Annotated in this window: 53 protein-coding genes (1 of these 53 cut by a window edge); 11 read left to right on the top strand and 42 right to left on the bottom strand. The window is 66.7% G+C overall.

The features are described from left to right. On the bottom strand, positions 1 to 55 hold the beginning of the coding sequence (panE, locus tag ACUDP5_RS00265; protein ID WP_445657898.1) for a 2-dehydropantoate 2-reductase. 872 nt of this gene lie to the left of the window's left edge; the window shows 55 of its 927 coding nt (coding positions 1-55); the start codon lies at positions 53 to 55; its stop codon lies off the left edge, out of view. Between the two features lie 177 nt (positions 56 to 232). After that, positions 233 to 1,147: a VTT domain-containing protein gene (locus tag ACUDP5_RS00260; RefSeq protein ID WP_263915681.1), complete on the bottom strand. Its 915-nt coding sequence runs from the start codon at positions 1,145 to 1,147 to the stop codon at positions 233 to 235. A 415-nt stretch (positions 1,148 to 1,562) separates the two neighbouring features. Here ACUDP5_RS00260 and ACUDP5_RS00255 point away from each other — a divergent pair, with 415 nt between their 5' ends. From ACUDP5_RS00255 to ACUDP5_RS00235, 5 genes are read left to right on the top strand one after another with little or no spacing between them, the layout of a single operon-like run. Beyond that, complete coding sequence (locus ACUDP5_RS00255; protein ID WP_445657897.1) at positions 1,563 to 2,597, top strand: BMP family protein; 1,035 nt, start codon at positions 1,563 to 1,565, stop codon at positions 2,595 to 2,597. After that, positions 2,594 to 4,123, top strand: coding sequence for an ABC transporter ATP-binding protein (locus tag ACUDP5_RS00250; RefSeq protein WP_263915679.1), 1,530 nt, complete (start codon positions 2,594 to 2,596; stop codon positions 4,121 to 4,123). The genes ACUDP5_RS00255 and ACUDP5_RS00250 overlap by 4 nt, the downstream gene beginning before the upstream one ends. Positions 4,124 to 4,157: 34 nt before the next feature. Then, complete coding sequence (locus ACUDP5_RS00245; RefSeq protein ID WP_263915678.1) at positions 4,158 to 5,231, top strand: ABC transporter permease; 1,074 nt, start codon at positions 4,158 to 4,160, stop codon at positions 5,229 to 5,231. A 10-nt stretch (positions 5,232 to 5,241) separates the two neighbouring features. Then, a complete protein-coding gene (locus tag ACUDP5_RS00240; protein WP_025141125.1) occupies positions 5,242 to 6,192 on the top strand; it encodes an ABC transporter permease in 951 nt (316 codons plus the stop codon). Positions 6,193 to 6,208: 16 nt separating this feature from the next. Further along, a complete protein-coding gene (locus ACUDP5_RS00235; protein ID WP_445657896.1) occupies positions 6,209 to 7,489 on the top strand; it encodes an amidohydrolase family protein in 1,281 nt (426 codons plus the stop codon). 12 nt (positions 7,490 to 7,501) lie between these two features. Here the strand turns inward: ACUDP5_RS00235 and ACUDP5_RS00230 are convergent, their stop codons facing one another. Genes ACUDP5_RS00230 through ACUDP5_RS00190 form a run of 9 tightly spaced genes read right to left on the bottom strand, consistent with a single transcriptional unit; the run spans position 7,502 to position 15,733 of the window. Then, entirely contained in the window at positions 7,502 to 7,888 is a 387-nt protein-coding gene (locus tag ACUDP5_RS00230) for a RidA family protein (protein ID WP_263915676.1), read from the bottom strand. Further along, positions 7,885 to 9,048: an FAD-binding oxidoreductase gene (locus ACUDP5_RS00225; protein ID WP_263915675.1), complete on the bottom strand. Its 1,164-nt coding sequence runs from the start codon at positions 9,046 to 9,048 to the stop codon at positions 7,885 to 7,887. Before ACUDP5_RS00225 ends, ACUDP5_RS00230 begins: the two co-directional genes overlap by 4 nt. A 10-nt stretch (positions 9,049 to 9,058) precedes the next feature. Then, positions 9,059 to 10,501: an FAD/NAD(P)-dependent oxidoreductase gene (locus ACUDP5_RS00220; protein ID WP_445657895.1), complete on the bottom strand. Its 1,443-nt coding sequence runs from the start codon at positions 10,499 to 10,501 to the stop codon at positions 9,059 to 9,061. Continuing rightward, positions 10,498 to 10,806, bottom strand: coding sequence for a (2Fe-2S)-binding protein (locus ACUDP5_RS00215; protein ID WP_025141130.1), 309 nt, complete (start codon positions 10,804 to 10,806; stop codon positions 10,498 to 10,500). Before ACUDP5_RS00215 ends, ACUDP5_RS00220 begins: the two co-directional genes overlap by 4 nt. Beyond that, positions 10,790 to 11,947: an NAD(P)/FAD-dependent oxidoreductase gene (locus tag ACUDP5_RS00210; protein ID WP_445657894.1), complete on the bottom strand. Its 1,158-nt coding sequence runs from the start codon at positions 11,945 to 11,947 to the stop codon at positions 10,790 to 10,792. The genes ACUDP5_RS00215 and ACUDP5_RS00210 overlap by 17 nt, the downstream gene beginning before the upstream one ends. Then, positions 11,947 to 12,747 (bottom strand): ABC transporter permease, encoded by an 801-nt coding sequence (locus ACUDP5_RS00205; RefSeq protein ID WP_263915672.1) that lies wholly within the window; start codon positions 12,745 to 12,747, stop codon positions 11,947 to 11,949. The genes ACUDP5_RS00210 and ACUDP5_RS00205 overlap by 1 nt, the downstream gene beginning before the upstream one ends. A gap of 1 nt (position 12,748) precedes the next feature. Continuing rightward, entirely contained in the window at positions 12,749 to 13,615 is an 867-nt protein-coding gene (locus ACUDP5_RS00200) for an ABC transporter permease (RefSeq protein ID WP_263915671.1), read from the bottom strand. After that, positions 13,612 to 14,664: an ABC transporter ATP-binding protein gene (locus tag ACUDP5_RS00195; RefSeq protein WP_263915670.1), complete on the bottom strand. Its 1,053-nt coding sequence runs from the start codon at positions 14,662 to 14,664 to the stop codon at positions 13,612 to 13,614. The genes ACUDP5_RS00200 and ACUDP5_RS00195 overlap by 4 nt, the downstream gene beginning before the upstream one ends. Before the next feature lie 37 nt (positions 14,665 to 14,701). Then, positions 14,702 to 15,733: an ABC transporter substrate-binding protein gene (locus tag ACUDP5_RS00190; protein WP_445657893.1), complete on the bottom strand. Its 1,032-nt coding sequence runs from the start codon at positions 15,731 to 15,733 to the stop codon at positions 14,702 to 14,704. A 229-nt stretch (positions 15,734 to 15,962) separates the two neighbouring features. On the opposite strand from ACUDP5_RS00190, the gene ACUDP5_RS00185 reads away from it, so the two are divergent. Then, positions 15,963 to 16,760, top strand: coding sequence for a GntR family transcriptional regulator (locus tag ACUDP5_RS00185; RefSeq protein WP_263915668.1), 798 nt, complete (start codon positions 15,963 to 15,965; stop codon positions 16,758 to 16,760). On the opposite strand, the gene ACUDP5_RS00180 is transcribed toward ACUDP5_RS00185, so the two are convergent. From ACUDP5_RS00180 to ACUDP5_RS00170, 3 genes are read right to left on the bottom strand one after another with little or no spacing between them, the layout of a single operon-like run. Next, complete coding sequence (locus ACUDP5_RS00180; protein WP_445657892.1) at positions 16,747 to 18,462, bottom strand: hydantoinase B/oxoprolinase family protein; 1,716 nt, start codon at positions 18,460 to 18,462, stop codon at positions 16,747 to 16,749. The genes ACUDP5_RS00185 and ACUDP5_RS00180 overlap by 14 nt on opposite strands. Continuing rightward, complete coding sequence (locus ACUDP5_RS00175; RefSeq protein ID WP_445657891.1) at positions 18,455 to 20,512, bottom strand: hydantoinase/oxoprolinase family protein; 2,058 nt, start codon at positions 20,510 to 20,512, stop codon at positions 18,455 to 18,457. The genes ACUDP5_RS00180 and ACUDP5_RS00175 overlap by 8 nt, the downstream gene beginning before the upstream one ends. Before the next feature lie 40 nt (positions 20,513 to 20,552). Then, the gene (locus ACUDP5_RS00170) at positions 20,553 to 21,533 is read right to left on the bottom strand and encodes a Bug family tripartite tricarboxylate transporter substrate binding protein (RefSeq protein ID WP_445657890.1); all 981 of its coding nucleotides are present in this window, start codon (positions 21,531 to 21,533) and stop codon (positions 20,553 to 20,555) included. Between the two features lie 174 nt (positions 21,534 to 21,707). Between ACUDP5_RS00170 and ACUDP5_RS00165 the strand changes: the two genes are divergently transcribed. Further along, positions 21,708 to 22,604 carry a LysR family transcriptional regulator gene (locus ACUDP5_RS00165; protein WP_263915664.1) on the top strand — a complete coding sequence of 299 codons (897 nt, stop codon included), beginning with the start codon at positions 21,708 to 21,710 and terminating at the stop codon, positions 22,602 to 22,604. A 58-nt stretch (positions 22,605 to 22,662) separates the two neighbouring features. Here ACUDP5_RS00165 and ACUDP5_RS00160 read toward each other — a convergent pair whose 3' ends face one another. From ACUDP5_RS00160 to ACUDP5_RS00120, 9 genes are all read right to left on the bottom strand, one after another. Then, positions 22,663 to 23,496, bottom strand: a complete 834-nt coding sequence (locus ACUDP5_RS00160) for an AraC family transcriptional regulator (RefSeq protein ID WP_445657889.1) — start codon at positions 23,494 to 23,496, stop codon at positions 22,663 to 22,665. A 133-nt stretch (positions 23,497 to 23,629) separates the two neighbouring features. Continuing rightward, positions 23,630 to 24,568 carry a glyoxylate/hydroxypyruvate reductase A gene (locus ACUDP5_RS00155; protein WP_263915341.1) on the bottom strand — a complete coding sequence of 313 codons (939 nt, stop codon included), beginning with the start codon at positions 24,566 to 24,568 and terminating at the stop codon, positions 23,630 to 23,632. 88 nt (positions 24,569 to 24,656) lie between these two features. Further along, the gene (locus tag ACUDP5_RS00150) at positions 24,657 to 25,727 is read right to left on the bottom strand and encodes an ABC transporter substrate-binding protein (protein ID WP_445657888.1); all 1,071 of its coding nucleotides are present in this window, start codon (positions 25,725 to 25,727) and stop codon (positions 24,657 to 24,659) included. Beyond that, positions 25,724 to 26,893, bottom strand: coding sequence for an FAD-binding oxidoreductase (locus tag ACUDP5_RS00145; protein ID WP_263915340.1), 1,170 nt, complete (start codon positions 26,891 to 26,893; stop codon positions 25,724 to 25,726). Before ACUDP5_RS00145 ends, ACUDP5_RS00150 begins: the two co-directional genes overlap by 4 nt. Next, complete coding sequence (locus tag ACUDP5_RS00140) at positions 26,890 to 28,275, bottom strand: FAD-dependent oxidoreductase (RefSeq protein WP_445657887.1); 1,386 nt, start codon at positions 28,273 to 28,275, stop codon at positions 26,890 to 26,892. Before ACUDP5_RS00140 ends, ACUDP5_RS00145 begins: the two co-directional genes overlap by 4 nt. After that, entirely contained in the window at positions 28,272 to 28,610 is a 339-nt protein-coding gene (locus ACUDP5_RS00135; protein ID WP_445657886.1) for a (2Fe-2S)-binding protein, read from the bottom strand. The genes ACUDP5_RS00140 and ACUDP5_RS00135 overlap by 4 nt, the downstream gene beginning before the upstream one ends. A gap of 37 nt (positions 28,611 to 28,647) precedes the next feature. Further along, complete coding sequence (locus ACUDP5_RS00130) at positions 28,648 to 29,442, bottom strand: ABC transporter permease (RefSeq protein ID WP_025140432.1); 795 nt, start codon at positions 29,440 to 29,442, stop codon at positions 28,648 to 28,650. Between the two features lie 13 nt (positions 29,443 to 29,455). After that, a complete protein-coding gene (locus ACUDP5_RS00125; protein ID WP_263915336.1) occupies positions 29,456 to 30,343 on the bottom strand; it encodes an ABC transporter permease in 888 nt (295 codons plus the stop codon). Position 30,344: 1 nt separating this feature from the next. Continuing rightward, positions 30,345 to 31,415, bottom strand: coding sequence for an ABC transporter ATP-binding protein (locus ACUDP5_RS00120; protein ID WP_445657885.1), 1,071 nt, complete (start codon positions 31,413 to 31,415; stop codon positions 30,345 to 30,347). Positions 31,416 to 31,625: 210 nt separating this feature from the next. On the opposite strand from ACUDP5_RS00120, the gene ACUDP5_RS00115 reads away from it, so the two are divergent. After that, entirely contained in the window at positions 31,626 to 32,468 is an 843-nt protein-coding gene (locus ACUDP5_RS00115) for an IclR family transcriptional regulator (protein WP_263915334.1), read from the top strand. A gap of 245 nt (positions 32,469 to 32,713) precedes the next feature. On the opposite strand, the gene ACUDP5_RS00110 is transcribed toward ACUDP5_RS00115, so the two are convergent. Continuing rightward, the gene (locus tag ACUDP5_RS00110) at positions 32,714 to 33,877 is read right to left on the bottom strand and encodes an alpha-hydroxy acid oxidase (protein WP_445657884.1); all 1,164 of its coding nucleotides are present in this window, start codon (positions 33,875 to 33,877) and stop codon (positions 32,714 to 32,716) included. Between the two features lie 212 nt (positions 33,878 to 34,089). Beyond that, entirely contained in the window at positions 34,090 to 34,986 is an 897-nt protein-coding gene (locus ACUDP5_RS00105) for a phytanoyl-CoA dioxygenase family protein (RefSeq protein WP_445657883.1), read from the bottom strand. A 162-nt stretch (positions 34,987 to 35,148) separates the two neighbouring features. Between ACUDP5_RS00105 and ACUDP5_RS00100 the strand changes: the two genes are divergently transcribed. Then, complete coding sequence (locus ACUDP5_RS00100) at positions 35,149 to 35,445, top strand: acylphosphatase (protein WP_263915331.1); 297 nt, start codon at positions 35,149 to 35,151, stop codon at positions 35,443 to 35,445. A 111-nt stretch (positions 35,446 to 35,556) separates the two neighbouring features. Here the strand turns inward: ACUDP5_RS00100 and ACUDP5_RS00095 are convergent, their stop codons facing one another. From ACUDP5_RS00095 to ACUDP5_RS00070, 6 genes are all read right to left on the bottom strand, one after another. Beyond that, on the bottom strand, positions 35,557 to 36,462 hold the full coding sequence (locus ACUDP5_RS00095) for an EamA family transporter (protein ID WP_445657882.1): 906 nt from the start codon (positions 36,460 to 36,462) through the stop codon (positions 35,557 to 35,559). Between the two features lie 39 nt (positions 36,463 to 36,501). After that, positions 36,502 to 37,560: a GntG family PLP-dependent aldolase gene (locus ACUDP5_RS00090; RefSeq protein WP_263915329.1), complete on the bottom strand. Its 1,059-nt coding sequence runs from the start codon at positions 37,558 to 37,560 to the stop codon at positions 36,502 to 36,504. A gap of 5 nt (positions 37,561 to 37,565) precedes the next feature. Next, on the bottom strand, positions 37,566 to 38,300 hold the full coding sequence (locus tag ACUDP5_RS00085; protein WP_263915345.1) for an amino acid ABC transporter ATP-binding protein: 735 nt from the start codon (positions 38,298 to 38,300) through the stop codon (positions 37,566 to 37,568). A gap of 52 nt (positions 38,301 to 38,352) precedes the next feature. After that, positions 38,353 to 39,042 carry an amino acid ABC transporter permease gene (locus tag ACUDP5_RS00080; RefSeq protein WP_263915328.1) on the bottom strand — a complete coding sequence of 230 codons (690 nt, stop codon included), beginning with the start codon at positions 39,040 to 39,042 and terminating at the stop codon, positions 38,353 to 38,355. Between the two features lie 8 nt (positions 39,043 to 39,050). Continuing rightward, the gene (locus ACUDP5_RS00075) at positions 39,051 to 39,803 is read right to left on the bottom strand and encodes an amino acid ABC transporter permease (protein ID WP_263915327.1); all 753 of its coding nucleotides are present in this window, start codon (positions 39,801 to 39,803) and stop codon (positions 39,051 to 39,053) included. A 97-nt stretch (positions 39,804 to 39,900) separates the two neighbouring features. Next, complete coding sequence (locus ACUDP5_RS00070; RefSeq protein ID WP_445657881.1) at positions 39,901 to 40,809, bottom strand: amino acid ABC transporter substrate-binding protein; 909 nt, start codon at positions 40,807 to 40,809, stop codon at positions 39,901 to 39,903. A 171-nt stretch (positions 40,810 to 40,980) separates the two neighbouring features. Between ACUDP5_RS00070 and ACUDP5_RS00065 the strand changes: the two genes are divergently transcribed. Next, positions 40,981 to 41,913 carry a LysR substrate-binding domain-containing protein gene (locus ACUDP5_RS00065; RefSeq protein WP_025140419.1) on the top strand — a complete coding sequence of 311 codons (933 nt, stop codon included), beginning with the start codon at positions 40,981 to 40,983 and terminating at the stop codon, positions 41,911 to 41,913. Between the two features lie 46 nt (positions 41,914 to 41,959). Here the strand turns inward: ACUDP5_RS00065 and ACUDP5_RS00060 are convergent, their stop codons facing one another. The 6 genes from ACUDP5_RS00060 to ACUDP5_RS00035 all read right to left on the bottom strand — a co-directional run bounded on the left by ACUDP5_RS00060 (position 41,960) and on the right by ACUDP5_RS00035 (position 47,795). Then, entirely contained in the window at positions 41,960 to 42,439 is a 480-nt protein-coding gene (locus ACUDP5_RS00060; RefSeq protein ID WP_445657880.1) for a DoxX family protein, read from the bottom strand. 11 nt (positions 42,440 to 42,450) lie between these two features. Beyond that, a complete protein-coding gene (locus ACUDP5_RS00055) occupies positions 42,451 to 44,346 on the bottom strand; it encodes an amidohydrolase (RefSeq protein ID WP_445657879.1) in 1,896 nt (631 codons plus the stop codon). Positions 44,347 to 44,473: 127 nt separating this feature from the next. Further along, positions 44,474 to 44,746, bottom strand: coding sequence for a XapX domain-containing protein (locus tag ACUDP5_RS00050; protein WP_263915323.1), 273 nt, complete (start codon positions 44,744 to 44,746; stop codon positions 44,474 to 44,476). 25 nt (positions 44,747 to 44,771) lie between these two features. Beyond that, a complete protein-coding gene (locus ACUDP5_RS00045; protein ID WP_263915322.1) occupies positions 44,772 to 45,476 on the bottom strand; it encodes a pirin family protein in 705 nt (234 codons plus the stop codon). Positions 45,477 to 45,494: 18 nt separating this feature from the next. Continuing rightward, positions 45,495 to 47,087 carry an MFS transporter gene (locus tag ACUDP5_RS00040; RefSeq protein WP_445657878.1) on the bottom strand — a complete coding sequence of 531 codons (1,593 nt, stop codon included), beginning with the start codon at positions 47,085 to 47,087 and terminating at the stop codon, positions 45,495 to 45,497. Positions 47,088 to 47,108: 21 nt separating this feature from the next. Then, complete coding sequence (locus ACUDP5_RS00035; RefSeq protein ID WP_175192292.1) at positions 47,109 to 47,795, bottom strand: hydrolase; 687 nt, start codon at positions 47,793 to 47,795, stop codon at positions 47,109 to 47,111. A 314-nt stretch (positions 47,796 to 48,109) separates the two neighbouring features. On the opposite strand from ACUDP5_RS00035, the gene ACUDP5_RS00030 reads away from it, so the two are divergent. After that, positions 48,110 to 49,033: a LysR family transcriptional regulator gene (locus ACUDP5_RS00030; protein WP_263915319.1), complete on the top strand. Its 924-nt coding sequence runs from the start codon at positions 48,110 to 48,112 to the stop codon at positions 49,031 to 49,033. A 70-nt stretch (positions 49,034 to 49,103) separates the two neighbouring features. Here the strand turns inward: ACUDP5_RS00030 and ACUDP5_RS00025 are convergent, their stop codons facing one another. The 5 genes from ACUDP5_RS00025 to dnaA all read right to left on the bottom strand — a co-directional run bounded on the left by ACUDP5_RS00025 (position 49,104) and on the right by dnaA (position 55,687). Continuing rightward, positions 49,104 to 49,529, bottom strand: coding sequence for a hypothetical protein (locus ACUDP5_RS00025; protein ID WP_445657877.1), 426 nt, complete (start codon positions 49,527 to 49,529; stop codon positions 49,104 to 49,106). 29 nt (positions 49,530 to 49,558) lie between these two features. Then, positions 49,559 to 50,185 carry a SatD family protein gene (locus ACUDP5_RS00020; RefSeq protein ID WP_263915317.1) on the bottom strand — a complete coding sequence of 209 codons (627 nt, stop codon included), beginning with the start codon at positions 50,183 to 50,185 and terminating at the stop codon, positions 49,559 to 49,561. Between the two features lie 390 nt (positions 50,186 to 50,575). After that, the gene (gene gyrB, locus ACUDP5_RS00015; protein ID WP_263915316.1) at positions 50,576 to 53,023 is read right to left on the bottom strand and encodes a DNA topoisomerase (ATP-hydrolyzing) subunit B; all 2,448 of its coding nucleotides are present in this window, start codon (positions 53,021 to 53,023) and stop codon (positions 50,576 to 50,578) included. 94 nt (positions 53,024 to 53,117) lie between these two features. Continuing rightward, positions 53,118 to 54,227, bottom strand: a complete 1,110-nt coding sequence (gene dnaN / locus ACUDP5_RS00010) for a DNA polymerase III subunit beta (RefSeq protein WP_263915315.1) — start codon at positions 54,225 to 54,227, stop codon at positions 53,118 to 53,120. A gap of 2 nt (positions 54,228 to 54,229) precedes the next feature. Next, the gene (gene dnaA / locus ACUDP5_RS00005; RefSeq protein ID WP_263915314.1) at positions 54,230 to 55,687 is read right to left on the bottom strand and encodes a chromosomal replication initiator protein DnaA; all 1,458 of its coding nucleotides are present in this window, start codon (positions 55,685 to 55,687) and stop codon (positions 54,230 to 54,232) included.

The raw sequence follows: 55,687 nt of genomic DNA, 5'->3' as shown, positions 1-55,687 counted from the left end.
CGCGTCCGCCGAAATAACCGCCGGTGCCGCCGGCACCCAAGAACAACAACCGCATGCCTGTCTCCTGTGCCCGTCGGAAGCGCGGGCCGATAGCGAAATTATGCGCCCGGGACGGCCTGCGGCGCAGGGCTGGCCGCCCTGGCCGCCCACGGCCCGGACAGCCGGGCGGCGGGTCAGGAAGGTGTCAGGCGGAATGAACGTGGCGCGGCCAGCCCCGACGGCGCAGGACCGGTCAGGCGGGATGGACGTGCCGCGCCCAGGCCTCGTAGCCGCCGCGCAGGGCCCAGGTATTGGGATAGCCGGCAGCCCGCAGGCGCGCGGCCAGCATGGCCGCCGAGACCTCGTTGGGGCAGGCGCAATAGACCACGATGTCCGCCGCCTGCGCATCGGCCGCCAGCGCCGGCAAGGGCGCGCGCAGGTCGACGGCGATGGCGCCGGGGATGCGGTCGGCCTCTTGCTGCGCTTCGGGCCGAACGTCGAACACCAGCGCGTTGCGGCCGTCCTGGCGCCACTGCATCAGTTCGTCGACCGACAGCCGCGGAATCACGCGCAGGTTGCGCTTGAGCACCCAGCGGCGCAGGCCGCGCGCCGTGATGTACAGCGCCAGCACCGCCGCCAGGATGGCCAGGCCCATCGGGCCGTAGGTGCCCAGCACGTCCAGCACATCGTTGACGACGCTGTGGAACAGGCCGCCCAGCAGCAGGGCAGAGCCCGCCCAGATCAGGGCGCCGACCAGGTCGTAGGCCAGGAAGCGCCGGTAGGGGGTATTGGTCAGGCCCGCCATGACGGTGGACAGCGCCCCCGCGCCGGGCAGGAACTTGCAGACCAGCAGGGCGCGCACGCCGATGCGCAGATACAGCCGCTGGGTCTGGCGGATGCAGGAATCCTGCGACAGCGACAGCTTGCAGACCACGCCCAGCAGCCGCGAACCATAACGCCTTCCGGCCACGTACCAGAGCGTGTCGGCCAGCAGGCAGGCGACGGTGGCGGCCAGCCAGGGCGTCAGCCAGCCGCCCGCGCCGGCCAGGGCGCCCGCGGCGATCAGCATGGGGTAGGCGGGCACGGGCAGCCCGGCCTGTTCGACCAGCACGTTGGCGAACACGAGCCACCCGCCGTACTGCTCGAGCAGCAATTGAATGTCTTGCATGATGTTTTCCGGCTTGCCGCGCCCAGCGCGGCTCTTTGCTGGAATTTTAGGCTTCTGCCCAGCCTGCGGACGTTCAAGCGGGCCGCAACAGGCTGTTCCAGCACGAAAGTGTCCACGCCCCGCGACGGTGCGCACCATCTTGGTGCCACCTTTCCCCGCCAGGGTGCCTATAATCCCGCCCGGCCATCAGGATTCCCCCGACTTGCCGCGGGAATGCCCCATGGCATACAACTTGCTTCGCCAGGACTGGCTGCGAACCCGCCCATTCGGATGGGGCGCGCTGCCCCGGCAGCCCCCTTCCGATGACCGATCCCACGCCTTCGTTTCCGCCCGCCCACGCGTGCCGCGCCGCGACGCCCGGACATCGCCGCCTTTCTCCCCATTCCCTTTCCATCCCCGCGAAGGAGCCTTCCGCATGAAATCCTTTTCCCTCCCGGCTGCAGGCGGCATTGCCCGCCGCGGCCTGCTCAAGCTGGCCGCGGCCGCCGCCGCCGGCGCGCTGCTGTTCTCGGGCGCTGCCCAGGCGCAAGCGCCCGCCAAGCTCAAAGTGGCCGCGATCTACACGGTGCCGGTCGAGCAGCAATGGGTGTCGCGCATCCACAAGGCGCTGACCGCCGCGCGCGACCGCGGTGAAATCGACTACACCTTCTCGGAAAACGTCACCAACGCCGACTACGAACGCGTCATGCGCCAGTACGCCGAGCAGGGCAACAAGCTGGTGGTGGGCGAAGCCTTCGCCGTGGAAGCCGCCGCCCGCAAGGTGGCCAAGGACTATCCGCAGACCGCCTTCCTGATGGGGTCTTCGGGCAAGCCGCAGCAGCCCAACTTCTCGGTGTTCGACAACTACATCCAGGAACCGGCCTACCTGACCGGCATGATCGCCGGCGGCATGAGCAAGACCGGCAAGATCGGCCTGGTGGGCGGCTACCCCATCCCTGAAGTGAACCGCCTGATGCAGGCGTTCATCGAGGGCGCCAAGGAAGTGAACCCCAAGGCCGAATTCACCGTGACCTTCATCGGTTCGTGGTTCGATCCCCCCAAGGCCAAGGAAGCCGCCTTCGCCATGATCGACAAGGGTGCGGACGTGCTGTACGCCGAGCGCTTCGGCGTGTCGGACGCCGCCAAGGAACGCGGCAAGCTGGCCATCGGCAACGTCATCGACACGCAGCCGCAGTACCCGGAAACGGTGGTGGCATCGGCGCTGTGGAGCATGGAGCCCACCATCGGCGAGGCGCTCAAGCAGGTCAAGGCCGGCACGTTCAAGGCGGCTGACTTCGGCCAGTATTCGCTGATGAAGTACAAGGGCTCGTCGCTGGCGCCGCTGGGCACCTTCGAAAGCAAGATCCCGGCCGACCTGATCGCCAAGGTGCAAGCCAAGCAAAAGGCCATCCTGGACGGCAGCTTCACGGTGCAGGTCGTCGACAAAGAACCCAAGTCCTCGGCACGATGAACCAAGCGCCTCTCGCCCTGCGCCTTGCGGGGATCACCAAACGCTTCGGCAGCCTGACGGCCAACGATGATGTGTCGCTGACCCTCGCGCAGGGCGAGGTGCTGGCCTTGCTGGGCGAGAACGGCGCCGGCAAATCGACCCTGGTGTCGATTCTGTTCGGCCACTATGTGGCCGACGCCGGCAGTATCGAAGTCTTCGGCCAGCCCTTGCCCCCCGGCCGGCCCGACGCCGCGCTGGCGGCGGGCGTGGGCATGGTGCACCAGCACTTCACGCTGGCCGACAACCTGACCGTGCTGGACAACATCATGGTCGGCACCGAATCGCTGTGGAAGCTGGCGTCCGGCCGCGGCCAGGCGCGTCGCCGCCTGGTCGAACTGGGCCAGCGCTTCGGCCTGGGCGTGGACCCGGACGCGCGCGTCGGTGGCCTGTCGGTCGGCGAGAAGCAGCGGGTCGAGATCCTGAAGGCCCTGTACCGCGGCGCCAAGGTGCTGATCCTGGACGAGCCCACCGCGGTGCTGACGCCGCAGGAAGTGCAGGACCTTTTCGCCACGCTGCGCGGCTTCGTGGACGAGGGCCTGGCCGTCATCTTCATTTCGCACAAGCTGGACGAAGTGATGGCGGTGTCGCGCCGCGTGGCGGTGCTGCGCCAGGGCAAGCTGGTGGCCGAACGCGACACCGCCGCCACCACCCCGGCCGAGTTGGCCGAGTTGATGGTGGGCCGCAAGGTCGCCATGCCGCACGCCGAAGCCATGGCGGCGGCCGGCCAGGCCGCCCCGGTGGTGACGCTGTCGCAGGTCACCGTGCGCGACAGCCGCGACGGCGCGCCGCGCCTGGACAGCCTGGACCTGGTGGTCCACAAGCACGAGATCGTGGCCATTGCCGGCGTGGCCGGCAACGGCCAGCAGGCGCTGGTGTCGGTACTGACCGGCCTGCGCCAGCCGTCGGACGGCACCATCCGCCTGGGCCCCGAGCATGCCGCCGCGCCCACCACGCCGGCCGGCTGGACGGCCGCGCACGTGGGCCGCATTCCCGAAGACCGCCACGGCGAAGGCGTCATCGGCGACAGCCCGCTATGGGAAAACGCCATCGTCGAAGACCTGAAGGACCCGCGCTTTGCCCGCTACGGCGTGGTGCGCGCTGGCGCCGGCCGCGCCTACGCAGCGGCCCTGGCCAAGCAGTTCGACGTGCGCGCCGCCTCGCTGGACGTGCGCACCCGCAGCCTGTCGGGCGGCAACATGCAGAAGCTGATCCTGGGCCGCACGCTGGCGCGAGAACCGCGCTTCATCGTCGCCGACCAGCCCACCTGGGGCCTGGACATCGGCGCGGTCGCCTACGTGCGCGAGCAACTGCTGGCCGCGCGCCGACGCGGCGCGGGCATCCTGCTGGTGTCCGAAGACCTGGAAGAAATCTTCGCCCTGGCCGACCGCATCGCGGTGCTGTGCGGCGGCAAGCTGGTCGCGGTCAAGCCCGTCGGCCAATGGACGCCCGCCACCGTCGGCCTGGCCATGACGGGCACGCGCGCGTGACGCGCCGCGCCCCTACTCATTGAGCATTTCTAGAATGAAACTGACCCTGGAACGCCGCCCCGAGCCCAGCCGCGCCGCGCTGGCCCTGGCGCCTATCGCGGCCATCCTCTTCACCCTGGCCATCTGCGCGTTGCTGGTGGCCTGGGCGGGCGCGCCCGTCGGCCGCACCTACGCGCTGCTGTTCGAAGGCGCGTTCGGCTCGCGCTTTGCGCTGTCCGAAACCCTGACCCGCGCTACGCCGCTGATGCTGACCGGCCTGGCCTGTGCCGTGGCGTTTCGCGCGCGCTTCTACAACATCGGCGCCGAAGGCCAGCTGTACCTGGGCGCGCTGGCCGCGGTGGCCGTGGGCGGCATGCATGACGGCACGGGCTTCGACCTGCCGCTACCTGTGCTGTTCTCCGGCATGATGCTGGCCGCGGCGCTGGCCGGCGCCTTGCTGCTGCTGATCCCCGCCTTGCTCAAGACCCGCCTGGGCGTGGACGAAGTGGTCACCACGCTGCTGGGCAATTTCATCGTGCTGCTGTTCGTGTCGATGATGCTGGATGGCCCCATGAAAGACCCGATGGCCATGGGCTGGCCGCAGTCGGTGGCGCTGAACCCCGACCTGGAACTGGGCAAGCTGATCGAACGCACCCGCGCCCACACCGGCCTGCTGTGGGCCGCCGGCCTGGCGCTGGGGCTGTGGCTGCTGAACCGCTACACGGTGTTCGGCTTCCAGATGCGCGCGGTCGGCGCCAATGCGCACGCCTCGCGCTTCCTGGGGCTGCCGGTCAGCCGCGTCATGCTGGGCACGGCCATGCTGTCGGGCGCGCTGGCCGGACTGGCCGGCGCCATCGAAGTGGCGGGCCGCACCGGCTATGTCACGCTGGACATGTCGCCGGGCTATGGCTACACCGGCGTGGTGGTGGCCATGCTGGCCGGACTGCATCCGCTGGGCGTGATCCTGGCCAGCATCTTCGTGGCAGGCATGCTGGTCGGCGCCGACAGCATGAGCCGCGCCATCGCCGTGCCGAACTACATCGCCGACGTCATCGTCGCCACTTCGTTGCTCGCCATGCTGGTCGCGACGCTGTTCGCGCAGTACCGCCTGCGCCGTCACCAGGCTTGAGGAGCACGCCATGGAATGGATGGACCTGTTGAGTTCCGCGGCCTTCTGGGTCGCCGTGTTGCGGCTGGCGACGCCGCTGATCCTGGGCACGCTGGGCGTGCTGCTGTGCGAACGCGCCGGCGTGCTGAACCTGGGCATCGAAGGCATCATGGCCGCCGGCGCCTTCACGGGCTGGCTGGTGGTGTACCTGGGCGCGCCGCTGTACGTGGGCGTGCTGGCGGCCGCGTTTGCGGGCGCCGTGTTCGGCCTGCTGCACGCCGTGCTGACGGTGCCCCTGGGCCTGTCCCAGCACGTGTCAGGCCTGGGCGTGACGCTGCTGGCCACCAGCCTGAGCTACTTCGCTTACCGCGTCACGTTTCCCAGCGTGAACACGCCGCCCACCATCACGCCGTTCGCGGAAATGAAGTTCCTGGATGGCATTCCGCTGATCGGCCCGGTACTGGCCGGCCAGACGCCGATGACGCTGCTGGCGCTGGCCGCGGTGCCGATCCTGGCCTGGGTGCTGAACCGCACGCCGGTCGGCCTGGCGATCCGCATGGTGGGCGAGAACCCCGCCGCCGCCGAAGGCCAGGGCCTGTCGGTCACGCGGCTGCGCATGGGCGCCATCGTGGCCGGTTCGGCGCTGATGGGCGTGGCCGGCAGCTTCCTGACGCTGGCGGCCTTCAATGCGTTCTTCTTCAATATGGTCAACGGCCGCGGCTGGGTCTGCGTGGCGCTGGTGGTGTTTGCCTCGTGGCGCCCCGGCAAGGCGCTGCTGGGCGCGTTGATCTTTGCGTTCTTCGACGCGCTGCAGCTGCGCCTGCAGCAGGGCGGGGCGGCCTTGCCGGGCCTGCCGGAACTGCCGTACCAGGTGTACCTGATGCTGCCCTATATCCTGTCCATCCTGGCCCTGGTGGTGATGGCGCGCCGCGCCGCCTACCCGCAGGCCCTGATGAAGCCCTACCGCAAGGGCGAACGGTAATCCACAAGGTGTGACTATGCTCGATCTGATCATCAAGAACTGCACGCTGCCCGACGGCCGCCAGCACATCGACATCGGCGTGGCCCGGGGCCGCATCGCCGCGCTCGAACCGGCCCTGAAAGCCGAGGCGGCCCAGACGATAGACGCCGCCGGCCAGCTGGTGGCGCCGCCGTTCGTCGACGCGCACTTCCATATGGACTCCACGCTGTCGTTCGGCCTGCCGCGCGTGAACCAGTCGGGCACGCTGCTCGAAGGCATCGCGCTGTGGGGCGAGCTCAAGCCGCTGCTGACGCAGGAAGCGCTGGTCGAACGCGCGCTGGCCTATTGCGACTGGGCCGTGGCCCGCGGCCTCTTGGCGATTCGCTCGCACGTGGACGTGTGCGATCCGCGCCTGCTGGCCGTGGAAGCGCTGCTGCACGTGCGCGAAAAGGTCAAACCCTACCTGGACCTGCAACTGGTGGCCTTCCCGCAGGACGGCGTGCTGCGCGCGCCCGGCGCGCTGGACAACCTGAAGCGGGCGCTGGACATGGGCGTGGACGTGGTGGGCGGCATTCCCCACTTCGAACGCACCATGCAGGACGGCGCGGAATCCGTGCGCATCCTGTGCGAGCTGGCCGCCGAACGCGGCCTGCGCGTGGACATGCATTGCGACGAAAGCGACGATCCGCTGTCGCGTCACATCGAGACGCTGGCGTATCACACGCAGCGCCTGGGCCTGCAAGGCCGCGTGACGGGTTCGCACCTGACGTCCATGCATTCGATGGACAACTACTACGTGTCCAAGCTGATCCCGCTGATGCGCGAAGCCGGCGTGTCGGCGATTGCCAACCCGCTGATCAACATCACGCTGCAAGGCCGCCACGACACCTATCCCAAGCGCCGCGGCATGACGCGCGTGCCCGAACTGCTGGCCGCCGGCGTGCCGGTGGCCTTCGGCCACGACTGCGTGATGGACCCGTGGTACAGCCTGGGTTCGGGCGACATGCTGGAAGTGGCGCACATGGGCCTGCACGTGGCCCAGATGACCGGCCAGGACGCCATGCGCGCCTGTTTCCAGGCCGTGACGGCCACGCCGGCCGCCATCCTGGGCCTGGACGACACAGGCCTGGCCGTGGGCAAGCGCGCTGACCTGGTGCTGCTGCAAGCGCGAGATCCGGTCGAGGCGCTGCGCCTGCGCGCCACGCGCCTGATGGTGCTGCGCGCCGGCAACGTGGTCGCGACCATGCCGCCAGCCACTGCCACGCTGCACCTGCCCGGCCGTCCGGCCCAGGTCAGCTTCCAGACACCGGCCCGCTGAACTTGGCGGGGATCAGGCTTCCGACACCGGCCCGCCCACATACCCCGGCCGCTTGGCGGCCGTGACGATGATCTCGACCAGCAGGTCGGGCGAGGCCAGCTTGGCCTCGCAGGTGGCGCGGGTGGGCAAGGCATTGGCCGGCGCCCACTCGGCCCACACGGCGTTCATGCCGGCAAAATCACGGTCGATGTCTTTCAACCAGATCTGCACCGACAGCAGCCGCGTCTTGTCGGTATCGGCCTGTGCCAGATAGCCGTCGATCTTGGCCAACACGTCGCGCGTCTGTTCGGCAATGCCGCCGGCCGCCGACGAGGTGACGCCGGCAACGTACACCGTGTCGCCGTGGATCACGATGCGGCTCAGGCGCTGGTTGGAGTCCTTGCGCACGATATCAGTCATGGATGCTGCTCCTTGGGGAATGAGGCCGGCGCCTGCGCGGCGCTGGCGAAACGATCGATGGCGAAGGGCGCGATCGGAAGATCGGTCGCCCCGGTGGTGATCAGGTCGGCCATGATACGGCCCACGACAGGGCCCAGCTCGAAGCCATGCGCCGAAAAGCCGAAGGCATGGAAGGCGGTCTCGTGGCGGCGGCTGCGGCCGATGACGGGGATTTCATCGGGCATGGCGGCTTCGATGCCGGCCCAGCCGCGGTTCACCACCGCGCCGCGCATGTGAGGAAACAGGTCGCAGACGGTACGCGCACCCTCGGCCAACGAACGGAAATCCAGCTCGGTCCATTCGGCATCGCGGTCCACCCAGGCGCGACGGCCGCCACCGATCAGCACCGTGCCGTTGGCGCGTTGCTTGAACGACAGCGGACGGCCGGTGCCCAGCACTACGGCATCCAGGAAATGGTCCATGCGCAGCGTCACCAGCATCATGGGGCTGATGGCGACCAGCGGCACCGGTTCGCCCCAGTCGGCCGCCACGCGATCGGCCCAGGCGCCCGCGCAATTGAGGATCTGAGGCGCGGTGTAGACCCCGGCGTCCGTCTCGACGCGCCATTGGCCGGCTTCGCGTGCGGTGCGCTGCACCCGTACCCCTTCCAGGAAGCGCGCGCCCAGGCTGGCCGCCTTGCGGCGGAATGCCAGCGTGGTCCGATAGGGGTCGGCGGCGGCGTCTTCACGCGCGATCAGGCCACCGTGCACCGACGGCGCCAAGGCCGGAATCATCGCCAGCAGATCTTCGCGCGAGATCCATTGTTCGTGCGTATAGCCATGCGCCTGCATCGTGGCCAGCCGCTCGCGCAGCGTGGCCGCATCCGCCTCGTTCTCGGCCACGCGCACCTGGCCGTGCTGTTCGAAGCCGCAGTCGTCGTCGACCAGCTCGCCGATGCGATACCAGAGCTCGCGTGAGGCCAGCGCCAGCGGCACCTCGGCCAGATGCCGCGCCAGCGTGCGCACGCCGCCCGCGTTGACACCTGACGCATGGCGGCCGACGTAGTTCTTTTCGATCACCAGCGCCGGCACGCCCGCACGCGCCAGATGCAGGGCGGCCGAACTGCCGTGCAGGCCGCCGCCAATGATGATGACCGCGGCCGACCGGGAAGCGTCCGTCATGTCGGCCCTCCTATTTTTTCAGGCGCACCACTGCCTGGCGGGAATCATCGGTCTGCGGCAGCGACGCCAGCTCGCCCAGGGTCAGCGGCTTGGTCGGGAAGCGCAGGCGGTAGTAGCCCACTTCCTGGACCGGCACGCCGCGTTCCTCGGCGATGATCTCCGACACGGTCAGGCCGCAGAACCGCCCTTGGCACGGCCCCATGCCGCAACGCAGGAAGGCCTTCATCTGGTTCGGACCGCTGCAACCCAGCTTGACGGTGTCGCGCACCTGCGCCGCGGTGACTTCCTCGCAGCGGCAGACGATGGTGTCGCCGGTGGGGCGGCGCAGGGCTTCGGGCGCCTTGTACAGCGCGTCGAAGAACTCACGGCCACGCACGGCACGCGCCAAGGCGGCGCGGGGCGCGACAGCCTCGTTGTCGCGGCGGGCAGCGTCGATGCGGCCCAGCAGATGCGCCGCCTGCAACGCGGCCAGGCGGCCACGCTGTTCGGCCGCCAGCGCACCGGCAATGCCGGCGCCGTCGCCCGCCATGCCCACGCCATCCACCGACGTCAGGCCCCAACCGTCCACGTCGGGTTCCCAACAGTCCAGCGCGCCGTTCCAGCGGTGTTCGATGCCGATGGCGCGCGACAGGTTGACGTTGGGCACCACGCCCTGGTGCAGCATCAGCTGCTGCGCCGGCAAGGTCTTGGTCACACCGCCCACGGTGTAACGCACGCTTTCCAGCTTGCCATCGCCCAACGCTTCCAACGCCGTCACGCCCTTGACGATGGGCACGGCGGCTTTCACGGCGCGCAGCAGCGACAGGCCCTTGCCCAGGTAGGGCGAACGCAGAAAGCCCCACACCTTGGGCAGCGCCTGGCGCAAGCGTCCGGGTGGCGTCGTTTCGAGCAGGGCGTCGATCTTCACCCCCGCGTTCAGGTATTGCCAGGCCACCAGGTACAGCAGAGGGCCGCTGCCGGCCAACACCGTGCGGTCGCTGGGCACCATGCCGGCGGACTTCAACAGGATCTGCGCTGCGCCCGCGGTGATGACGCCTGGCAGCGTCCAACCCGGAATCGGAAAGGGCCGTTCCTGCGCGCCGGTGGCCAACAGCAGCCGGCGCGCATGCAGGATGCGCGCCTGGCCCGCCACCGAATAGGCCACCTCGAAGCCCCGTTCAGGTTGCGGCGCGGTGCGTTCGGCCACGGCCCAGACGGTCGCGCCCGGCACATAGCGCGCGCCGGATTGCTGAAACGGCTCGACCAGCGAAGCGCCGTGCCAATAGTCCGGCCCCAGGATCGCGCGGTTGGTCACCGGCGTGGTGGTGATGGCGCGGTAGATCTGCCCGCCGGGCGCGGGCTGCTCGTCCAGCAACACCGTATCCACGCCCAGGCGCGCGGCCGTCGTCGCGGCAGCCAGGCCGGCGGGGCCGGCGCCCACCACCAGCAAATCGCATTGCGTCGTCTCGATCATGCCTGCACCTTGCGCGCGCCCAGCTGGCGCTCGATCTTCATGCCTTCGCGCACGGCCGTCATGCAGCCCTGCTGGTTCGCCTGGCCATCGATGGTGACCAGGCAGTCGTAGCACACGCCCATCATGCAATAGGGTCCGCGCGGCACCTCGCCCACGGCCGTATCGCGACAGGCCTGCATGCCGCCGGCAAACAGCGCCGCGGCGACGCTGTCGCCCTGACGGCATTGCAGGTCGGCGCCGTTGACCGTTACCCGCACCGGCGCGCCCTGCGCCTGGCGCTGAGCCTCATCAAGCCTCTTGAACATGGAACCTCCGGGTCGAGAAGGGCGCCATGTCGTCGGCCAGCTTGCCGGCGGCGATCATGGGCGCAAGTTTGAGCGCGTGCGCGGCGGCCAGCGTCACGCCGCTATGACAGGTGGCCACGAAGGCCCCGGGACACGTTTCGGATTGCTGGTAGATCGGAAAGCCGTCTTGCGACATCACGCGCAGCGCGGCCCAGCTGCGCACCACGCGCACCTCGCGCAGCGCCGGCAGCGTGCGCAGCGCGCGATCGGCTAACGTACCCAGGATGGGCAGGCCCACCAGGTTGTCCACATAGCCGGCTTCTTCCTGAGAATCGCCGATCAGCCAGGTGCCTTCGTCGGTCTGGCGCAAGGTCGACAGCGGCGTTTCCAGCAGGCGGCGGGTGCGTTCCAGCACCACGATCTGGCCGCGCTGCGGGCGCACTGGCACGGCCAGGCCGACTTGTTCGCCCAGCGCCTTGTTGGACAGCCCGCCGGCCAGCACCACCTTGCGCGCGCGCACGGTGCCGGTGGGCGTGGCAATCTCGAACACACCGTCGCGCTGGCGGATCTGCTGCGCCGGACTGCGCGGCAAGTAATCCACAACCCGCTGTGCAAAACTCATATGCAGCGCGCGCAGCAGCTTGAGCGGATTGGCGATGCCGTCGACCGGCGTCCAGGTCGCGCCGCGCACCTCCGGGCCGATGCCGGGCACCAGGTCGGCCACCTCGGCGCGGTCCAGCATCTTCCAGTCGTATTGCGCCATGCCGGGCTGCGCCAGCAGCGTCTTCATGAAGGTGGCGCGTGCGTCCATTTCTTCGTCGCTCAACAGCGCGTGCAGGCCGCCGCGCTGCTCCAGGTGCACGTCGACGCCGGTCTCTTCCTGCAGCAGCGCCGCCAGTTGCGGCCAGGCCGTGGCCGACGTCATGGTCCAGACGCCATAGCGCGGCAGGCCCATGCCCTTGCTCTGCACCCACACCAGGCCGAAGTTGCCGCGCGATGCGCGGTACGCGACATCGCCTTCGTCCAGCACGGCCACGTGATCCAGTTCGCGCCGCAGCCCGTAGGCCACGGCGGAGCCGACCAGTCCGCCGCCGATCACCGCGGCATCGTAGATGCCCCGGTGCACCGGCGCGCGCGGCGCCAACTCTTTTTTGTCCGTCATTAGCGTCCCTTTCCAACAAACAGCTTTTCCAGGCCGACCAGGCGGTCCAGGATGAAGATGGCGATGATCGTCACGTAGATCAGCACGGCCGACACCGCCGTCACCAACGGATCGATGGTGTCTTCGATGTGCAGGAAGATGCGCACCGGCAGCGTAGTGGTCGACGGCGAGGCAATGAAGATCGACATGGTCAGTTCATCGAAGCTGGTGATGAAGGCAATCACCCAGCCGCTCACCACGCCCGGCAGCAACAGCGGCAGCACCACGCGCCGGAACGCCGTCCAGTTCGACGCGCCCAGCGATTGCGCAGCGCGCTCCAGCGCCGGGTCGATGCCGGTGGCCGACGCCAGCACCAGCCGCAGCGCATAAGGCATGACCAGGATGACGTGCGCCACGACCAGGCCCACATACGTGCCGGCCAGGTTCACGGTGGTGAAGAACTTCAGGAAGGCCAGGCCCAGCACCACGTGCGGAATCATCAGCGGCGACAGGAAGAACGCCACCAGCGCCTCGCGGCCGCGGAAACGGTTGCGGGCCAGCGCCAGTGCGCTGGGCACCGCCAGCGCGATCGCCACGGTGGCCGACAGGGTGCCCAGGCCCAGGCTGAACCAGAACGCTTCGACGAAGCGCGGGTTGTCCAGGATGGCGCGAAACCAGCGCAGCGACAGGCCGCCGCTGGGCAGCGAGATGAAACCTTCGGACGTGAAGGCCACCGCGCACACCATCACGATGGGCGCCAGGATGAACAGAATGAACAGGGTGTGAAACACCAGGCCGATCGGACCATTGCGAAAATTCATGTCAGGCCCCCGATTGGTTGAACACCGCGCCGTAGCGACGCTCGATGATGCGGTTGGCCGACAGCAGCACCACCACGGTCGCCACCAGCAGCACCACGGCCAGCGCCGCGCCCAGCGGCCAGTTCAGTGTGTTCAGGAACTCGTCGTAGGCCGCGGTGGCCACGTTTTTCAGGCGGCGGCCGCCGATGATGGCCGGCGTGGCGAACGAGCTGGCGGCCATGGCGAACACCATGATCGCGCCCGACAGAATGCCCGGCATGACCTGCGGCACGATGACGCGGCGGATCACGGTGAACTGGCTGGCGCCCAGCGACAGCGCCGCCGCTTCGGTGGACGGATTGATCCGCTGCAACGAGGCCCACACCGAAATCACCATGAACGGCACCAGCACGTGGGTCAACGCAATGCCCACCCCCAGGTTGCTGTACATCAGGTCAATCGGCGTGGACACCAGGCCGATGCCCATCAGAGCCTTGTTGATGAGACCGGTGGACCCGAACAGCAAGGCCCAGCCCAGTGTGCGCACCACCACCGAAATCAGCAACGGCCCCAGCACCACCATCAGGAACAGGCCCTTCCAGGGATTGGTCATGCGCGACAGCACATAGGCTTCGGCCGTACCCAGCACCAGGCAGGCCACGGTGACCAGCGCCGCCACGCCAAAGGTGCGGGCGTAGATCTCGTAGTAATAGCCGTCGCCCAGGATTTCCAGGTAATTCTTCCAGGTGAACGTGGCCTGCATGCCGCCGTAGAACTGGAAGTCGAAGAAGCTGATCAGAAACACCAGCGCCATCGGCACCACCAGGAAGGTGGCGTACACCGCCAGCGCCGGTGCGCTCAGCAACCAGGGGTTGGCACGCGCGCTCATGGCGTGGGCTTCCCGGCGACAGAACACATGTCCTGCGCGCGCCAGCGCAGGTGCACCGGCTGGCCTTCGGCCGGCACCGGCACGCCGTCGTTCTGGCGGATCACCATCACTTCGCCCACCGACGTTTCCACCTGGCAGAGCCAATGGTTGCCCTGGAACACGCGCGTCTTCATGCGGCCGGGCAGGGCACAGGCGCCCGCGTCGGCAAACAGGATTTTCTCGGGCCGCACGATCACCGCGCCCTGCGGCACCGGCTGGCCGTCCATGGGAATGTGGGCTTCGCCGATGCGTGCGCGCGTCTCGCCTTCGAAGGGCTGCGCGGTGGGCGTGAACACGTTGGCCTTGCCCAGGAAGCCGCCCACGAAATGGCTGGCCGGCCCTTCGTAGGCTTCGAACGGATCGGCCACCTGTTCCACCCGCCCCTGGTTCATCACCACGATGCGGTCCGACAGCGCCAGCGCTTCGGACTGGTCGTGCGTGACCAGGATGGTGGTGGTGCCCACCGTGCGCTGGATGCTGCGCAACTCCAGCTGCATTTCCTCGCGCAGCTTGGCATCCAGGTTGGACAGCGGCTCGTCCAGCAGCAGCACGCTGGGCCGGATGACCAGCGCGCGGGCCAGCGCCACGCGCTGCTGCTGCCCGCCCGACATGCGCGCCGGATGGCGGTCGGCCAGGTGCGACAGGCCCACCAGCTTGAGCGCATCGGCCACGCGGGCCTGGCGCTCGTCCTTTTTCACCCGCTGCATCTCCAGGCCGAACGACACGTTCTCGGCGGCGGTCATGTGCGGGAACAGCGCGTAGTTCTGGAACACCATGCCCAGCCCGCGCTTGTTGGCCGGCATCTTGCTGACGTCCTTGCCATCCAGCACGATGCTGCCGCCGCTGGGTTCGACAAAGCCCGCGATCATCTGCAAGGTGGTGGTCTTGCCGCAGCCGGACGGGCCCAACAGCGAGATGAACTCGCCGCGCTTGACGGACAGGCTCAGGTCCTCGACGGCCGTCAGGTCGCCGTAGCGCTTGGATAGGCGGTTCAATACGAGATAGCTCATGGATGCTCCTGCGGGCGGCGCATGCGCCGCCGTTGCCTCAACGCTCGATTTCCCGCGTCCAGCGCTTGTTCCAGTCGTCCCGGTTCTGATTGACGGTGTCCCAGTCGATCACGATCAGGTCGGCGGCGCGCTTGCCGATCGGCAGCGGCACGCGCGGATCATCGGCCACCTTGGCCTGTTTGTTGACCGGGCCATAGCCGTAGGCGGTGGCGAGCTTTTCCTGCACCGGCGGGCTGACCAGGTAGTTCACGAAGGCCTGCGCCAGCGGGTTGGCGTTGGCCTTGGCCACCGGACACACCGATGACAACAATGCGTAGGCGCCTTCCTGGGGATACACGAAGCCCACGGGGAAACCGGTGTCGGCAAAGGCCTTGACGCGGCCGCTGCCCCAGACCGCGATGGTGGCCTGGCCGCTGGAGAACAGTTCGGTCATCTTGCCCGGCGACGGCTCGTACACCAGCACGTTGGGGCCGACCTCGTCCTTGAAGGTCTTGAAGCCGGCGTCGATCTTCTTTTCGCCGCCGCCGCCTTCGCGGGCGTATTCCACCAGTGCGTGCAGGCCGTAGGTATTGTTCAGCGGCGGCACCACCAGCTGCTTCTTGTACTTGGGGTCCTTCAGGTCTTTCCAGGACGTGGGCGCGGCCCATTTGCGTTCGTCGAAGACCTTCTTGTTGTACATGATGCCCGTGGCGACGATGCCGATGGCCACGGCCTTGTCGTCCTTGTAGCGGGCGGTGCCGTAGATGTCGTCAGCGGGCAGCCCCTGGATCGGGGCGCAAAAGCCCAGGGCGATCGCCTGGTACATGGGGCCATCGTCGATGATCGCGACGTCGATCTGCTGGTTGCTTTTCTGGGCCTGCAGGCGTGCCGCCGTGTTGGTGGAGTTGCCGGCCACATAGTCCAGTTCAACGCCATGCTGCTTGGCGAAGGGCGGGAAGATGTCCTGCCGCATGATGTCTTCGAACGAGCCGCCGTAGCCGGCGACCACCAGTTTCTGCTGCGCCTGCGCGTTCGCGCCCACGCCGGCGGCCATCGTCGCCGCCGCGAGCACTGCAAGTACCTTGCCCATGAAAACCCCCGTTTATTGGAAGAGAACTGCAAGAACTGCCTGATGCCGCCTGATCGGGAAAGGACGCGCCGCTGCAAAAAAAAGAACCGCCCCGCTTGCCCCGCGAACCCATGTCGGCCGTACAATTTGTCCGTACATGAATGTCCGGACAAATAATGGATCGGACGAGACAACGTTGTCAATCGGTTATTGTCCGTACAAACCCCGATAGAACGAGAAAGGAGCCCCCATGACCCGATCCTCAGAACGCGTGGCCGCGCCCCATGGCGCGCGCGAAGCGCGCGGCCGGGCCGAGGCCCCGGATGATGACGCCGGCGGCCCGCGCTACAAGAGCATCTACCAGCAGCTGGCGCGCGACATCGGCGCGGGCCGCTACCCCGTCATGACGTTGCTGCCCACCGAGCACGAACTGTGCGACCAGTTCGGTGCCAGCCGCCACACTATCCGCGAAGCGATCCGCATGCTCACCGTGGCGGGCATGGTGTCGCGCCGGCCCGGCGTGGGCACGCGCGTCGAAACCGCCAGCGCCAGCACCCGCTTCACGCAGCGCATTTCGCAGTTCCCCGACCTGCTGCAATACGCCCGCAATGCCGCGCTGCTGGTGCAGGACGTACGCACCATCAAGCTGACGCGGCGCCTGGCCGAAACGCTGGGGTGCGAGGCCGGCCAGTCGTGGCTGCACATCAATTCGATCAAGACGCTGGGCGACCAGGACACGCCGGTGGCCTGCACGCTGATCTACGCCGACCCCGCGCATTCCGACCTGCGCGCCGATATCCAGCCACGCATCTCGTTGCTGCGCCTGATCGAAGACCACTTCGGCAACCGCATCCACGAGGTCAACCAGGAATTCTCGGCCACGCCGATTGCGGCCAGCATCGCCCGGCAGCTTCAGGTGGAACCGAAGACGGCGGGCTTTGTCATCACCCGCCGCTACTACGGCAGCGGCGGGGTCTTGCTGCTGGCCACCATCACCACGTTCCCGCACGACAAAATGAAGTATTCGATGTCGCTCAACGTGGCGTAGCCTCGTAACCGTAGTCCGCCTGCGCCGCCGCGGCGCTGATCTTGCCGTCGGCCAGGTCGCGTTCGATGCGGGCGCGGCTGCGCTGGGCCGGCGCGCCATAGCCGCCCGCGCCCGGCGTTTCGATGCGCACGCTGTCGCCCGGCGCCAAAGCGATGTTGGCAGTCTTGGAAAACAGCACTTCCTGACCCGGCGTACCGAAATTGCGAATCAGGCGGGCCCGGCGCCCGTCGCCACCGCCCTCCACGCCTGCGGCCACGCCCACCGTATGGCTGTCCGAGCGCGCCGAAAAGACGATGCCCGGTCCCACCGCGCGAATCTGCTTGGCAATGCCCATGCCGCCGCGCGTGCGGCCCGCGCCGCCCGAGTCCTGGATCATCGCGTACTCATCCATCAGCAGCGGGTATTCGTTTTCCAATGCTTCCACGGGCAGGTTCGACGTGTTGGTCATGTGCACGTGCACCGCATCCATGCCGTCGGCATCGAAGCGCGCACCGGCGCCGCCACCCAGCGTCTCCAGATACACGAAATGGCCCGCGCGTTCGCGCCAGCGGCCCGAGAACACGATGGCGGGGCAGCAGTCGTTGCTGGACGCCATGGTCTTTTCCGCCGGCAGCAGGCCGCGGAACGCGCCGAAGATGGCGCCCGCCACTTTCTGCGCGGTGATCGAGCGCGCCCCCACCGCCGCCGGATGTTCGGGGTTGGTGATGGTGCCCACCGGCGCCGACACGCGGATGGGATCGAACAGGCCGGCGTTGGGCGCCAGGTCTGGATCCAGCAGCGCCTTCACGGCGTAGTACACGCAGGCCCGCAGGGCGTTGAACGGCAGGTTCATCGCACCACGCGCCTGTTTGCCCGAGCCTTCGAAATCGAAGTGCAGGCCGTCGCGGCTGACGGTCAGCGTCACCTGGATCGGCACGGGGTCGCCGCCCATGCCGTCGTCATCCAGGTCGCTGCGGAAGGTGTAGCTGCCCAGCGCCAGTTCCTGGATGCGGTTGAGCAGGCGCCGGCGCGTATACGTGATGACGTCGTCGACCGAACGCAGCACGGCGTCCAGGCCCATCTGGCGGATCAGGCCCTGCACCGCGGCCGCGCCGCGGCGGTTGGTGGCCATCTGCACCCGCAGGTCCAGCACGCGCTCTTCGGGGTCGCGGGTGTTGGCGCAGATCAGGCGCAGCAGGTCTTCGTCGACCTCGCCGGCCCGTGCGATGCGGCAGGCCGGAATGCGGATGCCTTCTTCGAAGATCGATTTCAGCCCGCCCGCGATGGACCCCGGCACCGCGCCGCCCACGTCGGAATGGTGCGCGATGTTGGCCGCAAAGAACCGCAGCGTGCCGTCCCAGAACACCGGCGTGACGATGTTGATGTCGGGCAGGTGGCTGCCGTCCGCCAGGTAGGGATCGTTGCAGATGAACACGTCGCCATCGCGAATCTCGCCCTGCGGGAAGGTGCGCAGGATCGCGCCCATGGCGCCGTCCAGCGAGCCCAGGTGCAGCGGAATCTGCGTGCCTTGCGCCACCAGCCGCCCGGCGGCATCGAACAGCGCCACCGAGCAGTCCTTGCGTTCCTTGATGTTGGTCGAGAACGACGCACGCACCAGCGTATTGTTCATGTCCTCGGTAATCGACAGCAGGCGGTTGCAGAACACCTCCATGCCCACGGGGTCGGCCAGCGCCGCTCCCGATTCTTCTTTGGCTTCACGCATCGCAGCCTCCTTGCAGACGGATGATCAGGTTGCCGAATTCGTCGACCACGACGTCCTGGCCGGCGCCAACGACGGTGGTCGAGCTCATTTCTTCCAGCAGGGCGGGGCCGGTGAAGCGCACGCCGGTGGGGACGCGTTCGCGGTCATACACCGGCGTGTCCAGCCAGCCATGGTGGGCGCCGAAATAGGCGCGGCGTTCGCCGATGCGGGCCTCCTGCAACGTGCCGCCGACATGGCGCGGCGCGAGCGGCGCCTTCACGACCTGGCCCACGGCCTGCATGCGGCAGTTGATGATCTGCACCTTGCGGTCCTCGACCGTGTAGCCGTATTCCCGTTCGTGCGCCTCGTTGAAGCGCCGCGCGAATTCCACGTAGCCGCCCGCGCCGGTGTCGTCCAGGCTGACCTGCACTTCGAAATTCTGGCCTTCGTAGCGGGCGTCAATGGCGCTGCGAGTCAGGCGCAGCGAGGGTTCGACGCGTTCGTCGTCCAGCCAGCGCTCGGCCTGCCCGCGCAGGCCCTCGAAGATCGCCGACACGCCCGCCCAGGTGGCTTCGCTGGCCAGCGATATCTCGCTGCGCACGAAGTCGAAAGAGATATCGCTCAAGAGAATGCCGCGCGCACACATGGTGCCGGGCTCCTGCGGCACGATCACCACGGGAATGCCGCATTCCTCGGCGACTTCCACCGCATGCAGCGGGCCGGCGCCGCCGTAGGCATACAGCGCAAACTGCGACAGGTCGTAGCCCCGCTCGGTGGACACGGCGCGGATGGCGCGGCTCATGTTGGCCGCCGCGATCCGCAGGATGCCTTCGGCGGCCGTTTCGCGGTCCAGCCCCAGCGGCTGGGCCACGCGCGCATCGATCACCTGGCGCGCGGCCTCGGCGTGCACCGGCATGCGTCCGTTCAAGAGCGCCACCGGATTCAGGCGCTGCAAGGCAATCTCGGCATCGGTGATGGTCGGCTCGGTGCCGCCACGCCCATAGCCCACCGGCCCGGGCACCGCGCCCGCGCTGTGCGGCCCCACCTTCAGGGCGCCCGCGTCATCCAGCCAGGCAATGCTGCCGCCGCCCGCGCCGATCACGTGGATATCCACCATCGGCGTCTTGACCGGATAGCCGGCCACCTGACGGTGAGACGTGAACAAGGGCCGCCCGTCGCAGATCAGCGACACATCGGTGCTGGTGCCGCCCACGTCGAACGTCACCAGGTTCAGGCTGCCGATGGCGCGCCCCACCGCGGCGGCGCCCACCACGCCCGCGGCCGGCCCCGACAGGCAGGTGCGCACCGGATATTGGCGCACGGTGGCGATCGACATCAGCCCGCCATTCGAATGGATGGTGTGCGGCTCATGAGCGATGTCCAGCTCGCGCACGCGTTGCAGAAAGCGTTCGAGGTAGCGCGCCATCTTCGGCCCTACGGCGGCATTGAGCACCGTAGTGGACAGGCGTTCGTACTCGCGGAACTCGGGCAGCACCTCGGACGACAGGCTCACGTACGCATCGGGCATTTCTTCGGCCACGATGCGCGCGGCGGCTTGCTCGTGCGCCGGGTTTCGGTAGGCGTGCAGAAAGCAGATCGTCACGGCGTCGATGCCGGCCTGGGCGAACTTGCGCGCCGCGGCGCGCACCTGTTCGGAGTCCAGCGCGGTCAGTACGTCGCCTTGCGCATTGATGCGTTCGCGCACTTCGACGCGGAACTCGCGCGGCACCGCCACCGGCGGTTTGCCGACGCTGTAGTCGTAGAGGTGCGGACGCGTCTGCCGGCCGATCTCCAGCACATCGCGAAAGCCCTGCGTGGTGATCAGCCCCACGCGGGCGCCCTTGCGCTCGATGATGAGATTGGTGGCCACCGTCGTGCCGTGGCCCACGTGCGACACCTGCGACGGTGACACCCCGTGGTCCGCCAGCATCTGGCCGATGCCGGTGGCAATGGCCTCTGACGGGTCCTGCGGCGTGGACGGCACTTTGTGAAAGTGCACCACGCCCCGGTCTTCGTCGATCATCGTGAAGTCGGTGAACGTGCCGCCGACGTCTATCCCTATGCGATACATGCTTGTGTTTCCCAGAGAAAAATGAAGGGCGCCGCCGCGTTCAATCCAGGTGGATGCCGGCCTGCTTGACCACGCCGCACCACTTGTTGATTTCGTCCTTGATCATGGTGTCGAAGGCCGGGCCCGACACGTCCGATACCTGCGCGCCCTGCTGTTCCAGATAGGTCTTCATGGCCGGTGCGTGCAGGGTCTGCACCAACGCATCGGTGAGCTTCTGGCGCAGCGGTTCGGGCAGCTTGGCGGGCGCAAGCATGCCGAACCACACCATGGCCTCGTAGCCCGGATAGCCGGATTCGGCCACCGTGGGTACGTCAGGCAGCATGCTGGAGCGCTGCGGCGAGGTCACCGCCAGCGCCTTGATCTTGCCGTCCTTGATGTAGGGGTAGGACGTCATCACCACGTCCATCATCATGTTGATCTGGCCGCTCACCAGGTCGATCAGCGCCGGGCCCGACCCCCGGTACGGCACGTGCACCATGGACACGCCCGCCGTGTTCTTGAACAGTTCGGCCGCCAGGTGGTTGGAGGTGCCCTGGCCGTTGGAGGCGAACGAGTATTTCTCGGGATCCTTCTTGAGCAGCGCCACGAACTCCTGCAGCGTGTTGGCCGGCACCGACTGGTTGACCGACATCACGTTGGGAATGGTGGCCACCACACTCAGCGGCGTGAAGTCCTTGACCGGGTCGTAGGGCAGCTTCGAATACACGCAGGGCGCGCTGCCGTGCGTGCTGACGGACCCCATCAGGATGGTGTAGCCATCGGGCGGCTGGCGCGCCACGTAGTCGGTGCCGACGGTGCCGCCCGCGCCGGGACGATTTTCAACGATGACGTTGGCGGACAGGCGCTGACCCAGTCCTTCGGCGAGCTTGCGCGCGATCAGGTCGGTGGAACCGCCCGCCGCGAAAGGCACGACGATGCGGATCACTTTGTCGGGCCAGTCGGCTCGCGCCGGCAGGGCGGCCGCGGCCAGCGCGACGCTCCCGAATGCAAGACAGCACTTGCGAATAAACGCTGCGTTCATGGCTTGGTTTCCCCTTGTTGATAGAACTTCCTTGCAGCCGGATCATGCGTGTCCAGCCTGAGAGGCATTGCCTCGGGTTCACTGCAACAACGGGGACATCCTAGGCTTGGCGGGCATCTGCCAGCAGCCCTGGCGGTTTATATTGGTATAGATGCCATTTATAGGTGGGCAGTCGTGAAGAATCCGGACCTGAATCTGCTGCTGCATTTCGATGCGCTGATGGCCTGCCGCAATGTGTCGCGGGCAGCCGAGCAGCTGGGCATCAGCCAGCCTGCGATGAGCGCGGCGATGAACCGGCTGCGCCAGCTGTTCGGCGATCCGCTGCTGGTGCGCGAGGGCGGTGCATGGCAACCGACGTTGCGGGCGCAGGAGCTGCATCAGGGCTTTCAGCCCCTGCTCGAAAGCTGGCGCCGCGCCACCCGCACGCGCGAGGTGTTCGATCCGGCGCATTCGTCGCGCAGCCTGTCGTTCTATGCGACCGACTATGTGCAGTACACGCTGCTGCCCAAACTTATCCCCAGGCTGGCGGTGGACGCGCCGCATTTCCAGCTGCTGATCGTGCCGGCGCGGCCGCAGCATGGCTTGAGCATGCTGGACACCAATCATGTGGAATTGATCGCGGGGTACTTTCCCGACCCCGCACCGGATCTGCGCACGCGCTTCCTGTACCAGGAGCCGGCGGTGTGCATCGTGCGCGAAGGCCACCCGTGCCTGCGCAAGCGCTGGAACCTGGATGCCTACCTGAGCTACGGGCACCTGGACCTGGCCGCCCATACGCGCTATTTCAGCACCGCGATCGATCGCATCCTGATGGGGCAGAACCGCAGCCGGCGAATCGTGGCAACGCTGTCGAGCTACATGGTGTGCCCGTTCATCGTCGAGGCCTCGGACCTGATCGCGACGATGCCGGTCAGCATCGCAAAGGCCATGTCGGGCAGCGCGCGCATCGTGACGTTGAAGGCGCCGCTGAGCCTGCCGGCGATCACGGTGTCGCTGTATTGGCACGAGCGCTACCAGGACGATCCGGCGCACGCGTGGCTGCGGCAGTATCTGGCGGGGGTGTTGGGCTAGGGCCTGTCGGGATCGACAGGCCCCGGGGTGTCGCCGTCGCTGGCGCGACGGGCCGCGCTTATTTCAGCGGCATGCAGATGCGCGTCTGCAGTTGTGCGGGCGGGGTGGTGCGCGGGTCGTTCAGGTATTGCTCGAACATGGGAAAGTCGGCGGGGACTTCGCCACTGCCGGGCAGCCATTGGGAGAACATCCAGTTATAGGGCTTGTCCATTTCGTTGTAGGGCCCGGTGTAGGTGAGGATGGCGCAGCGGCCGGCGGGGATCTCGAAGCGTTCGAGTTCGTCGCCCAGGTCGGCGTCGGGCGCGACGGACATGCCGGCCAGGGAACGCAGCTGGCTGACGGGCACTTGTTCGGGGTCGTCCAAGTACACGCCAAAGCCGATGGATTCGGGCATTGCCAGCCCGCGGCTGCCAGCCAGCATGAAGGCGCGGGTGAAGACGGGGCCGATCTCCTGGTAGCTGCCACGGTGCCGCAAGGCGGCCAGAACGGCGCCAGGGAAGGTTTCGATGGTGATGGGGTACATGCGTTGCTCCTGAGGGTCGAAGGGTCGGGAGCGGGCCGCGCGGTAGCGCCCCGGCGAGATGCCGAAGGTGGCGCCGAAGGCTCGGTTGAAGGCGGCGTCCGACTCGTAGCCGGCTCGCTGCGCAACGTCTCGCAGTGAAACCCCGGTGCCGCCCAATGCGACCGCCGCGCGATGCATGCGGATGCGTTGCACGGTGGCGTTGACCGTTTCACCCATCATGGCGCGGTAGACGCGATGGAAGTGATACGGGGACAGGCAGGCGAGGTCGGCCAGGTGGTACAGGTCCGGGTCGGCGTCGGGGTTGCTTGCCAGCCAGCGCAGGACGGGGTCCATGCGGAGGGCGTATTGGGTTTTGGTTTGGGGTTTCACTTGCGGGCTCCTTGGGGAGCAATGTAGGGCGTGTTCGTTTGCAGATTTTGCGGTTTTTTGCTGGTGGCGGGTGGAGTTCTTTAGACGCCTGGGGCGCCGGGGCAGTGGGGGTGCGCGCTTGCGCCGGCGGCTATCAGTAGCCGCGTGCCGGGTCGTAGATGTTGGGGAGGGCTTCGCCGCGTTCGTTTGCTTCGATCAGCCAGGCGGTGTGTCTGGCACGTTCTTCGCGGTCGGGGATCGCCGCGCAGTGGGGGGTGATGATGATGTTGGGGTGGGTCCAGAGGGGGGAGTCTGGGGGCAGGGGTTCGGGGTCGAAGACGTCCAGGACGGCCTGGTGCAGGTGGCCCGAGTTCAGGGCGTCCAGGACGTCCTGGGTGACCATGTGGGCGCCGCGGCCGGCGTTGATGAGGCTGGCGCCGCGGGGGAGTTGGGCGAAGGTGTCGCGGTTGAGGATGCCGCGGGTGGATTCGGTGGCGGGTAGCAGGCACACGAGGAGGTCGGTGCGGGACAGGAATTCGCCGAACTGGGCCTGGCCGGCGTAGGACGGCAGGCCGTCGGGCAGGGTGCTGGCGCCGCGCGACCAGCCGGCGACGGGGAAGCCGACGCGGGACAGCAGGCGGGCGGCGGCGATGCCCAGGTGGCCCAGGCCCATGATGCCGACGCGGATGTCGGCGGCAACGCGCAGGGAGTCGTACAGTTCCCAGTGGCGGCGGGCTTGCTGGTCGATGGCGCGTTTGACGTCGCGGGTCAGCATGAGGGCGCTGGTCAGGACGTATTCGGCCATTTCGGTTTCGGTGCGCGGCGTGACCATGCGGGCGATGCGCAGGTGGCGGGGCCAGGCGGGGTCGGAGACGATGTGGTCGACGCCGGCGCCGGCGCTGATGATGAGTTTGAGGCGGGGGAAGGTGGCGAGGCGGCCGGGGTCGGGGGCCCAGACCAGGGCGTAGTCGACGGTGGCGGGGTCGATGTCGTCGTGCCAATCGACCACGTCCAGGGCGGGCGCGTGGATCTTGAATTTTTCGCGCCATTCGTCGATGGCGCGAGGGCTGCCTGACCTGATGATGAGCCGCATGCCTGGCTTACTCCGTTGCGGGCGCGGGGCACCCTGGGGGGATCGGCGCCGCGCCGTCCTCGGTGGGGACGGCGCGGCGCGCCTTTGGTCAGCGTTCGACGGTGCGGTTCCAACGCGCGTTGAAGGCGGGACGGGTGGCGTTGATCTGGTCCCAGTCCAGGATCTTGGCGTTGGCCATGTAGCCCTGGAAGCGCGTGAGCGCTTCTTCGTTGCCGGCCGGCGGCTGAACGTTCTTATTGGACGGGAAATGGCCGCCCATTTCCAGTGCCTTGGCCTGGGCCTGGGCAGACAGCAGGTACAGGGCCAGTTTCTGGGACAGTTCGGGTTCGCTGTTCTTGGCGATGACGCATTCGCCGACCATCAGGATGACCGAGCCTTCTTTGGGCTGGACGTATTCCACGGGAATGTCGCGCTTTTTGAGGCGGGCGATGGCGGTGGGGGTCAGCGGGAAGATGGCGGCTTCGTTGGACTGGATCATTTCGGCCAGCTTGGCCGAGTTGGGGATGTACTCCAGCACGTTGGGGCCGATGGTGGCGGGCCACTGCTTGAAGCCGGGTTCGGTGTTCTGGTCGGTGCCGCCCTGGATGCGGTTGAACATCAGGAAGCCGTGCAGGCCGAAGGTGCTGCCGGACGCAGACTGGAAGACGACCTTGCCCTTGTATTTGGGGTCGGCCAGGTCCATCCACGAGGTGGGCGGGGCCCAGCCTTTGTCGGCGAACAGCTTGGTGTTGTAGCCCAGGCCGGTCATGCCGATGTCGATGCCGGCGGCCATGCGGTCTTTCATGACGGCGGTGGGGTACAGCTCTTTGAGCACCGGGTCGTCGTTGAGCTGTTCGCACAGGCCCATGGAGATGGCGCGCGCCATGATGCCGTCGTCCAGGAACATGACGTGCATCTGCGGCTTGTCCTTGAAGGCCTGGGCCTTGGCCAGCACGTCGGTGGACGTGCCGGGCACGACGACGATCTTGACGTTGTTGGCCTTCTCGAAATCGGGGAACACGTACTGGGTGAAGGCGCGCTCCATGTCGCCGCCGTTCATGCCGACGTACAACGTCTTTTGCTGCGCCATGGCCCCGACCGACAGCGCGGCCAATGCAGCGCCCAGCAGCCACTTCCCCTTGTGCAGGCGGCCCTTGCCGCCCTGTTTCTTGTCCATCATGGTGACTCCAGCGTTTGCTCACGAACAGGCCCCAACCGAGGCACGGCGCCGTGAGCGGCCCCCGTGTATCGTCCAATGCCGAAGGCATCGATGGGAATGGAAGACCGGCCGTGCACGACCAGTTCGGAAAGCACTTCGCCCACGGCGGGGCCGATCTGAAAGCCCGCGCCCGACAGGCCGAAGGCATGGAACAGGCCCGGCACGGTGGCACTGGGGCCCAGCACCGGGTTGTGGTCGGGCATGTTGCCTTCGACGCCGGTCCAGAAGCGGATGACCTGGGCGCCGCGCAGTGCGGGTAACAGGCGCTGCGCGTTGGCCAGGAGCGGGCCGGTGGCGTCGCGGCCGGGCCGGGCGTAGTCGGGGCCGGACGCGACCGCGCGGCCGCCGCCGATGACGCAGTTGCCGCGCGCCACCTGGCGTGCATAGATGCCGCCGCCCTGCATGCCCAGGCTGACGTCCATGAAGAGGGGCAGGGGCTCGGTCACCATCATGAGCGGATGGATCGAGGTTTCGGGCACGGTTTCGCCAAAGCCCTGGGCGAAGCGGCCGGCCCAGGCACCCGCGCAGTTCAGGAGAAAGCGCGCGCGCACTTCCAGGTCACCCGCGCGCAGCACGAAGCGGTCGCCATCATGAATGGCTTCGATGACGGCGGCGCCTTCGCGCACGTCCGCCCCCAGCGCGCGCGCCGCGCGGCCAAAGGCCGGCGACACCAGCCGCGGATTGGCGTGGCCGTCGTCGGGGCAGAGCGAGCCGCCCACGACCTGTTCACCCAGCCAGCCGAAGCGGCGCGCCAGCGCACGCCGGTCCAGCATCTGCAGGTTCATGCCAAAGCCGCGGGTCTGTTCGCGATAGGCGTGCAGGGCTTGCAGGTCGGCCTCGGAACAGGCGAGCTTCAAATGACCGGAGCGCACGTATTCGCCATCGATGCCGATCAGTTGCGGTAACTGGCCCCAGAGTTCGTGCGCGCGGCGGGCCAGGGGCATCTGTTCCAGCCCGCGGCCCTGGCGGCGCACGCCGCCGTAGTTCACGCCGCTGGCGCGGGCGCCGCACAGCGCGGCTTCCAGCAGCACCACTGGCAGACCCAGGCGGCGCAGGAACAGCGCGGCGCTGCCGCCGACGATGCCGCCGCCGATGATGGCGACTTCGGTGTCGATGCGTTCGATCATGGCGCGGCCCGTCCGGAACGATCCAGGCAGACGATGTCCACCGGGATGGGCTTGACGGGCGGCTGGTTGCGCAAGCGGCCCACGCCGTCGGGCGGCGCGCCGCAGGCATGCGCCAGCACTTCGGCGGCGCCCGCGCCGCACATGCGGCCCTGGCAGCGGCCCATGCCTACGCGGGTCAGCGCTTTCAGACGGTTCAATTCGCGCGCGCCGGTGGTGTGGATGGCGGCACGCATCGTGCCCGCGGTGATTTCCTCGCAACGGCACACCACCGTGTCATCGGCGATGTCGGCCGCCCAGTCGTCGGGAAACGGAAACGCGCGTTCCAGCGCATCGCGCACGCGGCCGTTGGCGGCCAGGCGGGCTTCGAGTTGGCGCGCGCGGCCGCCGGGCTGTGGATAACCCGCATCCTCCAGCAATGCCAGCGCGGCGCGTTCGCCGGCCAGCTCGGCCGCGTCGGCGCCGCCGATGCCCGCGCCATCGCCCGCGACGTAGACGCCGGCAACGCTGCTGCGCCCGGCGGCATCGCGCCGCGGCGTCCAGTTGCGGTCGCGGGCGTGGAAGTCGAACTGGCAGCCCGCCAGGCTGGCCAGTTGCGTTTCGGACCGCAGGGACAAGCCGTAGCCCACCGCATCGCAGTCGATACGGTGCTGATGTTCACCCTGTCGATAGACCAGTCCGGTGACCCGCGCGTCGCCTTCGGCCCGTACCGGCCGCACGCCGCTTTTCAACGGCACGCCATGCGCGCGCAGCCACGCCAGGTAATACAGCCCCTTGGCCAACAGGTCTGGCGCGCGCAGCAGGCCGGGCAGGGCAGCCAGGCGGTCCGCAAAGCGCGAGGTATCGAGCACCGCGGCCACCTTCGCGCCGGCCTTGGCGTATTGGTAGGCCACCAGATACAGCAGCGGGCCGGTGCCCAGGAACACGACGCGCGAGCCGATGGCGCAGCCCTGGTGCTTCAGCGCCACCTGCGAGCCGCCCAGGGTATAGACGCCCGGCGTCAGCCAGCCGGGAAAGGGCAGCACGCGGTCGGTGGCGCCGGTAGCCAGGATCAGGTGCGTGTAGGGCACCGGCGCGCTGGCGCCGTCTTGCAGCACATCCAGCACCTTGCCTTCGGCGTTCCAGACCAGGCTGCCGGGCCGGTAGTCGATGCGCGGCAGCAGTTCGTCCATCTGGCGGTGCAGGGCATCGGCCTTGCGGTGTTCGAAGCCGTACAGCGCCTTCCCGGGCCGCGTAAAGCCCGGCGGCGGCTGGCGGTAGATCTGGCCGCCGGCGCGCGGCGCCTCGTCCAGCACCACGGGCCGCAAGCCCTGCGCGACCAGCGCCTGGGCCGCGCGCACGCCGGCCGGGCCGGCCCCCACGATCACGGGCAGGATGATGCTCATGGCGCGTCGCCCTCGGGCCAGGCCGCGGCCAGCGTGCCCGGCACCGCGGCCGGCAGCAGCGCGCTGCTGCGCAGGCGCATGTCCGGTTCGATATAGGTGGAGCAGGCGCGCAGGCGGGTGCCGTCTTCACGCTGCATCCAGCAGTCCTGGCAGGCGCCCATCATGCAGAACCCGGCGCGCGGCGCGCCGCCGAATTCCGACAAGCGCAGGCGCTCGGCCTGGGTCAGCACCGCCGTCAGCACCGTGTCGCCGGCCAGAGCCACGCAAGGCTTGCCGTCCAGCGTGAACGCCACGGAGGGCCGTGCCGTTTCGGCCAGCCGTTTCAGTATTGCCATGGTTCCCGGGCCTCCCGTCCCGCGTCCGGCCTGGAATTCATTTCTGCCCCACCAGCACCCGGTCCAGCCCGTAGGCGCGATCCAGCAGCAGCATGGTCACCGCGGTCAGGCCGATGACCAGGGCCGACACGGCGGCCATCATCGGGTCGATCGATTCGGTGGCATACATGTACATGCGCACGGGCAGCGTGATGGTCGACGGCGCGGTGATGAACACCGACATGGTCAGCTCGTCGAAGCTGTTGATGAACGCCAGCAGCCAGCCGCCGGACACGCCGGGGATGATGAGCGGCAGCGTCACCTGGAAAAACACCGTGGCGCGGCTGGCGCCCAGCGACAGCGCCGCGTGCTCGATCGAACGGTCAAAGCCCACCAGCGCGCCGATCACCAGCCGCATCACGTACGGCGTGATGACCACGACGTGGCTGAACACCAGCCACGGAAAACTGCCTGTCATGCCCAGCAGCGCGAAGAAGCGCAGCAGCGCCACGCCCAGCACCAGGTGTGGAATCATCAGCGGCGACAGGAACAGTCCATTGAGCGCATCGCGCCCCGGAAAGCGGTAGCGCGTGATGGCAATCGCCGCCGGCACCGCCAGGCACACGGCGATGCTGGCCGACAGGAACGCCAGCCACAGGCTGTTCTGGAAAGCCTGCATGAAATTGGGGTGCTCGAACACTGCGCGGAACCAGCGCAGCGAGAACTGCGTGGTCGGCACCGTCAGCGTCGACTCGGGCGTGAACGCCACCAGGCACACGATGACCAGCGGCGCCAGCACGAACGCCACCACCAGGAAATTGAACGCCAGCGCGATGGGACCGTTCTTCTGCATGATCGTGTCCCCTTCAGCCCAGGCTGCGGCGGTAAGAGCGTTCCACCACGCGGTTGTACGCCATCATGATGATCACGTTGACCACCAGCAGCACGATCGCGATGGCCGCGCCCAGCGGCCAGTTCAGCTCGGTCAGGAACTCGTCGTACACCACCGTGGCCACCATCTTCAGACGGCGTCCGCCCAGCAGCGCGGGAATCGCGAACGAACTGGCCGACAGGCCGAACACGATCAGGCTGCCCGACAGAATGCCGGGCATCGCCTGCGGCAGCACGATGCGCAGCAGCGTCTGAAAGCGCGAGGCATTGAGCGACAGCGCGGCGTGTTCGACGGCCGGATCCAGCTTCTGCAACGACGTCCACACCGGAATCACCATGAACGGCAGCATCACGTGCACCAGGCCGATGATGACGGCAGTGGGCGTGTACAGCAGCGGCCCCAGGCCCACCGCCGCCGCCGCGCGGCCGATCACGCCGCCCGGCCCCAGCAGCATGCTCCAGCCGAACGCGCGCACCACCAGCGAGATCAGCAAAGGCGACAGCACCACCAACAGGAAGATCGAGCGCCACGGCTTGCCCATGCGCGACAGGATGTAGGCTTCGGGCGCGCCGATCAGCACGCAGATCAAGGTGGTGACGCCCGCGATCCAGAACGTGCGCCAGAAGATCTCAAGGAAATAGCTGTCGGTCACCACCGCCAGGTAGTGCTCGAACGTGTGCCCGGGCAGGATGCCCGCGCCGTAGTCGAACGGCCGGAACGACAGCACGAACGTCAGCGCCAGCGGGGTCAAGACCAGCGTCAGGAACACGATCGCCAGCGGAATCGAGCCCAGGATGGCCAGGAGACCATCGGTGCGCGGCTTGGGCGCGCTGGCGGCGCCGGGTTGGGTCAGCGTCGTCATGTCAGGCCTCTTCGGGCACGGCCGGCGCGCGCAGCACACGCAACACACCCTCGGCCCAGTCCAGCCCGATGGCGTCGCCATCTTCGTGCGGCCGGCGGCCGTCGTTGGGCGTCAGCACCGTCAGCGCCCCCACCGGCGAATCCAGGTCATACATCCACTGGCTGCCCAGGAAATAGCGCGTGCTGACCACACAGGCCAGCTTGCCTTGGCCGGCCGCCACGGGAACCAGCTTTTCGGGCCGCAACGACAGCTGCACGCTGTCGCCATGACGCAGGCCCGTGCCATCGACCAGCACACGCAGCGCGCCGGTTTCCACTTCGGCCTGCTCGCCGCATCGCGTCACGCGGCCCGGCAGCAGATTGGTCTTGCCCACGAAGCGCGAGATGAATTCGGTCTGCGGATGCTCATACATGCGGTACGGCGCATCCACCTGCGTCGCGCGGCCATCCTGCATCACCACCACCCGGTCGCTGATCGACAGGGCCTCGGCCTGGTCGTGCGTCACCATCACCGTGGTCGTGCCGATTTTCTTCTGAATGCTGCGCAGCTCGAACTGCATGTCTTCGCGCAGCTTGGCGTCCAGGTTGGACAGCGGCTCGTCCAGCAGCAGCACCGGCGGGCGGATCACCAGCGCACGCGCCAGCGCCACCCGCTGACGCTGGCCGCCCGACAATTCGCGCGGAAAGCGGTCCGCGTGCTTGTCCAGCTTGACCAGGGCCAGCGCATCGCGCACCCGCTCCAGGCGCTCGGCGCGCTCCACCTTGCGCATCTTCAACCCGAAGGCCACGTTGTCCGCCACCGTCAGGTGCGGAAACAGCGCATAGCTCTGGAACACGATGCCCAGGCCGCGCGTGTTGGGCTTGGCATGCGTGATGTCGCGGCCATCCAGCGTGATCGCGCCCCGCGTCACGTCGGCAAAGCCCGCGATCATCTGCAGCGTGGTCGTCTTGCCGCAGCCCGACGGCCCCAGCAACGACACGAATTCCCCTTGCTCGACCGCCAGGTTCAGATCCGACACGACGCGCAGGTCGCCGTAATTCTTCGAGACGTTATCCAACCGCAAAAATGACATAGTCCAACCCCGTGGCCCGATATGGAGCGGTGCGCGGACCCGCCGGCCCAGCCGGACACCACCGCGCATTCGATGAGGCAGTCTAGGAGTCGCCGAAAAGTGCGGTCAATTAGGGTTTTCCGAAGAATCGAATTTTCTTAAAGTTATTTCCGTCTAACCGAATTTACTGATAAAAATACAGCTATATATTTTGATTATCGGAATTGGACAATGAAGAAATCAGAAACCAGCGAAGACGCCGGCGGCCAGGGCGTCCTGCAACGCGCCTTTGCCGTCCTGCGCGTACTGGCCGACGCCAAGGGCGAAAAACTGCGCCTGACCGACATCGCGGCCCGCACCGGCCAAGCCCAGGCCACCGTCCACCGCGTGCTGCAAGGGCTGGTGCAGGAGGGCATGGTCGAGCAACCCGCCCAAAGCAAGGGCTACCAACTCACCGTCGCCTTCTTCTCGCTGGCCGCCGCCGCCGGCAACCACCAGTCCACCCTGCGCTCGATCTACCGCCCCGCCATGCTGCGCCTGTGCGGCATGCTCAACGACACCGTCTTCCTGCTGGTGCGCAGCGGCTTTGACGCCGTCTGCCTGGACCGCATCGACGGCGCCTTCCCGGTGCGTTCACATACCGGCGACATCGGCGGCCGCGTGCCCCTGGGCCTGGGCCAGGGCGGCCTCGTCCTGCTCGCCAACCTGCCCCCCGCCGAACGCGAAGAAGTCCTGCGCTTCAACATCCCGCGCCTGCACCACCTGGGCTTTGTCGACGAAATCTCGATGCGCGTCGGCATCAAGGAATGCCTGGAACTCCAATACGCCCGCAGCAAAGGGCAGGGCGTCTTCCCCAACATCGCCGGCCTCGCCGTCCCGGTCCACGACCCCAACGGCGTCACCGTCGCCGCCCTCAGCGTCGCCGCCCCCGTCGAACGCATCAGCGACGAACGCCTCCCCCTGATCGTAGAAATCCTGCGCCGCGAAGCCGCCGGCATCAGCGCCCAACTCAACCCCTTCGACCCCGCGCTACGCCGCCCCAGCCAGTTCCTGGGCACGGGCAACCGCGAATGAGGGCAAGCGAAGCAACGCCCCGCAAGCGCGCAGCGAACCGCGCCAGGACGCAGCACACTGCGTAAGCTCAGACCCGGCCGCCCGCGCGGCCGGTCTGAGCGGGCGACGCAAGCCTCTCCCCCCCGGCCTCGCAGCGCCCCATTTCTCCGCACCGGGCGGCCTACGAAGCAATCCCCGCCAGCAAAAAACAAAGGCCGAGCAAGTCGCGCTCAGCGACTCCCCCGGCCTAGACAGCCCAAAAGAACTCAGACCGGATAGGTCCCAGGCAGCAAGATGCTCCGATCCCCGACATCGATGCTGCGACGCCCGCACAGCGCCATCGTCGTATCCATTTCCTTGTACAGGATCTCAAGCACCCGACGCACGCCATCCTGCCCAAAGGCGCCCAGGCCGTACAGGAACGCCCGCCCGATCATCGCGCCGCGCGCGCCCAGCGCCACGGCCTTCAGGATGTCCTGGCCGGAACGCACCCCGCCATCCATCCAGACTTCGATCTTCGAGCCCACCGCATCCGCAATACCCGGCAATGCCGCGATCGACGACATCGCGCCGTCCAGCTGACGCCCGCCATGGTTGCTGACGATCAGCGCATCGGCCCCGCTGTTGGCCGCCAACTGCGCATCCTCGACATCCAGGATGCCCTTGATGATCAGCTTGCCGCCCCAGCGCTGCTTGATCCATTCCACATCGTCCCAGCTCAGGCGCGGATCGAACTGCTCGGCCGTCCAGGCCGACAGCGACGACAGGTCGCTCACGCCCTTGGCATGGCCCACGATGTTGCCGAACGTGCGGCGCTTGGTGCCCAGCATGCCCATGCACCAGCGCGGCTTGGTCGCCAGGTTGATCAGGTTGCGGATCGTGGGTTTGGGCGGCGTCGACAGCCCGTTCTTGATGTCCTTGTGGCGCTGCCCCAGGATCTGCAGGTCCAGCGTCAGCACCAGCGCCGTGCAGCCGGCCGCCTTGGCGCGGTCGATCAGGTTGGCCACGAACTCGCGGTCGCGCATCACGTAGAGCTGGAACCAGAACGGCTTGCCGGTGGCCGCGGCCACGTCTTCGAGCGAACAGATGCTCATCGTCGACAACGTGAACGGCACGCCGAATTCCGCCGCAGCCTTGGCCGCCAGGATCTCGCCGTCGGCATGCTGCATGCCCGTCAGGCCCGTCGGCGAAATGGCCAGCGGCATCACCACGTCGTGTCCCACCAGCGTCGTGCGCAGCGAGCGGCCTTCCATGTTCACGGCCACGCGCTGACGCAGCTTGATCTTCTGGAAATCGCTTTCGTTGGCACGGTACGTACCTTCCGTCCAGGCGCCCGAATCGGCGTAGTCGTAGAACATGCGCGGCACGCGCTTTTGCGCAATCGCGCGCAGGTCTTCGATGCAGGTGATCGTGGAGAGATTAGCGGTCATGGTTATTTTTCTGGGAGAAGAGGGACGCATTCCCAGAGCGGCCGGCCTGCTGCGCGAACGCCCCGCGCGCCAATGCGCATTCGCCGTTCGCGCAAGGCGGCGACGCCCTGCGGCGCCGCCCAGTATACGCGCCGGGGCCGGCAAGCGCCCCTTGCCGGCCCCGGTTTCCCCCTGCGTACGGGCCTCGCCCGGGCCCTGCTGCACGCTCGCCGCTAGCGCGGCCAGACCTTGCTGACCGCGCGGATCGTGGCCCATGCCACCCACCGCGGGCTGGTCAGGCGCGCCCCCGGCAGGCGCCGCAGCACATCCACCGCCAGGCCGCCCCGGCGGTGCCATTCCTTCTTGCGGGTCTGGCTGTCGGTCCAGCGCCCCTCCAGCCACGGGAATTCACGCCGTCCGGGCTTGTAGACCGGCGGCGTGTTGTAGATGAGGATGTACGCCAACCGCGGCTGGGGCGAGGTGTTGGCCCCCGTGAAATGCAGCGTGCGCGCATCGTGCACCGTGCAGCCGCCCGGCTGCAGCGGTTCGGCCACGGCCTGGTCGCGCGGAAAGTCGGCGCAGCATTCCAGCGGATGCAGGGTCTTGTCGCCGCCCGGTGAACGATGCTCCAGCACCTCCCCCTGGTTCGACCCGGGAATGAACTGCATGCAGCCGTTTTCCAGCGTGGCCGGCTGCAAGGCCAGCCAGATGCTCAGTTCGTTGTAGACGAAGTCGGGCGAGCGGAACGCCTCGTCCTGGTGCCACGGCGTTTCGGGACCATTCAGCGCCGGCTTGAGCAGCGCATGTTCGCCGTACAGCGCGGCATCCTCGCCCAGCAACTGGCGCGCCAGTTCCAGCGTGCGCTCGTGATAGCTGGTCTTCAGCAGCCCCGGGGCATAATGGCGCGGATCGTGCAAACTGGGAAACTTGGCCGGCTTGGATGGGTCATCACGGCTGATGAAGTCGTATTGAGCCCCCTCGTTGTATCCGGTCTTGTTCGCGAACAGTTCCAGCAGCGTACGCCGGATATATCCCACCTCGTCGGGTGGGCACATGTCCGGCAGGGCTAGGTAGCCCTGGCTTCGATAACGCGCTGTTTCTGCTTCCGACAACAAACTGGTCTCTTCCATAATGGCTTCTCCAAGCTTTGCTTGCGGGTGATCCCGTTGGCACGTTTTGACATGTGCTCTAACGTATCGCTTCGATGCCCAGAGGGCCTATCGACCATCCGCTGTAGCCGGAAGCGCCTAATGCTCCGGTGCGCCGCGGCGCATCATCCGAAGGAAATTTCCATGCAAGACCCTCATTCCGACAGCCATATCGAAACCGTCCACGTCACCGTCAGCGGCACCGTCCAGGGCGTGGGCTACCGCCATGCCGCGGTGCGGCGCGCGCACCTGCTGGGCGCCCGGGGATGGGTGCAGAACATGCTGGATGGCACGGTGCAAGCCCTGGTCCAGGGCACGCCCGACCAGGTGGATCACATGCTGGAATGGCTGCGCCGGGGCCCGCCGGGCGCCTATGTGGCCGAGATCATCACGCGCCGGGAATTCACCGACAAGCGCTACGCCCATTTCGAACAGCTGTAGACGCTGCCCAGCCGACGGCCCCGCCGTCATCCGAAAGCGGGGTGGAGAACGCGGGGAAAAAGGATGAGTCCGGCACGAGAGCCGCACCGGGACGGCGGCAAACGTGGGCGGTCAGCGATTGCGCAGCCAGCGCCCGCCAATCTGGTTGATGATCAGCCCCGCCAGCACGCCGCCCGCCCCCAGCCATTGCAGGGGTTGCAGTTGCTCGCCAAAGGCCGCCGACGCTGCCCACAGGCCCACCACCGGCACCAGCAACGAGAACGGCGCGATCTTGGCCGCAGGGTGGCGCGTCAGCAGTTGCGTCCATAGCGTGTAGGCCAGCAGCGTCGCCAACACCGCCAGGTACAGCACGGAAAGCGCCTCGCTCCAGCCGATGCCGGTGATCATGCCGACCACCGGTTCCCAGCCATCCGCCCATATCGCCAGCGCCAGGAAGGGCAGCACCGGCGCGGCGCTGCTCCAGGCAATGAAGGCAAAGGGGTCGTAGCCCGGCGACTTGCGGCTGGCCAGCCGCACGATCATGTTCGACACGGCCCACATGAAGGCGCCCCCCAGCGTCAGGGTGAAGCCCAGCATGGTCATCTGGCCCGGCCCCTCGCCACGGCCGGCGGCAATGACGGCCAGCCCCAGCGCGGCCACGCCCAGCCCGATCCAGTGGTGGCGCCGTGCGCGCTCGTGCAGCACGGGCGCGGCCAGCAGCAGGGTGAAGAACGCCTGGGTCTGGATCACCAGCGAGGCCATGCCCGCCGGCATGCCGAATTCAAGTGCCGTGAACAGCAGGCCGAACTGGCCCAGCCCCTGCACCAGCCCGTAGGCCGCGATCCAGTGCCACGGCAGGCGCGGCGGCCGCACGAACAACACCAGGGGAAATGCCGCCAGCGCAAACCGCAGCGCGCCGAGCATCATGGGAGAAAGGCCTTTCAGGCCGAACTTCATGACGACGAAGTTCAGGCCCCAGATCACCACTACCGCCAAAGCGCAGAGATAATCTTTCCTGGAGAGGTGGGTCGCGGACATGCGTCATTATCGCATCGCCGGCCCCCTCCCAAGGCCATTTCAACGGCTGGAAAGCACCTTTTTGAACGCCTCGATCGCAGCATCGATGCCCGCGTCATCGATGTGCCGGTGGGTCACGCAGCGCAGCCGCGTACGGCCCCACGGACGGGTCAACAGGCCCGCCGCTTCCAGCGCCGTCACCCAGTGCGCGTTGGTCATCCCGGTATCGGCCGTCTCGACCTGCACGATGTTGGTCTGCGGCACCGTCGCCGACAGCACCGGGTCCAGCCGGTTCAGGCCGTCGCTCAAGCGGCGCGCGCGAGCATGGTCTTCGCCCAGACGGGCGCCCATGTGCTGCACGCCTTCCAGCCCGGCCGCGGCCATGATGCCGGCCTGGCGCTGCGTGCCGCCCAACATGCGGCGCAGCGTGCGTGCCCGCGTCATCACCGCGCGCGGCCCCGACAGCACCGCGCCCACCGGTGCGCTCAGGCCCTTGGACAGGCACAGCGACACCGTGTCGGCATGGCGCGCGATCTCGATGGGTTCTACGCCCAGCGCCACCGCGGCGTTGAAAAGGCGTGCGCCGTCCAGGTGCACCGCGATGCCACCCGCGTGCGCCAGGCCATGGACGGCCTGCATGTGGTCCAGCGGCAGCACCGTGCCGCCGGCGTTGTTGTGCGAAGTCTCCATCGCCACCAGCGAGGTCTTGAGCTTGTGGCCGCCGGACAGCAGCGCGTCCTCCAGGCGGTTCAGGTCCATGGCGCCGTCGGTGCCGGGCACGCCCTGGTAGAACAGGCCGGTGAAGGTCGCCGCGCCTCGCTCCGACGTATACATGTGCGCGGCCGATTCCAGCACCACCTGTTCATTGCGCTGCGTCTGCGCCAGCACGGCCAGCAGGTTGGCCATGGTGCAGCTGGGCACGAACAGGCCGGCTTCCTTGCCCAGGCACGCTGCGACATGGGCTTCCAGCGCACGCACGCTGGGGTCACCATCCAGCCCGTCGTCGCCGATGGGCGCCGTACGCATGCGCTCGTACATCTCGGCGGTGGGCTGGGTCACCGTGTCGCTGCGCAGGTCGACAAGTGCGCGGGAAGGGTCGACGGAGATCCGCTGGGTCATGACGATCAGTGCTGCAAAATTTTGGAAAGGAATTGGCGCGTGCGGGGTGCGCGCGCATCGACGTTGCCAAAGAACTCGTCCTTGACGCAGTCTTCGACGATCTTGCCGCCGTCCATGAAGATCACACGGTCGGCGACGCGGCGGGCAAAGCCCATTTCGTGGGTCACCACCATCATCGTCATGCCGTCGCCGGCCAGGTCGGTCATCACGTCCAGCACTTCGTTGACCATCTCGGGGTCCAGCGCCGAGGTCGGTTCGTCGAACAGCATCACGACCGGGTCCATCGACAGCGCGCGGGCAATCGCCACGCGCTGCTGCTGGCCGCCCGACAGTTCGCCGGGGTGCTTGTCCTTGTGCGCCGACAGGCCCACGCGTTCAAGCAACGTCAGCGCCCGCGCGCGGGCCTCGTCCTTGCCGCGCTTCAAGACCTTGACCTGGCCCAGGCACAGGTTTTCCGTCACCGTCAGGTGCGGGAACAGCTCGAAGTGCTGGAACACCATGCCGGCCACCGAACGCAGCTTGGGCAGGTTGGTGCGGGGATCGCCCACCGCAATGCCGTTGACGACGATCTCGCCCTTCTCGAAGGGTTCCAGCGCGTTCACGGTCTTGATCAGGGTGGACTTGCCCGAGCCCGACGGGCCGCACACCACCACGACTTCACCGCGGCCGACGGTGGTGGTGCAGTCGTCCAGCACCTGGAAGGCGCCATACCATTTGCTGACCTGGCGGATCTCGATCATCGGGGGTTTCGAAGAGAGTTGCATCGTTGGACCTGTGGATAACCCGGGGCGCCTAGCGCAGCACCCGGACGCGCTTTTCCAGCCGTTTGACCAGGCGGGATGCCGTGAAGCAGATCACGAAATACACCACCGCCACGAAGAGATAGAGTTCCACCAGCCGGCCGTCGCGCTGTCCGATCTTGGACGCCGCGCCCAGGAAGTCCGTCAGCGACAGCACATATACCAGCGAGGTGTCCTGGAACAGGATGATGACGCGCGTGAGCAGCGCCGGCACCATGTTGCGCACGGCCTGCGGCAGGATCACGTAGCGCATCCCCTGCCAGTGGTTCAGGCCCAGCGCCATGCTGGCCGATACCTGGCCGCGCGCAATCGACTGGATGCCGGCGCGCATGATTTCGCAGAAGTACGCGGCCTCGAACAGCGTGAACGTGACCACCGCCGAATTGAACGCCCCCACGCGCAGCGGCGTGGGCGAACCGACGATCCAGGCCGCGATGTACGGCACCAGGAAGTAGAACCAGAAGATCACCAGCAAGAGGGGTACCGAACGCATCACGTTCACGTAGATGCCCGCCGGCACCGACAGGATCCTGTAGCGGGACAGCCGCATCATCGCCAGCAGGGTGCCCAGCGCCAGCCCCATCACCGCTGCCAGCAGCGTGAGGGTCAGCGTGAAGGTCATGCCGGTCTGGAACAGGTACGGCAGCGCGCTGCCGATGACGTCGAAATCGAATTTGCCCATGGCTGCTCCTAGCGCCCGTTCTTGGCCGCCGCGCCGATCAGGCCGGGGACCGCCACGTGGCGTTCAAGCATGCGCATACCAAGCACGACAATGCCGTTCAGGATCAGGTAGATCACCGTCGCGGCCGAGAAGGCCTCGAAGATATGGAAGCTGAATTCCGCCATGGAACGGGACTGGCCCGTCAGCTCCAGCAGGCCGATGGTCAGCGCCACCGACGAATACTTGATCGTGCCCATGAACTCGGACGTCAGCGGAGGCAGCACGATGCGGTAGGCCTCGGGCAAGATGATGTAGCGGTACACCTGCACTTCGGTCAGGCCCAGCGCCGTGCCGGCCTGGAACTGGCCGCGCGGCAGCGACTGGATGCCGGCGCGCAACTGTTCGGCCACCCGCGCCGAACCGTAGAAGCCCAGGCACAGCACCGCCGGCACGAACTGCCCCCAGGGTTGCGGCATCTGCTTCATCGCCAGCCCCCAGGCGTGCGGCAGCAGCTCGGGCAGCACGAAATACCACAGGAACATCTGCACCAGCAGCGGCACGTTGCGGAAAACCTCGACATAGGTCGCGCCCACGGCATTGGCCAGGCGCGACGACGCGGTGCGCAGCACGCCCAGACAGGAACCGAGCAGCAGGGAGAACACCCATGCCGTCAGCGCCAGCGCCAGGGTCCAGCCCACGCCGATCAGGATGGTCTGCAGGAAGGTATGCACGCCGTCAGGCGACATCTCCAGGAAGACGCTCCAGCTCCAGTTGTAATTCATGCTTTCGGACCTGTAGAACTGAAAGGAGGCGCCGGCGGACGGCGCCTTGCCCGCACATCGCCGCGATGCCCGACAGGGCATCCGCGGCGTTGCCGGCTTACTCGTAGGCCTTGGGGTCGCCCGAGTCGGTCGGATGAGCCAGGGCGCGCTTGAGCGCGTCGCTCATCGGGTACTTCAGGTTGATCTGCTTGGGCGGGATCGGCGAATTGAAGTACTTGTCGTAGATCGCCGCGACGCGACCGGTCTTGATCAGGTCCAGCACGGCATCGTCCACCACTTTCTTGAAGGCGGCGTCGTCCTTGGGCTGCATGATGCCGTAGGGTGCCAGTTCCAGGCCCTTGGTGCCGATCACGAACACGTCCGGATTCTTGGCCGAGGCCACGGCGCCGTAGGCGATGCCGTCGTCATTGGCCGAACCGGCGGCGCGGCCCGACTCCACCATCAGCAGCGTTTCCGCCGTATCCTTGGTGGGCGCCATGGTGATGCCCAGGTTGCCTTCGGCGTTCAGGCGCGAGATCAGCTTGAACGTCTGGCCGCCGGCCTGCGCCGCGATCGACTTGCCGCGGAACGAGGCCAGGTTGTTCGGGTCCACGCCGCCGTCCTTGCGCGCCACCAGCACGACCTGCGCCACGAACGTGGTGGGCGCGAACGACACCAGCTTGTGGCGTTCCAGGTTGTTGGTGGTGTTGCCGCATTCCAGGTCGATGGTGCCGTTGGCCAGCAACGGGATCCGGGTGGCGGAGGTGGTGGGGTTGTAACGCACGTCCAGCTTGGGCAGCTTGAGCGCGGTTTTGACGTATTGGGCGATTTCCTGGCAGATCTCGACCGTATAGCCCACCGGCTTCTGGTTGCCATCGAGGTAGGCGAACGGCACCGAGGTCTCGGGGTGGCCGATGGTGATCACGCCGGTTTCGCGGATCTTGTCCAGGCGGCTGGGGCCTTCGGCGTGGGCGGTGGCGCTGCCGAGCAGGGCGGCGGCGACCGAGATCGCGGCAAGTGCTTTCATCGTATTCCCTTGGCGCCATGCGAGCGGCGCGTGTTTATGTTCACGAACAGCGGTACCAGACTGCATGCATACCGCCGCGTCCCGCGATGAGCCCCGCGGCTGGCAAAAAGTATCAACTAGCGTTATGGTTTTATCCAGTTCCAATCGGGTATTCCTCTATACGGATTTGATATGGCCATTACACGAATGGGCTTACGGCACATCGAGGCTTTCCGGGCCGTCATGATGACCGGCTCCATGACCGCGGCCGCCAGGCGAGTACACACCTCGCAGCCGCACGTTAGCCGCTTAATCGCGCAATTGGAAGCAATCACCCAGTTTCCCCTGTTCGACCGCAACGGCAGCCGCCTGACCCCTACCCAGGACGGTTCGCGCTTCTTTCAAGAGGTGGAAAAGACCTTCATCGGCCTGGCCGGCCTGGAATCGGCGGCGGCCAGCATCCGCTCGTTCAGCGCCAGCCGCCTGAGCGTGGCGGCCATGCCGCGGCTGGCCGGCGGCCTGCTGGCGCGCATCGTGGCCGCCTTCAAGACCGAATACCCGGATGTGATGGTGTCGATCCACTCGGGCAACGCCAGCGCGGTGCACAACTGGATCAGTTCGGGGTTCTGCGACACCGGGCTGGCCATGCTGTCGGGCGATTCACCCGGCATCCAGGTCGAACCCGTGCTGACGATGAATTGCGTGGCGGTGCTGCCCAAGGGCCACCGGCTGACCAAGCTGAAAAAGCTGAAACCCGCCGATTTCGCGGGCGAGCCCTTCATTGCCTTTCCCAGCGCCACGCCGCTGCGGGAAAAGATCGACGCGGTCTTCAAGGCCGCCAAGGTCGAACGCCAGACGGTGGCCGAGGCCGGCCTGGGCTCGTCCGTCTGCGCGCTGGTCGGCGCCGGGCTGGGCGTGGCGCTGATCAACCCGCTGGCAGCGCGCGAGGAATACGAGGCCAACGGGGTGGAAGTGCGCCCCTTCAGCCCCGCCGTGCCGGTCACGGTCGCGCTGCTGTACCCGCCGTACCACACCCGCACCCGCCTGGTCAGCGTGTTCTCGCGCTACGCTCACCAGTTGATGCAGGAAGAGATGGCCGACCTGAAGGCGCGGCCGGCGCGCTAAATGCCGCAGGCCAACCTGGACGGGAAGCCGGCGGCCGCGCTCGCCATCACGCAGGTGTGCGCGGCGCCCCAGGCGGCGTAGCCAAGGGTGTCTGCGGCGCGCGCAAGTCCAGCCAGGCCACCAGCAGCAGGCCGCCCGCCAGCCCCAGGTGTTCGAAGAAGGCATTGGCGGCCATGAAGCGGTCTTGCCCGATGGGCATTTCCCAGAACCGCAATGCCAGCCCGGTCGCCGCCAGCGTGAAGCCGGCCAGCGCAACCGCCCCCAGCCAACGCAGCCGGCCGGTCAGGATCATGGCCGACGCCGCCAGTTCCAGCACAATGACGAGCACCGCGAAGAGCGGCTCGGGCGACAGGCCGAAATGCGCCATCTCGCGCAGGGCGCCAGGAAAGTCCGTGAGCTTGACCCATCCACCTTGCAGATAGGCCGCGCACAGGCCCAGATACGCCAGGAACCGCACGACGGCGGAACCGAACAGCGGCCGGGCGAGGCTGGCCAGCCGCTGTTCCCAGGAAGCCGTTGCGAACATGGTCAGGCTCCTCAAACCGCCCAGCACGCACAACCCAGCGCGCCGAAAAAGCCCTGCAGATCGGCGCTGGGCGCCTTCGCGGCCCACGCCTTGGCATGGTCGTGGCCGTGCACGCCGCAGGCGCTGGCGCAGCCGCAGGTGGCCATATTGCGGTAGCCCAGCGAATTGCGGCCTGCGCCCTCGGGGTCGCCCCAGGCGGCGTAGCCGCCGAACAGGCGCGTGGGCGACCAGTCCGGCATGGCGGGCGGCAACGGGTTCTCGTCCAGCGGACCGAAATCACCCCCGCCGTAGACCACCCGCCCCCCCACGACGGTCAGGTCCGACGTCAGGAACGAGATGTCGTCTTCGGCGCAGCTGAAATAGTCTTTGCTGGGCACGATGAAGTCGGCCAGCTGGCCGGCCTGGATGCGGCCGCGCTTGCCTTCCTCGTTCGAGAACCAGGCGACGTTCTCGGTCCACATGCGCAGCGCCGTCTCGCGGTCCAGGCAGTTGCGCGCGGGATAGAGGCGGGTGCCGCCCACGGTCTTGCCGGTGATCATCCAGGACAGCGATACCCAGGGGTTGTAGGACGCAACGCGCGTGGCGTCGGTGCCTGCCGACACCTTCACGCCCCGCTGCAGGATCTTGGCCACGGGCGGCGAGGCCTCGGCGGCGGCCGCGCCGTAGCGTTCGATGAAATACTCGCCCTGGTAAGCCATGCGGTGCTGCACGGCAATGCCGCCACCCAGCGCGGCGATGCGGTCGATCGACTTGTCGGAAATGGTTTCGGCGTGGTCGAAGAACCAGTTCAGGCCGGTCAGCGGCGTGTCCTGGTGCACTTTCTCGAACACGTCCAGCGCGCGCGAGATGGTCTCGTCATAGGTGGCATGCAGGCGCCACGGCCAGCGGTTCTGCGCCAGCACCCGCACCACCTCTTCCAGCTCGCCTTCCATTTCCGCCGGCATGTCGGGACGCTCGACGCGGAAGTCCTCGAAGTCGGCCGCCGAGAACACCAGCATTTCCCCCGCCCCGTTGTGACGGAAGTAATCGGTGCCTTGCTTGTACTTCACGCTGGAGGTCCACTTCAGGAAGTCTTCCTTTTCCTGCTTGGGCTTCTGGGTGAACAGGTTGTAGGCCAGCCGTACCGTCATCTGGCCGTCGTCGGCCAGCTTCTGGATGACGGCGTAGTCGTCGGGATAATTCTGGAAGCCGCCACCGGCGTCGATCACGCCGGTCACGCCCAGGCGGTTCAGTTCGCGCATGAAATGGCGCGTGGAATTGAGCTGGTAATCAAACGGCAGCTTGGGGCCCTTGGCCAGCGTGGCGTACAGGATGGTCGCGTTGGGCTTGGCCAGCAGCAGCCCGGTGGGGTTGCCCTGGCCGTCGCGGATGATCTCGCCGCCGGGCGGGTTGGGCGTCGTCTTGGTATAGCCGACGGCACGCAGTGCGGCGCCATTGAGCAGGGCGCGGTCGTACAGGTGCAGGATGAACACCGGCGTGTCAGGCGCGATGGCGTTGATCTCCTCGATGGTGGGCAGGCGCTTCTCGGCAAACTGATGCTCGGTAAAGCCGCCCACGATCCGCACCCACTGCGGGGCCGGCGTGATGGCCACCTGGCGCTTGAGCATGCCCATGGCATCGGCCAGCGAACGCACGCCGTCCCAGCGCAGTTCCATGTTGTAGTTCAGGCCGCCGCGCACCACGTGCGTGTGATTGTCGAACAGCCCCGGCAGCACGCCACGGCCTTTCAGGTCGATGCGCCGGGCGGTGGAGCCGGCCAGCGCCATGACCTCGGCATCGGTGCCGACGGCGACGAAGCGGCCGTCCTTGATCGCCACCGCGCTGGCCTGCGGTCGGGTGCGGTCCAGCGTGGTGATGCGGCCGTTGTAGAAGACGACATCCGGGGTGGCGTTTGAAGTACTTGGCATGGGGGAATCTCCTTGGGATCGGGCAATGGCGTGGGTGCCCAGCAAGCTGTTGAGCGCCAGTGTAGAAGCAACACCAATGAGGTCGCGGCGGGTAGGCATACGAAATTCCTTGGGTGCGTGGACGGGATCAGCCTTCGGCCTTGTCCCCGGGATGGTGCTTTGCCTGGCGGCCGGGCAATTGCCCGAGGACATGGCTCACCGCCTGCTCCTTGTCGCAGGCCGCGACAAACGCGGTGCCGCTGAGCAACTGCTTGCCCACCGGCACGATCTGCTCGCCCACCAGGATGCCGAGCAGGCCGATCAACGCCACCAGCGGCGGCGCGGGCGAGCGCACCTGCAGCAGGCTGTACACCACGCCGACCAGCAGGCCGGCGCCAAGGGAAAGCAGATAGATCTTCATGGGTGTCCTTGCGGGATGGGTAGGATCAGGCATGCGTATCGGCCAGCAGGACTTCTGCATCGTCCAGGGCCATGATGCGCAAGTCGGTTTCATCGTGGATGGCGACGCCATCGCCGCCATCCACGGGCATGTCATTGACGGTCAAGCGCCCCTTGGCGGCCACCAGATAACCGCGACGCGCCCCTTCGGCGAAACGGTAGGTGGCCGCTTGTCCGGCCTTCAGCGCAACCGCCAGCACGCGTGCGTCGCTGCGGATCGGCAACGCATCGTCGTCGCCTTCCATGCCGCTGGCCAGCGTGATGAACTGGCCGTTGCAGGCCTCGCCGGCAAAGCTCTTGCGGCCCCAGCTGGGCGGCACGCCGCGGCGGTCCGGCTCGATCCAGATCTGGAACACCCGCGCCGGTCCGCCTTCCATGTTGAACTCGGCGTGCGTCACGCCGCTGCCCGCGCTCATCACCTGCACATCGCCGACCCGGGTACGGCCGCGGTTGCCCAGGTCGTCTTCGTGCGTCAGCGCACCTTCGCGCACGCAGGTGATGATTTCCATGTCCGTCTGCAGCAGGGGAGGAAAGCCCGCCCCCGCCGCGATCGTCTCATCGTTCCAGGCGCGCAGCGCCCCCCAGCGCATCCGCTTGGGGTCCTGGTAGCCCGCGAACGAGAAATGGTGTTTGGCATCGAGCCAGCCGCGGCGGGCGTGGCCCAGGGTTTCAAGCGGTCGGCGCTCAATCATGGCTGGCCTCTTTGGATATCAGTGTTTCAACGTCAGGAAGTGATGCACTTCCGGTTTGCCGGGCCCCGCATGAAAGCGCAGCGCTTCGGCCTGCAGGTCGGCATCGGCATGCGACACCCGGTGATGCTGGCGCAGGTGTTCGGCCCACGACTCCACGAAGAACCACTCCACCACGCGCTGCGGATCGTTCGTGTGTTCGACCACGCCCCAGGCATAGGCGCCATCACGCAACCGCTCCTGCGACAGGCGCTTCATTGCATCCAGAAACGCCGCACGGTCTTCCTGGCGGATTCGGTATTCCACCTGCACCAGCACCGGCCCGCGGTCGTTGGTCACCGACTCCGCAACCAGCGGCTCGGGCCAGTGGTTGGACGCCTGCAGATCCGCTTCGCCCACCGGCAGGCGGACACGGTGGAACAGCAGCGCCACCACGACCAGCCCGGCGGCGCTGACCGCCAAGGCGTAGGGCACGCCGATCTCGCGGGCCACCAGGCCCCAGCCCAGGCTGCCGGCCGCCATCGCACCGTTGAACACCATCAGGTACACGGCCAGCCCGCGGCCACGTACCCAGTTCGGCAGAATCGCCTGGGCCACGCTGTTGAAGGTCGTGAGCGCGGTGATCCAGCCCATGCCCAGCAACACCAGCAGCGGCACGGCCAGCCACTTGGGCGGCGCAAACACCAGCATCGCCATGACGGCCGCACTGACCACCGAGGCCAGCAGCACCAGCCCGTCCGTATCCAGGTGCGCGCTCACCCGGGGCATCACCAGCGCGCCGATGATGGCGCCGGCGCCCACCGCCCCCAGCAACACGCCATAGAAACCGGCGGTGCCGCCCAGCATCTGCCGGGCCACCAGGGGCAGCAGGGCCCACACGGCGCTGGCGAACAGGAAGAACACGGCGGCGCGCAGCAGCACGCGGTGCAGCTCCTTGCTGGCCCGCGTATAGCGCAGGCCGGCGCGGAAGGCCCCGAGGAAGTTCTCCGACAGGGCGCTGTCGGTAGCGGCCGGGCGCTTCCACCACAGCAGCGCGGCAATGACAAAGACGTAGCTCAGCACATCCATGCCGTAGGTCACCGCGGCGCCGAAGCTGGCCAATATCAGGCCGCCCGCGGCCGGGCCGATGGCGCGGGCAATGTTGATGCCCAGCGAGTTCAGCGCCACCGCGCCCTTGAGGTTTTCGCGTGGCACCAGTTCGGGCACGATGGACTGCCAGGTCGGCCCCATCAGCGCCGCACCGATACCGCCCACGAAGGTCAGTGCAATCAGGTAATCCACCGTCAATGCGCCGAAGTGCGACAGCACCAGCAGCGTACCGCTGACCGAGGCCAGCAGCAGCTGCACGAATATCAGGAAACGCCGCCGGTCCAGAATGTCCGACAGCACGCCAGCCGGAATCGCCAACAGAAAGATCGGCAGCGTCGCCGCCGTCTGGATCAGGGCAACGGCGGTCGGGCTGGCGGACAGGTCCGTAACCAGCCAGGAGCTGGCCACGTCGCGCATGAAGCTGCCGACGTTGCCCAGCACCGTGGCCGCCCACAACACGGCAAACACGGGCTGGCGCAGCGCCACGAAGCTGCCTCCCGCGGATGGGTTCTTCTGGTCTGGCACGGTGCGCTCCTGGATCCGGATTTACTTGGCGGGGTTGGGGCCGATGCGTTCGCCGTGCTGCACGCGCTCGGCCAGCTTGTGGACGTGGGTCACGGCGTAGTCGATGCCCATGCCGTACGCGCCGGAGTGTTCCTTGACGATGGCGGTCACGGCGTCATAGGTCTCCTTGCGGGCCCAGTCACGCTGCCATTCCAGCAACACTTGCTGCCAGGTCACCGGCACCACGCCGGCCTGGATCATGCGGTCCATGGCGTACTTGTGCGCATCGGCCGAGGTGCCGCCCGAGGCGTCGGCCACCATGTAGATTTCGTAGTCGCCTTCCAGCATGGCGCACAGGGCGAACGTGGTGTTGCAGACTTCCGTCCACAGGCCCGCCACGATGACCTTCTTGCGGCCGTTGGCGGCCAGCGCGTCACGCACGTTCTGGTCGTCCCACGAATTCATCGAGGTACGCTCCAGGATCTTGTTGTCCGGAAACACGGCCAGCAGTTCGGGGAAGGTATTGCCCGAGAAGCTCTCGGTTTCCACCGTGGTGATGGTGGTGGGAATGTTGAAGGTGCGCGCGGCCTTGGCCAGGCCCACCACGTTGTTCTTCAGCGTCTGGCGGTCGATCGACTGCACGCCGAATGCCATCTGCGGCTGCTGATCGATGAAGATGATCTGGCTGTTTTCGGGGGTCAGGACTTCGAGGTATTTGCGGTTCGACATGGTGGGGCTCTCTTTCAAGGAATCGGTCAATAAAGGCGGCAAAGTGAATTCGGGGTACTGGCTGGCCATCCGGGCCTGCGCCGCTTGGGCGGTAGCGGAAGTGCCGTTTGAAGCTTCCGTTTGCGTCGTCAGTCGGTAGAGACATATTAGGGATCCGCACGTCTGCTGAGAATCCGCAGCATGGAATTGCATCCATTCCATTTTTTGCATGATCCCTCTGGCAGCCCACCAATGCGTGACGCTTTGCAAGGCGTTCTTGTATGGGCAATAGCCAGCCGCTATCATCGGCGCGAACTGATACATGAGAGTGCACGATGAATAAATTGCCCGATCTGGAAGGGTGGGCGATCTTCGCCAAGGTTGCCGAGACCGGGTCGTTCGCCAAGGCCGCCGCCGAGCTTTCTATCGCCCAGGCCACGGTTTCCAAGACCATCACCCGGCTGGAAGCCCGGATGAAGACCACGCTGTTCCATCGCACCTCACGCAGCATGACCCTGACCGAATCCGGCTACGCGGCGCTGGAGCGGGCCGCCCGCATCCTCGAGGAGGGCGAAGCGGTCGAAGCCGAGGTCACGGAAAAATCCACCAGCCTGCACGGCAAGATCCGCCTGGCCGCGCCCATGTCATTCGGCGTCACGCACCTGGCGCCGATGCTGCCGCCCTTCATGCAGGCGCATCCCGACGTGGGCCTGGAAATCGAATTCAACGACAAGCAGGCCGACCTGGTGTCCGAACGCTTCGACCTGGCGCTGCGCATCTCCAACCTGGTGGATTCCACCTTGCTGGCGCGGCGCCTGTGCTCGGTGCGCATCCTGCTGGTGGGCGCGCCTGGCTACTTCAAGCGCGCAGGCAAACCCAAGCACCCGCGCGACCTGGCGCAGCACACCGCGCTGCAATACATGTACGCCCGCAACGGCGCCAGCTGGCGCTTTCGCCACGAGAAGCACGGCGAGTTCTCGCAAGCCTTGCCGGTGCACCTGAACGTGAACAACGCCGAAGCCCTGGCGCCCGCGCTGCGGGCCGGCATGGGCCTGGCGCTGCAGCCCGAATTCCTGGCCTGGGAAGACCTGCAATCCGGCGCCCTGGAAATCGCCATGGAAGACTGGCAGGTGGATCCCATCGCCCTGCACATCGTCACGCCACCGGGGCGCCGTCGGCCGGCCCGGGTGCAGGCGCTGATCGAATACCTGGCGCAGCGCCTGACGGCCGAGCCGTGGGCGAATGACGTGCAGGGGTAGTCGTCCCGCAGGACCTGATCAATGAAAAGAGGGGCCGCACCTGCGGCCCCTCGATGACATGGCATATGAACTACTTGGAACGCTTGAGTTCGGCTGGCAGATCAAGTCCCAAGAAGTGGTCAAACCCCATCCAACCGTACGTGATGACGATGGCCCAGACCAAACTGAACAGAGAACCGACCAGAAAATATTCCGCGTCGAGCTTCTGATCCAGTTCCTTGAAGCGAGCCACTGTCTTCAGCGCAATGACCGCAACCAGAATTTCCCACGCCCCCACCAACACACCTGCGGCGATAAGCAGTCGCTCAAGGCTGCCTATCAAGTGACCCACCCTGGGATGACTGATCAATGGCGACGCTGCGGGCACCTCACCAGCAGGACCGGAATTCGCCTGCTGGAGCTTGTTCTTCATGGCGGTGATCAGCCCGCTCCACTCGAGCATCCGCTTGCAAATTCTGTTGCCGGCGGCAGTCAGCAGAAATACCGCGACAATCATTGAAGCGATCGATAGTACCCACTCGCAGGTCATAGTAGTCCGTAATGTCTGTCCAGCGCCGCGGCGCTTTCCGTCAACGCACGCCACTCGTGTTCATAGAGTTCGAAACGGCCGGCTCGTCGAATCTTGTAGTAGGTGGCCGTAGACATTCCGAGCTGAGTCACCAGATCTCCGACCGCCTTTCGCTCCGACAACAAAATGACCTGCCTTTGGCGATCGGTCCAATCACTCTCGATATCTGTCAGCGCAGCGCCCACACCGTCCATCAGAATCTGTACGGTTGGTTGATCCGGCAATACAAAACGGTATGCGTTGCCGTCTCGCTTGTCAGCAAGGCGTTTGCGACTCGCTGCAAGACCCGGCCCCATCATGTTCCATGCCCGATCGTTGTTGATGGGTGTTTCCAAAGAGATGACACCCAACACAAACCGGCATTCGAGCAGCTTGAGCAGCATGCCTGCCCTGAGCTTACGCAACAGCGCCAGACCATCGGACAGATTCGCACAAATGCCTTGGAATTCGTCACCCAGTGTGATCGTGAGCGGCGAGACGAGCTTGCGCTGATCGTCTTCATTGACCTGATCGATCACCTCATTGAATACGCGATGCAAGTCGGGCACTGAGGGCGAGCGCTCACTGGATACGAGGTCTCCCATGACAACGGCGTGCGAATATCGAGATGTCATCGTTGGCTGACCTTGCATTCATCGTGGGTCATTGAATTCACAATGCACCTCCTTCCATTACAAGAGCCATTCTCCGAAAAATGACTACGTCCGACCAGCCATGGCGCAAAGTAGAAGACGAAGTTACTGGCCAAGTGTGGCCTGGAGGCATATGCCATGAGAACCCAAAAAAAGTTACATAATTAACCCATATTTGGGATATTTTTGTAATGTAGCCCATTTTTGGTACTCCTGATCGAATCTATCGGCAGGGCGAGAACAGACCAAACCCGACAAAAAAAAGGGGCTGCCTGAGCAGCCCCTTCTTATGTCATCCCGCAGCCCCGGCGGGCCGCTCGATGATGGTCTGACCGCCAGCGATCAAACGTCGATATTGCCCGCCGACAGCGCGTGCGCTTCGATGAAGTTGCGGCGCGGTTCGACGTCGTCACCCATCAGCGTGGTGAAGACTTCGTCCGCCGCGATGGCGTCTTCGATCTGCACGCGCAGCAGGCGGCGCACCTTCGGGTCCATCGTGGTTTCCCACAGCTGTTCCGGGTTCATTTCGCCCAGGCCCTTGTAGCGCTGCTTGGAGATGCTGCGATCGGCTTCGCTGCGCAGCCACTGCATGGCTTCGCGGAAGTCGGACACGACCTGTTCCTTGCGCTTGTCGCCTTCGCCACGAGCGGCCAGGGAGCGCGGGCCGACCTTGCCCGAGAAGCTCTTGGCGGCCTTGGACAGGATGGCGTAGTCGCTGCCGTTGACGAAGTCGGCGTCGATGATGCTGACGCGCACGTTGCCGTGGTGCATGCGCTGCACCGACAGGCGGTGGCGTTCGGTGGCTTCGTCGAACTCGGGCACGACGTCCACGCCGTTGCCGCTGACCGGGTCACGCATGGCATCGGCCAGGCGCTTGGCCGAATCGGCGGCGGCTTCGGCCGAATCCAGGTTGATCTCGACGCCCTCGGCCATGGCCGACAACGCCGCCACGTCGAACACGCGCGCCAGGCGGGCCATCACGCCATCAGCCGCCACGTACTGGCGGGCCAGGTCGCTGAGCTCTTCGCCGCGGATGATGTTGCCGCCCGAGATGATCTCGGCGTCTTTCAGGGCCAGCTGCAGCATGAACTGCGCTTCTTCCTGGGCATCCTTCAGATAGCGTTCTTCACGGCCAACCTTGACCTTGTACAGAGGCGGCTGCGCGATGTAGACGTAGCCGCGCTGCACCAGCTCGGGCATCTGGCGGTACAGCAGCGTCAGGAGCAGGGTGCGGATGTGCGCGCCGTCCACGTCCGCGTCGGTCATGATGATCAGGCGGTGGTAGCGCAGCTTGTCGACGTTGAAGTCGGGGCCGATGCTGGTGCCCAGCGCGGTGATCAGGGTGGCGATCTGTTCGCTGGCGATCAGGCGGTCAAAGCGCGCCTTTTCCACGTTCAGCACCTTGCCGCGCAGCGGCAGGATGGCCTGGAACTTGCGGTCGCGGCCTTGCTTGGCCGAGCCACCTGCGGAGTCACCCTCGACGATGTACAGCTCGCACAGCGCCGGATCTTTTTCCTGGCAGTCAGCCAACTTGCCGGGCAGGCCGGCGCCTTCCAGCACGCTCTTGCGACGCGTCATTTCGCGCGCCTTGCGGGCGGCTTCGCGGGCACGAGCGGCTTCGACGATCTTGTTGCACAGGGCCTTGGCGTCGTTCGGGTGTTCGAGCAGCCAGGTTTCCAGCGTGCGCGCCACGGCTTCTTCGACGGCCGGACGCACTTCGCTGGACACCAGCTTGTCCTTGGTCTGGCTGCTGAACTTGGGCTCGGGCACCTTCACCGACAGCACGCAGGCCAGGCCTTCGCGCATGTCGTCGCCGGACGTCTCGACCTTGGCCTTCTTGGCCAGCTCGTTGTCGGTGATGTACTTGTTGATGATGCGGGTCATCGCCGCGCGCAGGCCGGTCAGGTGCGAGCCGCCGTCGCGCTGCGGAATGTTGTTGGTGAAGCACAGCACGCTTTCGCTGTAGCTGTCGTTCCACTGCATCGCCACTTCCACGCCCACCGACACGCCGCCCGCGGCGGACTCGGTGCTGACCGAGAACACGTTCGGGTGCAGCACGGTCTTGGCGCGGTTGATGTATTCGACAAAGCCCTTCACGCCGCCGGAGAAGGCGAAGTTCTCTTCCTTGCCCTGGCGCTGGTCGATCAGGCGGATCTTGACGCCGTTGTTCAGGAACGAGAGCTCGCGCAGGCGCTTGGAGAGAATCTCGTAGTGGTATTCGATGTTGTTGAAGATGATCGGGTCGGCCAGGAAGCGCACTTCGGTGCCGCGCTTGTCGGTCGTGCCGGTCACGGCCAGGGGCGCAACGCGCTCGCCCTGGCGGAATTCCATCTGGTGCACTTCGCCGTTGCGGCGGATGGTCAGGCGCAGCCATTCGGACAAGGCGTTCACGCAAGACACGCCCACGCCGTGCAGGCCACCGGACACCTTGTACGAGTTCTGGTCGAACTTGCCGCCCGCGTGCAGCTCGGTCATGACGATTTCCGCCGCGCTGCGGTGGAATTCATCGTCCTTGTGGATATCCGTGGGGATGCCGCGGCCGTTGTCGGTGACCGAGATCGAATTGTCGGTGTGGATCGTGACGACGATATCGTCGCAATAGCCGGCCAGCGCTTCGTCAATGGCGTTGTCGACGACTTCGAACACCATGTGGTGCAAGCCGGTGCCGTCGGACGTGTCCCCGATGTACATGCCGGGGCGCTTGCGCACGGCCTCCAGCCCCTTGAGCATCTTGATCGAGTCGGCGCCGTAGCCGCCGTTCTCGGGAGTGGTGTTCTGCTGATCTGACATGTCTGTATCGATAACGCTTTAAAGAACGGCCTGGCGGCCGGACCGCCGACGAGCCATCAGGCCCGTGGCGGCACAAACCCACATGAGCGCGGACTTAGATCCGCATGGGCATGACGACGTACTTGAACTGGTCGTCTTCGGGCAAGGTGATGAGCGCCGACGCGTTGGCATCGGGCATGACCGACCACTGGATGTTGTCCACTTTGACGTTGGCCAGCACGTCGAGCAGATAGCCGACGTTGAAACCCACGTCCAGCGGCTCGTGGCCGTAGTCGATGTCGATTTCTTCCTGGGCCTCTTCCTGCTCGGCGTTCGAGGACGAGATCTTCATCTGGTTCTGCGCCAGCTGCAGGCGCACGCCCTTGAACTTGTCGGTGGTGAGAATGGCCGCGCGCTGCAGGCTGCCCTGCAGGGCTTCGCGGCCCACCAGGAAGTGCCGCGTGTAATTCGTGGGAATCACACGCGTGAAATCGGGGAACTTGCCTTCGACCAGCTTGGACACCAGCTCGACGTCGCCGAAACGGAAACGGATCTGGCCCGGCGCCACGTCGATCGACACGACTTCGTCGGAGTCTTCGAGCAGGCGCTGCATTTCAAGCACGGTCTTGCGCGGCACGATCACTTCGTGGCGTTCGCTGATGCCGTCTGCTTCGGTGGAGCAGTGGGCCAGGCGGTGGCCGTCGGTGGCAACCGCGCGCACGCGACCCGGTTCAAACACCAGCAGCATGCCGTTCAGGTAGTAGCGGATGTCCTGCTGGGCCATGGCGAAGTGCACCATGTTGAACAGGTGGCGCAGCGTACGCTGCGGCATGGTCAGCGACACGTCCCATTGTTCGGGCTGGGCCACGGTGGGGAATTCGCTGGCGGCCAGCGTCTGCAGCGCAAAGCGGCTCTTGGCCGACTGCACCGACAGCTTGTTGCTGGCCAGCGCCAGGCGCACGTCGCCCGTATCGGGCAGGGCCTTCAGGATGTCGAGCAGCTTGCGCGCCGCAACGGTGGTGGACTCGTTGTCGTGGCCCACGCCGAAGTCGGCATGCGTGGTGATCTGTACTTCGAGGTCGGTCGCAATGAAGGCAACCTTGTTGCCTTCCTTGCGCATCAGGATGTTCGCCAGGATGGGCAGGGTATGGCGTCTTTCGACGATGCCCGCCACGGTCGACAGCGGTTTCAGCAATGCATCGCGTGTGGTTTGTACGAGTTGCATGGTCATCCTTTTAGAGTTTGTTCCAACACGTGCAGGGTATGGTTGAGCTCCGCTTGCTTTGCGCGGGCGTCGGAAATCTTGCGTACGGCGTGCAGGACGGTGGTGTGATCACGACCACCGAACAGGTCACCGATTTCCGGCAGGCTTTTCTGGGTCAGCTCCTTCGCCAGGTACATGGCGACCTGGCGCGGCAACGCGATATTGGCCGGCCGGCGTTTCGAATACATGTCGGCCACTTTGATCTTGTAGAAGTCCGCCACCGTCTTCTGGATGTTTTCCACGGTGATCTGCCCATTGGACACGGACAGCAGATCCTTCAGGGCTTCCTTGCAGACGTCCACCGTCAGCACGTCGCGACCATGGAAGCGGGCGTAGGCCAGCACCTTGCGCAGCGCGCCTTCAAGTTCGCGCACATTGCTGCGCAAGTGCTTGGCGATGAAGAACGCCACTTCCTCGGGCATGGGCACGCCTTCGGACTCGGCCTTGCGCAGCAGGATCGCCACGCGCATCTCGAGCTCGGGCGGCTCGATCGCGACCGTCAGGCCGGAATCGAAGCGCGAGATCAGGCGGCTGTCGATGCCCGACAGTTCCTTCGGGTACGTGTCGCTGGTGATGATGATCTGCTTGCGCTGCGCGACCATCGCCTCGAACGCATAGAAGAATTCTTCCTGCGTGCGGTTCTTGCCGGAGAAGAACTGGATATCGTCGATCAGCAGCAGGTCCAGCGAGTGGTAGTAGCGCTTGAAATCGTCGAACGCCTTGCGCTGGTATGCCTTGACCACGTCGGACACGTACTGGTCGGCATGCACGTAGCGCACGCGAACGCCGGTACCCGCCGCCACCATGGCGTTGCCGATGGCGTGGATCAAGTGGGTCTTGCCCAGGCCCACGCCGCCATACAGGAACAGCGGGTTGTACGACGTGCCCGGGTTCTCGGCCACCTGCAGTGCGGCAGCGCGCGCCAGCTGGTTCGCCTTACCCGTCACGAAGTTCTCGAACGTCAGGTCGGTGTTCAGGCGCGAGCGCTCGTACACGATGTTTGCGGCATCCGCATTGACGGCAGCCGCGCCCGCACTGGGGGCGGGGGCTGCCGGGGCGGCGGGCTGCGCGGCCATGCCGGGCGGTGCGCCGCCTGACGGCGTGGCACCGGACAGTGGCGTTTGCGCGGGCTGCTGGGCGCGCACGGGCGCGACAGGCATGCGCGGCGTCGCGCCCTGCGAGGGCAACTCGAACAAAACCTGTACCGGACGCTCGAACCACTCCGCGGCCAACGCTTCGATCTGGTGGGAGAAATTCTTGCGCACCCAGTCCAGCTTGAACCGGTTGGGGGCGGCAACGCGCAGCACCGCCTGCGTCTCGTCATACGCAAGCGGGACCAGCGGTCGTATCCACGCGCTGATTTGTTGGGGGGGGAGTTCCTGCTCAAGACGACTGACGCAGGTCTGCCAGAATTCTTTCAT

It is taken from the genome of Achromobacter sp. NCFB-sbj8-Ac1-l (genome assembly GCF_052695805.1).
This window is presented reverse-complemented; position numbering and strand designations above follow the sequence as displayed.

Coding starts and splice junctions, on each gene's coding strand:
- ACUDP5_RS00260 (WP_263915681.1), bottom strand. CDS start 1,147: ATGCAAGACATTCAATTGCTGCTCGAGCAGTACGGCGGGTGGCTCGTG.
- ACUDP5_RS00255 (WP_445657897.1), top strand. CDS start 1,563: ATGAAATCCTTTTCCCTCCCGGCTGCAGGCGGCATTGCCCGCCGCGGC.
- ACUDP5_RS00250 (WP_263915679.1), top strand. CDS start 2,594: ATGAACCAAGCGCCTCTCGCCCTGCGCCTTGCGGGGATCACCAAACGC.
- ACUDP5_RS00245 (WP_263915678.1), top strand. CDS start 4,158: ATGAAACTGACCCTGGAACGCCGCCCCGAGCCCAGCCGCGCCGCGCTG.
- ACUDP5_RS00240 (WP_025141125.1), top strand. CDS start 5,242: ATGGAATGGATGGACCTGTTGAGTTCCGCGGCCTTCTGGGTCGCCGTG.
- ACUDP5_RS00235 (WP_445657896.1), top strand. CDS start 6,209: ATGCTCGATCTGATCATCAAGAACTGCACGCTGCCCGACGGCCGCCAG.
- ACUDP5_RS00230 (WP_263915676.1), bottom strand. CDS start 7,888: ATGACTGATATCGTGCGCAAGGACTCCAACCAGCGCCTGAGCCGCATC.
- ACUDP5_RS00225 (WP_263915675.1), bottom strand. CDS start 9,048: ATGACGGACGCTTCCCGGTCGGCCGCGGTCATCATCATTGGCGGCGGC.
- ACUDP5_RS00220 (WP_445657895.1), bottom strand. CDS start 10,501: ATGATCGAGACGACGCAATGCGATTTGCTGGTGGTGGGCGCCGGCCCC.
- ACUDP5_RS00215 (WP_025141130.1), bottom strand. CDS start 10,806: ATGTTCAAGAGGCTTGATGAGGCTCAGCGCCAGGCGCAGGGCGCGCCG.
- ACUDP5_RS00210 (WP_445657894.1), bottom strand. CDS start 11,947: ATGACGGACAAAAAAGAGTTGGCGCCGCGCGCGCCGGTGCACCGGGGC.
- ACUDP5_RS00205 (WP_263915672.1), bottom strand. CDS start 12,747: ATGAATTTTCGCAATGGTCCGATCGGCCTGGTGTTTCACACCCTGTTC.
- ACUDP5_RS00200 (WP_263915671.1), bottom strand. CDS start 13,615: ATGAGCGCGCGTGCCAACCCCTGGTTGCTGAGCGCACCGGCGCTGGCG.
- ACUDP5_RS00195 (WP_263915670.1), bottom strand. CDS start 14,664: ATGAGCTATCTCGTATTGAACCGCCTATCCAAGCGCTACGGCGACCTG.
- ACUDP5_RS00190 (WP_445657893.1), bottom strand. CDS start 15,733: ATGGGCAAGGTACTTGCAGTGCTCGCGGCGGCGACGATGGCCGCCGGC.
- ACUDP5_RS00185 (WP_263915668.1), top strand. CDS start 15,963: ATGACCCGATCCTCAGAACGCGTGGCCGCGCCCCATGGCGCGCGCGAA.
- ACUDP5_RS00180 (WP_445657892.1), bottom strand. CDS start 18,462: ATGCGTGAAGCCAAAGAAGAATCGGGAGCGGCGCTGGCCGACCCCGTG.
- ACUDP5_RS00175 (WP_445657891.1), bottom strand. CDS start 20,512: ATGTATCGCATAGGGATAGACGTCGGCGGCACGTTCACCGACTTCACG.
- ACUDP5_RS00170 (WP_445657890.1), bottom strand. CDS start 21,533: ATGAACGCAGCGTTTATTCGCAAGTGCTGTCTTGCATTCGGGAGCGTC.
- ACUDP5_RS00155 (WP_263915341.1), bottom strand. CDS start 24,568: ATGCGGCTCATCATCAGGTCAGGCAGCCCTCGCGCCATCGACGAATGG.
- ACUDP5_RS00150 (WP_445657888.1), bottom strand. CDS start 25,727: ATGATGGACAAGAAACAGGGCGGCAAGGGCCGCCTGCACAAGGGGAAG.
- ACUDP5_RS00145 (WP_263915340.1), bottom strand. CDS start 26,893: ATGATCGAACGCATCGACACCGAAGTCGCCATCATCGGCGGCGGCATC.
- ACUDP5_RS00140 (WP_445657887.1), bottom strand. CDS start 28,275: ATGAGCATCATCCTGCCCGTGATCGTGGGGGCCGGCCCGGCCGGCGTG.
- ACUDP5_RS00135 (WP_445657886.1), bottom strand. CDS start 28,610: ATGGCAATACTGAAACGGCTGGCCGAAACGGCACGGCCCTCCGTGGCG.
- ACUDP5_RS00130 (WP_025140432.1), bottom strand. CDS start 29,442: ATGCAGAAGAACGGTCCCATCGCGCTGGCGTTCAATTTCCTGGTGGTG.
- ACUDP5_RS00125 (WP_263915336.1), bottom strand. CDS start 30,343: ATGACGACGCTGACCCAACCCGGCGCCGCCAGCGCGCCCAAGCCGCGC.
- ACUDP5_RS00120 (WP_445657885.1), bottom strand. CDS start 31,415: ATGTCATTTTTGCGGTTGGATAACGTCTCGAAGAATTACGGCGACCTG.
- ACUDP5_RS00115 (WP_263915334.1), top strand. CDS start 31,626: ATGAAGAAATCAGAAACCAGCGAAGACGCCGGCGGCCAGGGCGTCCTG.
- ACUDP5_RS00110 (WP_445657884.1), bottom strand. CDS start 33,877: ATGACCGCTAATCTCTCCACGATCACCTGCATCGAAGACCTGCGCGCG.
- ACUDP5_RS00105 (WP_445657883.1), bottom strand. CDS start 34,986: ATGGAAGAGACCAGTTTGTTGTCGGAAGCAGAAACAGCGCGTTATCGA.
- ACUDP5_RS00100 (WP_263915331.1), top strand. CDS start 35,149: ATGCAAGACCCTCATTCCGACAGCCATATCGAAACCGTCCACGTCACC.
- ACUDP5_RS00095 (WP_445657882.1), bottom strand. CDS start 36,462: ATGTCCGCGACCCACCTCTCCAGGAAAGATTATCTCTGCGCTTTGGCG.
- ACUDP5_RS00090 (WP_263915329.1), bottom strand. CDS start 37,560: ATGACCCAGCGGATCTCCGTCGACCCTTCCCGCGCACTTGTCGACCTG.
- ACUDP5_RS00085 (WP_263915345.1), bottom strand. CDS start 38,300: ATGATCGAGATCCGCCAGGTCAGCAAATGGTATGGCGCCTTCCAGGTG.
- ACUDP5_RS00080 (WP_263915328.1), bottom strand. CDS start 39,042: ATGGGCAAATTCGATTTCGACGTCATCGGCAGCGCGCTGCCGTACCTG.
- ACUDP5_RS00075 (WP_263915327.1), bottom strand. CDS start 39,803: ATGAATTACAACTGGAGCTGGAGCGTCTTCCTGGAGATGTCGCCTGAC.
- ACUDP5_RS00070 (WP_445657881.1), bottom strand. CDS start 40,809: ATGAAAGCACTTGCCGCGATCTCGGTCGCCGCCGCCCTGCTCGGCAGC.
- ACUDP5_RS00065 (WP_025140419.1), top strand. CDS start 40,981: ATGGCCATTACACGAATGGGCTTACGGCACATCGAGGCTTTCCGGGCC.
- ACUDP5_RS00060 (WP_445657880.1), bottom strand. CDS start 42,439: ATGTTCGCAACGGCTTCCTGGGAACAGCGGCTGGCCAGCCTCGCCCGG.
- ACUDP5_RS00055 (WP_445657879.1), bottom strand. CDS start 44,346: ATGCCAAGTACTTCAAACGCCACCCCGGATGTCGTCTTCTACAACGGC.
- ACUDP5_RS00050 (WP_263915323.1), bottom strand. CDS start 44,746: ATGAAGATCTATCTGCTTTCCCTTGGCGCCGGCCTGCTGGTCGGCGTG.
- ACUDP5_RS00045 (WP_263915322.1), bottom strand. CDS start 45,476: ATGATTGAGCGCCGACCGCTTGAAACCCTGGGCCACGCCCGCCGCGGC.
- ACUDP5_RS00035 (WP_175192292.1), bottom strand. CDS start 47,795: ATGTCGAACCGCAAATACCTCGAAGTCCTGACCCCCGAAAACAGCCAG.
- ACUDP5_RS00030 (WP_263915319.1), top strand. CDS start 48,110: ATGAATAAATTGCCCGATCTGGAAGGGTGGGCGATCTTCGCCAAGGTT.
- ACUDP5_RS00025 (WP_445657877.1), bottom strand. CDS start 49,529: ATGATTGTCGCGGTATTTCTGCTGACTGCCGCCGGCAACAGAATTTGC.
- ACUDP5_RS00020 (WP_263915317.1), bottom strand. CDS start 50,185: ATGGGAGACCTCGTATCCAGTGAGCGCTCGCCCTCAGTGCCCGACTTG.
- gyrB (WP_263915316.1), bottom strand. CDS start 53,023: ATGTCAGATCAGCAGAACACCACTCCCGAGAACGGCGGCTACGGCGCC.
- dnaN (WP_263915315.1), bottom strand. CDS start 54,227: ATGCAACTCGTACAAACCACACGCGATGCATTGCTGAAACCGCTGTCG.
- dnaA (WP_263915314.1), bottom strand. CDS start 55,687: ATGAAAGAATTCTGGCAGACCTGCGTCAGTCGTCTTGAGCAGGAACTC.